Below are 56288 nucleotides of genomic sequence, written 5' to 3'. Positions count from 1 at the left end.
TCCAGCCCACCGTGTGGACCGGCCTGCCGGAAACCTCGGCCGTGATCCAGCAGGAGATCTTCGGACCCTGCTGCCATATCGCGCCCTTTGACACGGAAGAAGAAGCCGTCGCCCTGGCCAACGCCACGCCCTACGGCCTGGCGGCCTCGGTCTGGACCAGCAACGTGGGCACCGCCCATCGCATGGGACAGGCCCTGGAAGTGGGCATCTGCTGGATCAATTCCTGGTTCCTGCGCGACCTGCGCACGGCCTTTGGCGGATCCAAGCAGTCCGGCATCGGCCGCGAAGGCGGCGTGCATTCGCTCGAGTTCTACACGGAGCTGCGCAATGTCTGCGTGAAGCTCTGACGTGTAAGCAGGCCCCAGTACCGGCAGGCGCCGCGCAGAACGGCGCCGCCGTCCATCCCCCAAGGAGACTTAGCATGCAAGCATACGCACGCGGGCTGTCCGCGCTGGCCGCGGTCGCGGCCCTGACCGCGGCCAATGCCGCAATGGCGGACATCCGCATTGGCTTTACCGGAGTGCTGTCCGGCCCCCAGGCGGCACTGGGCCAGGACCAGTACGACGGCCTGATGCTGGGCATCGAACAACTGGGCGGCAGCCTGGGTGGCCAGAAGGCCGTGGTGATCCGCGACGACGACCAGCTCAAGCCCGACGTGGGCGCGCAGATCGTGCAGAAATTCATCGAGAAGGACAAGGTGGACGTGATCGTCGGCCTGGGCTTCTCCAACGTGTTGATGGCCGAATTGCGGCGCATCAAGGAATCGGGCGTGGTGGCGCTGTCCACCAACGCCGGGCCCGCGCCCATCGCCGGCCGCATGTGCCTGCCCAACCTGTTCGTGCTGGGCTGGCAGAACGACAGCATGTCCGAAGCCATGGGCAAGTACGTCAAGGACCAGGGCTACAAGCGCGCCTACCTGATGTCGTCCAACTACCAGGCCGGCAAGGACAAGCTGGCGGGCTTCAAGCGCTTCTATGGCGCCGCTCCCGCCGACGAGATCTACACCCAGCTGGGCCAGCTGGATTATTCGGCGGAGATCTCGCGCATGCAGGCGGCCTCGCCCGATGCGCTGTTCGTGTTCTATACCGGCGGGGTGGGCGTGAACTTCGTGCGCCAGCTGCGCCAGGCCGGCCTGATGGACAAGCTGCCGTTCTTCTCGGAAAGCCTGATCGACTCGAACACGCTGACCGCGCTGAAGGAGCAGGCGGTGGGTGCGATCTACGGTACGCCCTGGGCCACCACGCTGGACAACCCGCAGAACCGCAAGTTCGTCGAAGCCTTCAAGGCCAAGTATGGGCGCCTGCCGTCGGAGTACGCAGTGGGCGGCTACGACGCGGCCTTCCTGCTGGATGCGGCCGTCAAGCAGCAGGGCGGAAAGGTCGGCGACAGCAAGGCCCTGGCCGCGGCGGTCAAGGCCGCCGGCGCGAACTTCCCGACGGTGCGCGGCAAGTTCCGCTTCAACAGCAACAACATGCCGGTGCAGGACCTGTATGCCTACCAGGTCGTGAAGGAAGGCGACAGCGTGGGCCTGAAGCAGCTGGCCAAGGTGTTCACCGACCACCAGGACGCCTACGTGGCGGACTGCCCGCTGAAGTAACCGTCCCGGGAGACGCCCCATGAACGGATCCTTGCTGTTGTCGCAGATGCTCAATGGCCTGCAGCTCGGCGCCTTGCTGTTCCTGCTGTCCTCGGGGCTGACCCTGATCTTCGGCATCATGAACTTCATCAACCTGGCGCACGGGTCGCTGTACATGATCGGCGCCTTCCTGGGCGCCACCGCCTACAACGCCAGCGGCTCGTTCGCCTTCGCCATCCTGGCGGCGGTGACGGGCAGCGGCCTGGTGGGCGTGGCGCTGGAGCGCCTGATCGCGCGGCCGCTGTACAAGCATGACCACCTCTACCAGGTGCTGGCCACGTTCGGGCTGATGATGTTCTTCAACGAACTGGCCTCGGTCATCTGGGGCAGCCGGCCGTATTACGCCGCCGTGCCGCAGGGGCTGGAAGGGGCCGTCAGCCTGTTCGGCAACGACTACCCGGTGTATCGCCTGATGATCATCGGCGTGGGCGCGCTGGTGGCGGTGGGCGCCTGGTTCCTGATCCAGCGCACGCGCTTCGGCATGCTGATCCGCGCCGGCGCCAGCAACGCGCCCATGGCCAGCGTGCTGGGCGCCAACGTGGACCTGCAGAAGACGCTGCTGTTCCTGCTGGGCGCGGTGCTGGCAGGCGTGGCGGGCGCGCTGGCGGGGCCGATTCTGTCGGTGCAGTCCGGCATGGGCGAGCCCGTGCTGATCCTGGCGCTGGTGGTGATCGTGGTGGGCGGCATAGGCTCGGTGCGCGGCACGCTGGTGGCGGCCTTGCTGATCGCCATGATAGACACGCTGGGCCGGGCCTTCCTGCCCGACATGCTGCGCGCCGTGTTCGACGCGTCCGTCGCCAACGCGGTTGGGCCTGCCCTGGCCTCCATGCTTATCTACGTGCTGATGGCCGTGGTGCTGGCGTTCCGGCCGCAAGGCCTGGTCTTCTCGGCGCGGCGTTGACGCGCGCCTGTCCTGGGATTCGATCATCATGCACGAACACAAATACCGGCGCTGGGCGCTGCCCTTGCTGTTCCTGGTCCTGGCCGCCGTGCCCTTCGTGGCGCAATGGCTGGGCGAACCCTTCTACGTGACGCTGGGCGCGCGCATCCTGATCTACGCGCTGGCCGCGCTGGCGCTGAACCTGGTGCTGGGCTTCGCCGGGCTGGTGAGCTTCGGCCACGCCATGTTCCTGGGCCTGGGCTGTTATGCCGTGGGCATCCTCAGCTATTACGGTTTTGGCAACGGTTGGCTGCAGTTGGCCGTGTGCATCGCGGTGTGCGCGCTGGTGGCGCTGGTCGTCGGCACGGTCTGCCTGCGCACCTCGGGCATCGGCTTCATCATGATCACGCTGGCGTTTGCGCAGATGTTCTATTTCCTGGCGGTCAGCCTGCGCGAGTACGGCGGCGACGATGGCCTGAACATCTACGAAGCCAGTTCCTTCGGCCTGTTCGACCTGGGCGGCAGCCAGCCCGTGTACTGGGCGGCCTGGGCGGTGCTGTTGGTGTCCAGCCTGGCCATGCTGCGCCTGCGCCGCTCGCCCTTCGGCATGATTTTGCGCGCCACCCACGCCAACCCGCGCCGCGTGGACGCGCTGGGCTATTCGGTGTTCGGCGTGCGTCTGACGGCCTACGTGGCTTCCGGCGTGCTGACCGGCGTGGCCGGGCTGCTGCTGGCCAACCTGACCGCCTTCGCTTCGCCCAGCTACATGTCCTGGCCGGTGTCGGGCGAGCTCATCGTCATGGTGGTGATAGGCGGGCTGGGCAATGTGCTGGGTCCGATCTTCGGCGCGGTGGCCTACCTGCTGATGGAAGAAGCCTTCAAGAGCATGACGCAGCATTGGATGCTGCTGATGGGACCGGCGGTGGTGATCATCGCCATGGTGGCCAAGGGCGGCTATGCCAACTCGCTGGCCTGGCTGCGGCGTCCGCCTCCGGTCGCGCCCGCAAGCCTGCCGCCTGCAGGCGACGGGCAGCAGGACCGCCGGCCGCCGGACGCGCTGCGCAAGGAGGCCTCGGCATGAACATGCGAACCGCCGCCGCGCCCGCGGGATTGACCACGCAGGACCTGGTGCGCCGCTTCGGCGGCCTCAAGGCCACCGATGGGGTGTCGCTGGATGTGGCCCCCGGCGAACTGCACGCGCTGATCGGCCCCAATGGCGCGGGCAAGACCACCCTGATCAACCTGCTGTCGGGCGAGCTGCGTCCCGATGGCGGCGCCGTGCGCCTGGGCGCCGCCGACGTTTCCCGCGCCACGGTGCAGGAGCGCGTGGCGCTGGGCATGCTGCGCTCCTACCAGGTGACTTCGGTGTTCGACAGCTACACGGTGCTGGACAACGCCTGCCTGGCCGCCTTGCGCAAGCGCCGCCGGCGCCTGTCGGCCTGGACCGCCTTGCGCGATTGCGCCGACGTGGTCGGCGCCGCGACCGAGGCGCTGCGGGCCTGCAAGCTGGAAGACGTGGCCGAGGCGCAGGTGGACAGCCTGGCTTATGGCCAGCGCCGCCAGCTGGAGATCGCCATGGCCTTGGCGGGCGAGCCGTCGGTGCTGCTGCTGGACGAACCCATGGCCGGCATGAGCGCGGCCGAAAGCGCCGGCGTGATCGCCTTGCTGCAAAGCCTGAAGGGCCGCTACACCATCGTGCTGGTCGAACACGACATGAACGCCGTGTTCGCCTTGGCCGACCGCATCAGCGTGCTGGTCTACGGCAAGATCATCGCCACCGGCAGCGCGGACCAGATACGCAACCACCCGGACGTGCGCCGCGCCTATCTGGGCGACGACGCCGACGCATAAGGAGCCGCCATGTTGAGCATCAGCGGATTGACGGCGGCCTACGGGCATTGCCAGGCCTTGTTCGGCGTAGACCTGGACGTGGGCCAGGGCGAGGTCGTGGGCCTGATCGGCCGCAACGGCATGGGCCGCAGCACCGTCATCAAGTGCCTGTTCGGCCTGCTGCCGGCCAGCCAGGGCAGCATCCGGTATGGCGAGCGCTCGCTGCGCGGGCTGGCGCCGTACCGCATCGGCCGTATGGGGCTGTCGCTGGTGCCCGAGGGGCGCCAGATCTTCCCGACCCTGACGGTGGAAGAGAACCTGATCGCCACGGCCATGGACCGCGGCGGCGCCAGTGCCTGGACGCTGGAGCGCGTGTACGAACTGTTCCCGCGCCTGCGCGAACGCCGCGCCAACCTGGGCACCCAGCTGTCCGGTGGCGAGCAGCAGATGCTGGCGCTGGGCCGTGCGCTGATGACCAACCCCAGCCTGCTGGTGCTGGACGAAGCCACCGAAGGCCTGGCGCCGGTGGTGCGCGCCGAGATCTGGCGCGTGCTGGCGCAACTGAAGGCCGAAGGTTTGTCGATGATCGTGGTGGACAAGAACACCACGGCCTTGCTGCGCTTGTCGGACCGCAACGTCATCCTCGACAAGGGGGTGACGGTGTGGCGCGGCAGCTCGGCGGAATTGTCAGAGCGGCCCGACCTGGTGGCCGCCTACGTAGGAGTCTGAGATGAGATTGCAGGACAAAGTGGCGCTGGTCACCGGCGCGGCCGGGGGCATCGGACTGGCGATCGCGCGGCGCTTCGTGGCCGAGGGCGCCTACGTGCTGCTGGCGGACCGCAAGGAGGCCGAACTGTTGGCCGCGGCCCGTTCGCTGGGGGAACGCGCTGCCGCACTGGTGGCCGACGTGACCGATCCCGCCGACGCCCAGAAGCTGGCCGATGAGTGCGTGCGGCGCTGGGGCAGCCTGGACATCTGCGTCTGCAACGCCGGCGTGATCCGTGCGGCGGATTTCCTGGACCTGAAGCTCGAAGACCTGGACGCGGTCATGAACGTCAACGTGCGCGGCACCTTCCTGGTCGCGCAGGCCGCCGCGCGCGCCATGGTGGCGGGCGGCCGCGGCGATGGCGCCATCGTGACCCTGTCCTCGATGACGGCGGAACTGGCGATGCCGGACCAGTTGGCCTACGGCGCCAGCAAGGGCGCGGTGCGCCAGATGACCAAGTCGATGGCGCTGTCCCTGGCGCCGCACGGCATCCGCGTCAACGCCATCGGCCCCGGCAGCATCGACACCGAAATCCTGGCCACGATCACCAGCAATCCCGAGGCCCGCAGGACCGTGCTGTCGCGCATCCCGATGCAGCGGCTGGGATCGACGGACGAAGTCGCCAAGGTGGCGGTATTCCTGGCAAGTGACGACGCCAGTTATGTGACCGGGCAGACGGTGTACGCGGATGGCGGCCGGCTGGCGCTGAACTATACGGTGGCGGTGCAGGAGTCGCGCGGCGCAGGCTAAGGGGTCTGTATGTCATGCCCGAAGCCAGGGCTCCATATTGCGAGTAAGGTATGGGCTATAGGCCCTGAATTTCCGGCACCTGGGCCTGTGCCTTCAGCAGGAACCCGAACATCATGAAGATCCTTCGTCCGGCACTGCGGACTGTCCTCGCCGCGGCCACGTGCGCCTTGATCGCCGCCTGCGCGGATAAACCTGCCCAGCAAACCGAGCTGGACTACCGCAGCCGCTCCCCGTCCACGGGGCAGGGCACGAACAACACGCCTGGATCCTCGGACCAACGCCTGACCATACAGTCCGGCGAAGGGGAGCGCTTGAATCTGCCCTGGTTCGTCCGGGATACGCAGGAATGGATCAACAGCAACTGACCCGCCCAATCTACGACATGATCAAACCCATGACTGTGCGACGGATACTCCTGGCGTTTGCCGCGCTGGCCCTGTCGCCTGCCATCAGCGCCCAGACAACTTCCAAGCTTGCGGCCTGGACCCCGCCGGGCCCCACGGCATGCAGCTTCTCCAGTTGGACGACCGACGTGAAACCCGCCATCCAGGTGCGCGCGGCGGCGTCCGCCCAAGCGGCGGTGGTGGGCAGCCTGCCGACGACGCGCGGTGACGGCCCCGATCCCAACATCGACTACTACAGCGTGACCTTCGACGTGACCGAGGCGCGCGACGGCTGGCTCAAGATCAGGAACGCCAGCGATGACAAGACCGGCGACGAGCAGAGCAAGCCTCGGCCCGTGTATCGGGGCGAGGGCTGGATCGAAGCGGGGGATGCGCAGGTAGGCATCCAGTCTGCGCGGGGCTACGCCCGCCCGGACGCCGGCAGCGAGCGGCTGCTGGATCTGGGCGGCGACTGGCTGACCGAGAGGGCCACGCTGCGCGGCATCGTCGCCTGCGAGGGCGAATGGCTGTTGCTGGACTACGAGATGCGCAACAGCGACAAGTTCGAGCCGCTGGCGCCCAAGGACCGCACGCGTGGGCGGGCGTGGTTTCGCGGTATCTGCTCGTCGTCGGAGACGACTTGCGACATGCGGTCGGTCGACAAGTAGGGCGCGACTCCTATTTATTGACATATCGGGAAATCCCGATATCATGGCGGCATGGATCTGCTCGAAATATTCAAAGCCCTCTCCAACCGTACCCGTCTTGAGATCCTCAAAGGACTGAAGGACCCCGCAAGGAACTTCCCGCCCCAGGACGAAGGCGACGTTCATACGGTGGGCGTCTGCGTCAGCAGTATCCAGGAAGGAGTGGGGCTGTCGCAGTCGACGGTGTCCGACTATCTGGCGACGCTGCAGCGCGCGGGCCTGGTCGAAGCCAGACGCATCGGGCAGTGGACCTATTACAAGCGGAACGAAGCAACCATCAGCGCTCTGGCCTCGATCATCGGGAAAGAGCTGTAATTTTTTTGCCGGTAAATATCGGTATTTCCCGATATCCCTATTTTTCGAATCAAGGAAAACCATGAAAGCGATGACACTCCAATCATTTGGCGGCCCGGAATCGTTCGAACTCCGCGACCTGCCCAAGCCTGTGCCGCAGGCGGGACAAGTCCTGGTCCGGGTACACGCAACCTCGATCAATCCCCTGGATTACCAGGTCCGGCGCGGCGATTATTCCGAACTGGTGCCGTTGCCGGCCATTACCGGGCACGACGTTTCGGGCGTGGTCGAAGCCGTCGGGCCGGGCGTGACCGCTTTCGCTGCTGGCGACGAAGTCTGGTACACCCCGCAAATCTTCGATGGGCCGGGCAGCTATGCCGAGTACCACGCCGCCGCCGAAGGCATCGTCGGGAAGAAGCCGCCCGCGCTCAGCCATCTTGAGGCGGCAAGCCTGAGCCTGGTCGGCGGCACGGCGTGGGAAGCGCTGGTCGTACGCGCGGGGCTGAGAGTCGGGGAGAGCATCCTGGTGCACGGCGGCGCGGGCGGCGTCGGCCATGTTGCGATCCAGCTGGCGAAGGCCATCGGAGCACAGGTGTACACGACCGTGCGCGCCGCCAACGCCGAGTTCGCGCGCAGCATGGGCGCCGATGTGGTCATCGACTATGAAAAGGAAGACTACGTCGACGCCGTCATGCGGGAGACGGGGGGGCGCGGCGTCGATGTCGTATTCGACACCATCGGCGGCAACACGCTTGCGCGCAGCCCCGATGCGCTTGCGCAGCTGGGGCGGCTCGTCTCCATCGTGGACCTAGCCCAGCCGCAAAACCTGATCCAGGCCTGGGGCAAGAACGCGAGTTACCACTTCGTGTTCACGCGGCAGAACCGCGGCAAGCTCGACGAGTTGAGCGCGCTGGTGGCGCGCGGCCAGCTGCGGCCGCACGTGGGCGCTGTTTATGCGCTTGCCGAGATTCCGATTGCGCATGCGCGGCTGGAGAGTCCCAACCACGGAGTGCGGGGAAAGATCGCGATTGCGGTCGGGCCATTGGCCGAAGTGGAATCATCAACGCCTGGTTTCGACCCAAGCCAGGCAATACTTCATCCTTTTGGGGGAGGAAAAAAGTAGCAGGTGGAATCCGCGGCGACTTGACAGCGTGCAGCCAGGTTTGTGAAGCTCCCCTAAGTCAACCTTGACGCGTCGTCCCAATGTGTCCAGCGCCTTCCCATACCCTGCCAAGCCGCTTAAGAAACTTGCCGTTTGTGGGGCGAGAGGGCGAGTTGCAGGTGTTCGAGAACCTGCTCTGGCCCGCCATGCCAAACATGGATTATCAGGTTCTATCCATGTATGGTGTCGGGGGCCAGGGCAAGACCACGCTGCTGGACCGTTTTGCGCGGCGGCTTTCGGACCCAGATTGTTCTACACGTCCCCTGGTGCGCCTGGACATGGCGATCACGAGCCATCGCGACGCTGTCGATGGACTGTTCACTGTTCGAAACCAGTTGCGCGCAGCGAGGGTGGCAACGCATGCCTTCGATATGGCGTTCGCTCGCCACTTCGCGTTGACCCGGCCGGGTCGGGATCTGACCAAGGACTACCCAGAGCTATTCCGGTTCAAGGAAGACAGTATCTTCGGTGAGTTGGTCGACATCGGGGTAGAAGCAGCCGATTACATGCCAGGCGCAGGGCTGGCGGTGTCACTGCTCGCTCGGCTGTCGAATAAAGTATCTGCTTGGTACCGAACCCGGGGCGTGGACGTCCTGGAGCAGCTCAATGAGATCGGCGCACAGAAAGTGGCAGATTCCTTGCCGATGTTCCTTGGCTATGACATAGCCGCCTTCTTGCGTGACCACCCGCAGCGCAGGCCAGTGCTCATTTTTGACACCTACGAGGCATTGTGGCGCGATCGTCCGGCGGGCGGCGCCATCTCCGATCTTGGTGGAGACAACTGGCTGCGCCGCTTTGCAGAGGAAGCGAAGGGCTGTCTCTTTGTCATTGCAGGCAGGCGACGGGTTGCATGGAAGGATATTGATCCTACATGGGCGCCATGGATCGTCAGCGTGCCCCTGGATGCCCTGGGTCGGGGCGCAGTTGATGCCATGCTGGATGCAGGACGGATCGATGCATCCGATGTCCGGAAGGCATTGAAAGACGCAGCAGAGGGCCATCCTCTGTCGCTTGCCGTCGGAATCCGGTACTGCCAGATGCGTCAGCTGGCGGGCGCAGCCGTCACGGCACCGGATGTTCCACGCACTCACCGCGAGATCCTGGACCGGTTCTTCGATCACCTGGATCCAGGGATGCGAAACGTATTGCGCACGCTTGCGGTACCAACACACATCAGAAGGGAGCTCTGGGAGTTCCTCATCTCGCAGAGGATGCCTGCATTTGACGGCTACCTGGCAAGCGACGTATTTCAGGAAGTCATATTCCGGCAGGCATCGCCTGACGTGTACGACATGCACGAAAAGGTTCGCGATCATCTCATTGCGGATCTCGAAGCAAGGGATCCTTCTCATCTCGATAGCGCGCGTCTGGCGGTGTTCGACTTTTACGACAGGGCGTCGTCCGCGGATGCGTCCAAAAGAGAGGGGTCGCATGTGCCGGATCTCAGCCTGTCGCTGAAGTCGCGGGATGAATGCCTCGCAGAGGCCGCGATGCAGGTGCGTCTGGCCTCACCGAGAAAATTTGTCCAATGGTGCCTGGAACGCTTCAATGCCAGAGGCTCGGGCTCAAATCTACGCCGCAGTCTCCTGGACCAGGCATTCGAGTTGATAGGTGCGATCGACTCGGACTCGCTAGGACATGCCGCCAAGCTTGCTCACCTGAGATTGCGCTCAGATCCATGGTCCACGGACGGCATCAACCTGCTTCAAGGCGTCGTTGACATGGTGTCCGAGGAACCCGCCGGCGCTGAACTTCTACAGGATCTCCGAAATTCGGCTTTCAACCTGATACGCGGTAATCCTTCTGCTGTTCCGCCCAGGTTGCTACAAATTGTCTGCGCACATCCCTCTGCAAGAGAGTCGGCTTGGTGGCCATGCCTCGAAATCGAAGAAGCGCTTCTGCGAGAAGATGTCGGCAGCGCAATGCAGTTCGCCAAAAGTTGGCTCGTTGAGCAGACGAAGCCCATCATTCAAGACGGACTATTCGTTGTTCTTCGTGCCATCGCTGTAGCGAGTGACAGGTAGCCCACGGTCGTGCCCTTCACGACATATCGGTCGAAGCCGGGTTCGCCGACGAAGCGTGAGCGCGATATCGGGCCGTTGGGGTTGGATAGCAACGTGCCTTCCAGCGGTTTGCCTGAATCGTAGGGGCTGTCGGTCCGGCTGTAGCTGGCCAGCAGCGTGATCAAGGTGGCGTCGCTGATCTGCCACTCCAGCGCGCCGGCCAGCGAGGTACGGTCATTGTTGATGTAATCGATCATGGTGTCGCTGTCGCGCGCCAGGCCGGTGAGGCGGTAGCGCACATTTCCGTCCTCTGTCACCGGGCCGCCCAGGTCCATGGCGATCTGTTTCTTGTTCCAGCTGCCTGTCTGCAGTTCGAACTCGCGCAGGGGTTCCGCCGTGGGGCGCTTGCTGACCAGGTTGATGATCCCGCCCGGCGCGGCCTGGCCATACAGGATCGAGGCCGGCCCCTTGAGCAGTTCGATGCGCTCGAAGTTGTAGGGCTCGATTGCGCCGCTGAGCGAGTTGATGGGGAACTTGGTGCCGTTCAGATACAGCGGGGCCGCGCCCGTGATGTTGAAGCCGCGGACCGTGAAGCGGGTGCCTATGTGCCTGAGCGCGCCGCCTTCCAGCGACATGACGCTGGCGGTGTAGCCCAGCGCCTGGTCCAGCGAGTCCGCCGCCTGCGCGACGACTTGGTCGCGCGGAATCACCGATACGGACTGGGGCGTTTCGTGCAGCGCCGTGTCGGTCTTGGTGGCGGTGGCGCTGCGATGGGCGACGAATCCTTGCACCGGGCCGGAGGCGGATTCCTCGTGGACGCCCGCGACCGTGATCGCGGGCAAGGTCTGCGCGGACTCCTGGCCTGCCTGCCCGCCGGGCAGGGGCCGCAGCACGTAGCCGCCATTCGGCTGTAGCCGGGCCGCCAGCCCCGTGCCCGCCAGCAGCCTGGCCAACGCCTCCGACGCCTCGAAGCTGCCTTGCAGGCCGGAACTGCGCTTGTCCGCGATATCGCTTGCGGAGTAGGACAGCATCAGCCCGCTTTCGAGCGCATAGCGGGTCAGCGCGCTTTCCAACGTGCCGGCGGGGATGGCGTAGGCTCTGGCGCTGGGCTGTGCCTGGACGGGGTGCGCGCCGGCGCCCAAGGCGATGCCCGTCGCCGTGAGCCAGAAGGCGCGGCTAGCGGCCAGCGCCAGGGTGTTGCGTGTGATGAGGCGCGCGGCGCGCTGGTACAGGCGGTAGTCCATGAGAGGTCCGGTTTCCGGTGAAAAGTGTGGCTTCTACTAGGTTTGCCACTTGAAAATCGGAAACCCCTCACGTTTGCCCGAAAAGAATCCAGACAGATGGTTTTGCGCGCTGCGGCGCTAGGCGGCGCGCAGGCGCACGGTGATCCAATATCGCGTCAATCGGTCCACTTCGATGGGAAGCGTGCGGCGCAGCATGTCGAGCACCCGATCGGTGTTGTCCAGCGGATAGATGCCGGAAACCTTCAAGCGGCCGGCATCGGCATCGCAGGCCAGCCGGCCGGGGACGTACCGCGCAAGTTCCGCGATGAACTCGGCCAGCGGCATGTCCTGCGCGACCAGCATGCCCACGGACCATGATGCGTCGCGCGGGCCCGCAGGCTGGGCGGGGCTGACGGCGTCGCGGGTGAACGAGGCCTGCGCGCCCGCCTGGATCAGCCGCGGTGCGTCCGCCTGGAGATCGGGGCGGATCTCCACCGCGCCTTCGAACACCACGACGTGACTGCGATCGGGCAACTGGCGCACGCTGTAACGGGTGCCCAGCGCGCGCACGCGGCCCTGGGCTGTTTCCACCACGAACGGGCGTGCGATAGGGGAGGCCGGATCGGAGGCGGTGGTGACGAGGATCTGGCCGTGCAGCAGCCGCACCAGGCGCTGCGCGCCGTCGAAGCGCACATCGATGGCGCTGCCGGTGTCCAGGTCGATGCGGCTGGCGTCGGCCAGCGTGATACCCAGGCGCTCGCCGGCATGCGTGTGGTAGTCGGCCTGCCAGTCCTGCCAGCCGCGCCGCAGCTTGTCGCGCGCCAGCCAGCCGCCGCCGCCGGCGAACAGGGCCAGGGCCAGCGTCTTGACCGCCCGGCGGCGCGCCCGGCCGCTGCGGTCCTCATGCGCCAGCGTGCCGCGCGCGAGCGGCGTGTTCAATTCCCGCAGTTGCTGGCCGAAGGTCTCGATGTGCCGCCAGGCGCGCTCATGGTCGGGGTGCGCCTGGCGCCAGCGCTGGCAGGCCTCGCGCGTGGCGTTGCTGGCATCGGCGGCTTGCAGCGCGACCAGCCATTCCACGGCGCGCAGGCTGACGCTCGCGGGCAGCGGCGGGCCGTCCAGCTGGGGGAACACGGTCGGGCTCGGATCCGTGGACGAGAGGGGCATGGCGGTGTCGGTCGCGGCCGCAGGAGGAGGCCGATGCTCAGGCGCCGAAAAAGCACAGGTGCGCCGCTTTCGCGATATGGCGCTGCACGGTGGCGAGGGAAACGTTCAACGTCGTGGCAATGTCCGCCTGCTTCATGCCTTCAAGCTGGGAGAGCAGGAATGCCTGGCGTACCGGGGCGGCCAGCGTATCCAGGCGGCGGTCCAGTTCGATCAGCGTCTCAAGCAGGATGGCGCGCGTCTCGGGGCCAGGCGCTTCCCGCTCCGGCAGGTTGGCCAGGCTGGCCAGATAGGCCTCTTCGATCCTGCGGCGCCGCATGAAATTGGACACCACGCCCTGCGCCACCGTGGTCAGCAGCGCGCGCGGTTCGCGCACCGCAACGGTCTCGCCCCGGACCAGCAGACGCAAGAATGTGTCGTGCGCGAGATCGGCCGCATCCGAAGAATTACCGAGCCGCCGCCGCAGCCATCCCTTCAGCCAGCCGTGGTGATTCGCGTATAGGGCATCGATGCCCTGCGGCGGCACTGCAAACTCGGTCGCGGACATGCGGCCCTCCGGCTCGTCGCGGGCCAGGAGGAAACCGGCGCCCGGGAAAAATGAGAATCATCCGCATTCTAAAGTGAGTGGCGATGCGCCGGCAAGAGGCCGGATCGCTTGGAATCGGTGCCGGTCCTCTTCGATCCGGCCAGGCAGTGGAGGTCAACCCTCAAACCGCGCGGTGCGCGGCGATGTTGCGATACTGGCCCTTGAAATACAGCAATGGCTGCGTGGAAGCAGTTTCTTGCAGATCTAAGGCTTTTACTTCGCCAATCACGATCAGATGGTCACCTGCAGCGTGTTCGGCATGAATCTCGCAATCAAGCCAGTGCAGGCTGCCGGCAATGATCGGATTCCCTAGCGGCGATTCCCGCCACTCGACTCCGTGCCACTTGTCCGTGCCTCGCTGAGCGAATTGGTTGGAAATCCTGACCTGCTCATCCGACAGGATATTGACCACGAATCGACCCGCGCTGCGAATTTTGGGATAGCTGGCGGAACTGCACATCACGTTGAACGACACCAGCGGCGGATTCATTGAAACGCTATGGAACGACTGGCAGGTGAAGCCTATCGGCTCGCCTTCGATCTGCGATGTAATCACCGTGATGCCGGACGCGTAGTGTCCGAGCGCTTCGCGAAAGCGCCTGGGCTCGATCGCAGTACTGGAAAGTGACATGGGGGTTAGATACTGGGTGCAGTCCGTGCGGGGTCGTCGCGAACCGCTCGCGACGACCATTTCCCGCCTGGGGATCAGTTCGAGAGTTCCTTGCGGACGATTTCCGCGCCGGCGCTCAAGGCGCTCAGCTTGCCTCTCGCGACGCCACGGGACAAGGGCGCCATGCCGCAGTTGGTGCAAGGATAGAGCTTATCGGCGTCTACAAACTGCAACGCCTTGCGCAGGGTGTTGGCGACTTCCTCGGGGGTTTCAATGGTGTCGGTCGCCACGTCAATGGCGCCTACCATCACTTTCTTGCCCCGAATCAGCTCGATCAGATCCATGGGAACGCGAGAGTTGTGGCATTCCAGCGAGATGATGTCGATACTGGATTTTTGCAGCTTGGGAAAAGCTTCTTCGTATTGCCGCCACTCTGATCCCAGCGTCTTCTTCCAATCCGTATTGGCTTTGATGCCGTAGCCATAGCAGATGTGGACGGCGGTTTCACACTTGAGCCCTTCGATGGCTCTTTCCAGCGTGGCAACGCCCCAATCATTCACCTCGTCAAAGAACACGTTGAAGGCGGGCTCGTCGAACTGGATGATATCGACACCCGCGGCCTCCAATTCCTTGGCTTCCTGATTGAGAATCTTGGCGAATTCCCACGCCAGTTTTTCGCGGCTTTGATAGTGGCTGTCATATAGCGTATCGATCATCGTCATGGGACCGGGCAAAGCCCATTTGATCGGTTGCTTGGTCTGCTGGCGCAAGAACTTGGCATCCTCGACAAACACCGGCTTGCGGCGGGCCACGGCACCCACGACCGTCGGCACGCTCGCATCGTAGCGATCACGGATTCTGACGGTCTTGCGGTTCTCGAAATCAACGCCGTCCAGATGCTCGATAAACGTCGTCACGAAATGCTGACGCGTTTGTTCGCCATCACTGACGATATCGATACCTGCGTGCTGCTGTTCCTGCAGAGACAAGCGCAGCGCATCCTGCTTGCCCTCGGTCAAGCCCTCGTCCTGCAATTTCCAGGGCGACCAGAGTTTTTCGGGCTCTGCGAGCCAGGAAGGTTTAGGCAAGCTGCCGGCAGTGGAAGTGGGTAGCAATTTTTTCACGATAGATGCCTTGGTGCTTTTGATTGGTCAAAGAGGGTAGTTGGCGGACCACTGCTCAAGAATCGCTTGGTATGGTTTGATGAAGTGTTCCTCGACAAACCGTCCCTGCTCAATAGCCAGCTGGCTACGTTCCTCTCGATCGTAGACAATCCGGGTTAGCGAATAATCCTGGTGATTCAAGCTGGGCTGATAGGATTTTCCTGCCGCGGAATTCGCGTTGTAGATCTCTGGCCGGTAAATCTTCTGGAAGGTGTCCATCGTGCTGATGGTGCTGATCAGCTCAAGATTGGTGTAATCACCCAGCAAATCACCGGAATGGTAGAAGGCCAACGGCGCCGCACTGTTCGGCGGCATGAAGTAGCGAACCTTCATTCCCATTTTTTTGAAATATTCGTCAGTCAGGGAATATTCATCTTGCTGGTATTCAACGCCCAAGACAGGGTGCTGGTTTTCAGTCCGATGATAGGTCTTGCTGCTCGATACGCTCAGGCATATGACGGGCGGTTTGCTGAAGTGATCCTTGTAAGTGCTTGAATTCACGAAGCACTTGAACAGCTTCCCATGCAGGTCCCCAAAATTTTCTGGAGTGCTGAACCCGGGCTGATTCTTGGTGTGTTCCAGCAGCAGCACGCTGAAGTCATAATCCCGCACGTACGAGGAAAAGTTATTCCCTACGATGCCTTCAATGCGTTCGTTGGTTTTGCCGTCAACAATGCTCGTCTTCAATATTTCAATCAAAGGGAGGGCATTGCCACCGCTTGCGCCGGCTATGCTCATCTCGACGGAGATGATTTCAAGGTTGACGGTATAGCGATCGCCTTTGGGATTGTCCCAATGCGCCAAGGCATTGAAACGATTGTCTATCATCCTGAGGGTGTTGCGCAGGTTCTCCTGGCGACTCGTCCCCCGGGCTAGATTGGCAAAATTGGTGGTGATCCGCGTATTGTCTGAAGGACGATAGTCTTCATCGAAACAAATGCTCTTGATGGCAAATGTAAACTCTTTACTCATGGTGATCTGCTGCCCTAAATCCTGAGATAAAACCTGCGTCCATGTCTTGCATTTTCAGCGCTGCTCAATTTTTCTTTCTTATTCAGCAGTCTTGGCATTGACGATGCAGGGGGCGTAGTTTATGTCGGGCAATTCATGAATAAAAGTGAATTGATCTCATCAATCCATTAGTTGTATTCATGGATGGGCGTGCGGCCGGTCTGCTCGCGGATTTGGCCGCCCAGCGAGCAGACGCTGCTCGCAGAGTCAAATCGCGGCGGGCCTTTTCGCCTGTGCAATAAATGCGCGCAGGTAGTCGATCCCCACGTCGGCCTCGCGAGCACCCAGAAAGATGTGTTTAGCGATGCCTTTCTTGCCCAGCCGGACGGGCACCACGTTCATCGTGTCGGCGTACTCCAGCACCAGCCAGCGCGGCAACGCCGCCACCCCACGGCCGCTGGCGACCATCTGCAGCATGATGTCCGTGGTCTCGATGGCCTTGTGGCGCTTGGGCGTGATGCCGGCCGGCGTCAGGAACATGTTGTAGATATCGAGCCTGTCGACTGGCACCGGATAAGCCACCAGCACTTCGCTGGCGAGCTGTTTGGGGGTGACGTACTCATCCTTGGCAAGAGGATGATTGCCGGCGACGACCAGCACCTGTTCGTAGTCGAACACAGGCTCGAACACTAGCCCGGGCTTGTTCAATGGATCGGGCGTGACCAGCAGGTCGATTTCGTAGCCGAACAGCGCTCCGATGCCCCCGAACTGAAATTTCTGCTTCACATCCACGTCCACGTCCGGCCACGCTGCCAGATACGGGGAGACAATTTTCAGCAGCCACTGGTAGCAGGGATGGCATTCCATGCCGATGCGCAATGACCCGCGCTCTCCCTGGGCGAACTGACGCAGACGCTCTTCGGCCAGGGTCAGTTGCGGCAACACCCGGTTGGCCACCGCCAACAGGTATTGACCGGCTTGCGTGAGTCTCAGGCTGCGGCCTTCACGTAGCCAGATGTCGGTGCCCAGTTGCTGCTCCAGCTTCTTCATGCTGTGGCTCAAGGCCGACTGCGTCACGTGCAGGACGCCTGCGGCCGCGGTCAGCGAACCCTGCTTTTCCACCTCTTGCACGATGGATAGATGGACACGATCGAGCATGATAAAAATTCATGGTTTGTTGGGATAAAGCCATCTTAATTCATCGTGTTGCGGTCTTGCGATTCGCCGCCAGCATTCTTTTGGGAGCGGCAGTTAATCAGCTTCCACTACGCCAAGTTTCGCGAGTTTTTTCAGCACCTCAATATTCTTGCTTTTGATGTACTTCAGATCGCCGACAAGGTAGACGGCATCACGTGCGCGCGAGATGGCCACGTTCATTCGGCGCGAATCACCGTAGAAGGTGGCGGGCCCGGTCGTGCGCACAAATGAAAAGAAAACGATGTCGGCTTGGCGTCCTTGGAATGCATCAACGGTATCCAGCGCGTCGTTCTCTTCTTCACAGAACGTCGGCGGCAGCTGCTTGTGGTCGCCGACCAAGATGCACTTGCGGGCAACGCACATGGCCATGATCCATTCAGGCAAGGTGGCCTTGGAGCATTCATCAACGATGACCAGATCGAAGTCCTCGCTATCCACGTCCAGCAGGTGATCAATCTGGTTGCAGGTGACACCAATGATCTGGTGGTTGTCTGCCAGGTTCCTGAACTGCCATCGTGGCACCTGCACCTCTCCGTTTTCCATCCTTGTAGAACTTGACCTGATAGTCGTGGCTACCGTCAGGGGTGTGCACACGGATATCTGCTACTGGGTCATTGACCTGCCCGACATCGAGCGTAGCCCTGTGGTTGAGTTGCCCCTTTGCAGCGGCTTCGATGTTGAATGAGCCTACTTGGTGGGCTTCTGCAGTGAAGCCTTGCTGGACGTCAATGGATTGCTTGGTCAAATCACCACTTTTGGTGGTGATCGAATCCATGATCTTGGTTTTGTAATCTGCGAAAGCACTGTTCAGCGCATCGCCCTGGAGCTGATTGAATCCACCTGCCGCAAATGAAAAACCGAAATCTACACTCTCCGATTTGCGCTTGGAATCATCATTTTTTTTAACAGGCATGAATCTGTAAAAGAGAAAAATCTCTTTGAGGGAGTGGCTCGAAAGTGGTGTGAAATATCCTCAAAATAATACATAAATCGTTCACGCGTGGTGGATTCAATAGCCATTGTTTTTCGTGCCATTTCGAGTATTTGGATGAAACTGCTTCAGGTTGGCTGTATCAGCACGAATTCAAATTCAGAGATTTAGGGGGGGCAGCTTCGGGCCGCAGGGCGGAAGATCAGATCAAGATTTCGATCATTGATTCATCCTATCGCTTCGAACCAAGCCCAAGAACAGATGACAAGCGCTCTTCGCGATGCCGCTCCGCATTGGCAAGGTCCGCAATCGGCGCCAGCAGCCCCCGATCAAAACTCTCAAGCGCCGCGCCGTCGCGCAATCTTGCAGGCCAATCGGAATGCGTCAGCGCGCCACGTCCGAGCGAAACGAAGTCCGCCTCCTGCCGCGCCATCATCCCGTCCGCCGCCATCGGCTCATGCAGCGACCCATTGGCCAGCACCGGGACCGGAGCGTGCTGCCGCGCCAATGCCGCGAGGCTGGGTCCCCGATCTCCAAAAGCCGGACGCCAGGCCTCGAATTCGGTCGTGTGCAGGTAGTCGATGGGCTGCGCGCCCAGCGTCTGGTAGATCTGCGCCGCGTCCGCCTCGCCGCCTTCCCATTTGTGGCTGAAGTCATTGACCTTGCCCTGCGAACTGCGCACGCCCACGACAAAGCGCTGTCCCGTCGCGCGGCGCACGGCGGCTATGACCTCCACGGTCAGGCGCAGCCGGTTTTCCAGGCTGCCGCCATAGCGGTCTGCGCGCAGATTGGTGTGGCTCGTGAGGAACTGGTCCAGCAGGTAGCCGTTGGCGCCGTGTATCTCGACGCCGTCGAAGCCGGCTTCCTGCGCCCTGCGCGCCGCCTGCGCAAAGCCGTCGACGGCCTCTGCGATGTCCTTGTCCGACATGGCTTCAGGCATCCGGTACGGCCCGTCTCCCCGATAGAACGCCATCTGCTGCCCCTTGGGCTGTACGGCCGACGGCCCTTGCGTCGTGCCGCGATGGGGATTGCCCTGCGACAGTGCGCCCGCATGCATGAGCTGCGCGATGATGCGGCCGCCGTGCGCATGCACGCGGTCGACCACGGCGCGCCAGGCGTCGCGCTGGGCGTCGTCGGTCAGGCCGGGCTGGAACAGGTAGCCCTGCGCATGGGCACGGTCGGTATAGATGCCTTCGGTGATCACCAGACCGAAGCCGCCGGCTGCAAAGGCTGCGTAGTAATCGGCCATTTGCGGCGTGGCGCGGCCATCTTCGGTGGCGCTGACCCGGGTCATGGGCGCGACGGCGAGACGATTGGCCAGGGTCAGCCCTCTGTCCAGCCGCAGCGGCGTGAACAATCCGGCCTGCGCAGCGCCGTTCGGACGATAGTCGAGCGCGTTCATGTCAGCGGCCCTCCTGGGGACGCACGGCGGCGATGGCCTCGATCTCGATCATGGCGGCCGGGTCGTAGAGCGCCTTGATCTCCGCGATCGTGTCAGCGGGATAGGGGGCCGAGAAGAAGCGGCGGCGCAGCGTCACCACGTCCTCGAAATGTCCCATGTCGGTGACGAAGATGGTGACCTTGATGACGTCCTTCAGGCTGGAGCCGCCGGCTTCGAGCGCGCGGCGCAAGTTCAGGAAGGCTTGCTCGCCCTGGGCCAGAAAGCCGCCGGCCACGATCTTGCCGTCATCGCCGGCGCCTGCCTGGCCGGAGATGAACAACAGGTTGCCGAACTGGATGCCCTGCGACAGCAGGAAGGGTTCGTAGTTGTCGGGCTGGGTGATGACGCGCTGTAGCATGATGCGATTTCCTTCATTTATGGTGGGTCGGTGGAACAGCGTGGAAATCGCTGATCCATGCCGTAAATGTAGGGATGCAGAGTAATGCTGACAAAGGTTCATTTGTCAGCTATAAGGTGAGATAATCTCATTTATGATCATGCAACGTCGATCTCTTCCGCTTTCCGGATTGCGCGTATTCGAAGCCGCCGCGCGCCTGGGCAGTTTCAAGGCCGCTGCCCAGGAATTGGCCGTCACGCCGACGGCCGTCAGCCACCAGATCCGTGCGCTGGAAGCGCAGACCGGGCTGGCGCTGTTCGACCGCCACGTGCGCAGGGTGTCGCTGACTGAGGCGGGCGCGCAGCTCTATCCGGTGCTGCGCGACGGGTTCGACGCTTTCGAAGCGGCGCTGGCGCGCCTGACGCAGCAGCGCGCGCGGATGCAAGTGACCATCTCCGCGACCAATGCATTCACGGTGAAATGGCTGGTGCCGCGCATGGCGGATTTCCGCAGCCAGCATCCCGGCATTGATTTGCAGTTGCAGGCCAGCGACGACGTGGTCGACCTGCGATCGGCCGCCGTGGACATCGCGGTCCGCTATGGCCGTGGGCCGTATCCGGGCCTCGTCGCGCAGCCGCTGTTCACCGACCGGTTCGCGCCCGTGGCGAATCCGCGGCTGGGCATTGCGTCACCGGACGATCTGGCCGGCGTGCCATTGATCCGTTTCAACTGGAAGTGGTCCCACCCGGAGAATCCGACCTGGGAGCGCTGGTTCGCGGTCGCGCAGCGTTCCTTGCCGCGGCAGGCCAGCCAGCTGCGCTTTTCCGATGAAGGCCATGCCATACAGGCGGCCGTCGCCGGCCATGGCGTGGCGCTGGTCAGCTTGGCCTTGATCGCCGAGGAGCTGGAAGCAGGCCATCTCGTGCAGCCCTTTGGGCCGGTGATAGCCGGGCATACCTACCATCTGGCCATGCTCGCCGACCGGCCGCCGTCGGCGCCTGTTCAGGCCGTGGCGCACTGGCTGAGCACGCAGGCGGCGAAGCAAGAGCCAGGCCGGCCAAAAGCGTAGGCGGTCTTGTCGGGGAGCGTGGTTCGCTGTTGTCAGCGAGCCGCTTGTGCCAGCAATTCCGTGACGGCTGCCTTGGCGCGGCCGAATTCCGCGCTGTCGTCCATCGATGCGGCAACGTTGGCGTATGCCTGGTAGGCCAGCAGCTCCGTGACCAGTTTCGCCTCGTCGGCATCGGCGGCAATTTGCCCCTGTGCCCGGGCTTCGCGGATCAGCGCGTAAAGGCGCTGGCGGCCCGACTCGCGGTATTGCTGGATGGCGTCGCGCAAGGGGCCGGGACGCGCACGGTATTCGCTGCTTACCGCAGTGATGACGCAGCCGCCCGGAAGCTGGCGGGTCTCCACGAAGTCGAACCAGCCGTTCATCAGGGCGCGTAGCCGCGACAGCGGCGTGCGCTTGCGCAGGGCTGGTTCAACCACCTGGACCTGGTACAGGGCGATCGCATGGGCCAAGGCTGCCAATTGCAGGTTTTCCTTGTCGCCGAACAGAACCTGGAGATTGCTTTTCCCCACTGCAGCCCTTTCGGCCACCTGCCCGAAGGTCAGGCCGCCCAGTCCTTCGACGGAGAGAAGTTTCACGGCTTCGTCCAGCACGCGGGTACGCGCGCGCTCGCCGCGCAGCCGGCGGCCATCGGGCGGGGGGGAGGGAGGCAACGGGTTCATCACGCCAGGTTCTTTGCTTGCACGAGTGCCATTTCCCCATGATACTATAAGTACGAACGTACATATATTAATGTAAGGAATGAACGCTGCATCCGCGCGGTATCGCGCGCCTATCGGGATTGCCGCGTTGGCCGCCGGGGCGACGCGCCGATAGCCGGTGTGGCTGGACCCAGCCCGGATCAATAATTCCCGGCCTGGGCTTTCGGCCTGAACGCCGCAAAGCCGTCCCAACACTGGCGCGTAAAGTCGTACAACGCGTCCTGCACCGTCAAGGGCGTGCGCCCCGCCAGCCGGGCCAGCGCATAGTGCCCCTGGCGCTGCGGATCGGACGGGATCGGCACTTCGACCAGCAGCCCGGCTTCCTGCTGCTGGCGGGTGACGCAGATCACTCCTAGCAGCAAGGCGTCCGTGCGCAGCGCCAGCTCCACCAGCGCGTCCAGGTTTTCGCAGCGGTGGCTGACCATGTGTTCTGGCGCGCCGCCCGGCCCCAGTGTTTCCGCCAGCCGCAGCGAGACTTCCGGGCTGAGCGTGGTGGAAGCCACCGGGTACTGGCGGATCTGTTCGATGCCTGGCCGCTTGTGGGCGAGGATGGGATGGCCCTTGCGGCACACCAGGCCCGCGCGCAGCGGGGGCAAGGGGCGGGTTTCCAGGTCGGCCGCGTCATACAGCATGCGGGCGTCGCAGACCATGGCGTCGATGCGTTCGTTGCGCAGCATCTCCAGCAAGGCGGCGGTGGCGCCCAGTTCGACGCCCACGCGCACCTGGGGATGGCGCTCGGCCATATGGGCCAGGAAGGGCGATAGCAACAGGGATGCGGGCGCCGGGCTCAGCCCGATGGACAGCGTGCCCGATTCGCCGCTGTGCAGGGTTTTCAGTTCGCGCTGCAGCTCCGCTTCCTCGAAGCGCATGCGGCGCGCGCGTTCAGCCACGCAGGCGCCGTAGGGCGTCAGGCGCACGCGGCGGGTGCCGCGGTCCAGCAGGGGCAAGCCCAGTTCGGCTTCCAGCGCCTGGATGCTGCGGCTGAGCGCCGGTTGCGACAAGTTGACCGCTTGCGCGGCGCGCGAATAGGTGCCGTGCTCGACCACCGCCAGCAGGTGCTTGAGTTTCTGAAAATCCATGTTCAGATCGCATAAATACTATGAAATAAATGCATTGGAATTATAGATGGGCTGTTCGTATCATGGTCCGCAGACGGCGCCCGCGAGAGGCGCCGCAAACCGCGTCCGGGACTCGCACCGCGGCGCGGCTCGTCAAATACGGAGACAGATTCGAATGAAGCAGCACTTGTTGTCGGCCGCCATCCTGGCGGCCTGCGCGGCCATGGGCGCTCAAGTCCAGGCCCAGGAAGTCCAGCAGAACGCCCAGAAGCAGCCCGAGGCCGCGATGCGCCCGGCGGGCGCGGCCAGCGGCCAGGTCACGATACGGCGCGACGGCTATGGCATGCCGCACGTGTACGCCAACACCGTGTACGGCATTTTCTATGGCTACGGCTATGCGGTGGCGCAGGACCGGTTGTTCCAGATGGAGATGGCGCGGCGCAGTACCCAGGGCCGAGTGGCCGAGGTGCTGGGCCAGCCCATGGTGGCGTTCGACAAATCCATCCGCGGCAATTTCTCGCCCGAGCGCATTCAGCGCCAGTTGGCCGCGCTGCCGGCCTCCGAGCGCCAGATCCTGGACGGCTACGCGGCTGGCATGAACGCCTGGATCGCGCGGGTGCGCGCCGAGCCCGGTAGCCTGATGCCCAAGGAATTCAACGACTTGCGCTTCCAGCCCGCGGACTGGACGGCCTATGACGTGGCGATGGTGTTCGTGGGCACCATGGCCAACCGTTTTTCCGATGCCAACAGCGAGATCGACAACCTGGCGCTGCTGACCGCGCTGAAGGACCAGCACGGCGAGGAACGCGCCATGCAGATCTTCAACCAGCTGCGTTGGATGACCGACAGCCGCGCCCCCACCACCGTGCCCGAGGAAGAGGGCGTGTACCGGCCCGATGGCGCCAGGCCGCCTGCCAAGCTGTCCTATGCGCTGCCGCGCTACGACGGCACGCCGCCCATGCTTGAGCGCGTGGCGCGCGATCCGCAGACGCGCGGCGTGCTGGACGAGGCGCCCGCTGCCGCGCCGGCGCGGCTGCTGGCGCAGTTCGCGGAATCCGGGCAACCGGGCATCGCCGGTTTTCCGACCACCAGCAATATGTGGATCGTGGGCCGCGACCATGCCAAGGACGCCCGTTCCATCCTGTTGAACGGGCCGCAGTTCGGCTGGTGGAATCCCGCCTACACCTACGGCATCGGTCTGCACGGCGCGGGCTTCGATGTGGTGGGCAACACGCCGTTCGCCTATCCCAGCATCCTGTTCGGCCACAATGCGCACGTGACCTGGGGCTCGACCGCCGGTTTTGGCGACGACGTGGACATCTACGCCGAAAAGCTCGACCCCAACGATCGCACCCGCTACTTCCACGACGGCGTCTGGAAGACGATGGAAAAGCGCACCGAGCTCATCGAGGTCCAGGATGCGCAGCCGGTGGTGATGGACGTGTACCGCACGGTGCACGGCATCGTCACCAAGTTCGACGACAAGCAGCACGTGGCCTATGCCAAGGCGCGGGCCTGGGAAGGCTATGAACTGCAATCGCTGATGGCCTGGACCCACAAGGCGCAGTCGCGCAACTGGGATCAATGGAAGCAGCAGGCCGCGCGCCACGCCTTGACCATCAACTGGTATTACGCCGATGACAAGGGCAACATCGGCTACGCGCACACGGGCTTCTATCCCAAGCGCCGTCCAGGCCATGATCCGCGCCTGCCCGTGCCGGGCACTGGCGAGATGGACTGGGACGGCATGCTGCCGTTCTCGACCAACCCGCAGGTCTACAACCCGCGCCAGGGCTTCATCGCCAACTGGAACAACCAACCGATGCGCGGCTATCCGTCCACCGACCTGTTCGCCATCGTGTGGGGCCAGGCGGACCGCTACGCCGAGATCGAGACCCGCCTGAAAGCCATGACGGCCAATGGCGGCAAGGTCAGCGCGCAGCAGATGTGGGACTTGATCCGCACCACCAGTTATGCCGACGTGAACCGCCGCCATTTCCTGCCGTTCCTACAGCAAGCGGTGCAAGGGCTGCCGGCCGACGATGCGCGGGCGCAGCTGGTTGCGGGGCTGGCGTCCTGGGACGGCATGGGCACCAGCGAAAAGCAGGCGGGCTACTACGACAACGCGGGGCCTGCCGTGATGGACGCCTGGCTGCGCGCCATGCTCAAGCGCACGCTGGCCGACGAGATGCCCGCCGATTTCTTCAAGTGGTACAGCGCCACCGGCTATCCGACGCAGGCGGCGCCCGCTACCGGTTCGGTCAATTTGACGGTGGGGGTGAAGGTGTTGTTCAACGCGCTGGCCGGCCGCGACGCGGGCGTGCCGCAAAAGTACGATTTCTTCAACGGCCAGCGGCCGCAGGACCTGAGCCTGGCCGCGTTGGACGATGCGCTGGGGGCGTTGCAGAAAGCCTACGGCCAGGATCCCGCAAGCTGGCGCATACCCGCGCCGCCCATGGTGTTCGCGCCCAAGAACTTCCTGGGCGTGCCGCAGGCGGACGCCAAGGCGGTGTTGAGCTTCCCGGCCACGCAGAATCGCGGCACCGAGAACAACATGACGGTGTTCGACGGCCGCGGCGTGCGCGCGGTGGACGTGGTGGCGCCGGGGCAGAGCGGTTTCGTCGCCCCGGACGGCACGCCGTCGGCCCACACCCGCGACCAGTTCGACCTGTACACCGGCTTCGGCAACAAGCGGGTCTGGTTCACGGATGCGGAAGTGCGCGCCAACGCTAAGTCGGTAGAGACGTTGCGCTACTGACGGCGTAGCCGCCCTGGTGGCTGGCCAGGCGCGCATAGACTCCTTGCCGCTTGAGCAACTGGTCGTGCGTGCCGGCCTCCGCCAGCGTGCCGCGTTCCAGCACCAGGATCAGGTCGGCATCGCGTATCGTCGACAGGCGGTGCGCGATGACCAGCGTGGTGCGGTGGCGCATCAGCACGTCCAGCGCGCCGCGCACCTGCATTTCCGACAGCGTGTCCAGGTGCGAGGTGGCTTCGTCCAGGATCAGCACCGGCGCGTTCTTCAGGAAGGCGCGGGCAATCGAGATGCGTTGGCGCTGGCCGCCCGACAGCTGCATGCCGCGTTCGCCCACGCGCGTCGCCAGGCCCTCTGGCAGAGCGCGCACGAAGTCCGCCAGCGCCGCCTGTTCCAGCGCGCGCGCCAGGTCCTCGGGGCTGGCTTCGGGCCGGGCCAGCCGGATATTGCCCTCCAGCGTGTCGTTGAACAGGTAGGTGTCCTGCGTCACCAGCGCCACGCGTTCGCGCAGGCCGTCCAGCTGCAGTTGGCGCAGGTCCACGCCATCCAGCTTGACCTGTCCCGCGCGTGGATCCCAGAAACGCAGCAGCAGGCTGGCGACCGTGCTCTTGCCCGCGCCGGACGCGCCCACCACGGCCACGGTGGCGCCGGCCGGAACCTTGAAGCTCAGGTCGCGCAAGGTGTCCACGCTTTTGCCCGGATAGGCAAAGCTGACGTGGTCGAAGGCCAGCGACAGGCCGTGGACGGAGACGGGCGCCGCCAGCGGTCCGTCGGTCACCGGCTCGGGTTCATTGGCGACCACGTGCAGGCGGCGGGTGGCGGCGATGGTGTCGGCCAGTTGCCGGCTGACCTGTGAGATCTCGGACACCGGCAGGAAAGTGGCCAGGGCGATCAGCACCAGCAGGGGCAGCATGCCGGCCGAGAGCGCGCCGGCCGATACCTGCAACGCGCCTACGACCGCCACGGCCACGCCGCCCAGACCCATCGCGATCTCAAAGCCCGCGGTCTGCCGGGACAGGTCATCCATGATGTCCAGCCGGCGTGTCCGGTAATGGTCCGCCACGCGCAGGAACTCATCGCGCCGGCGGCCGGTGGCCTGGAAGGCGGTCAGGTCGGCCAGGCCCTGGATGGTGTCGGTGGTGTGGGCGCTCATTTCGCCCAGCGCCTCGCGCGCCTTGTCGCCCAGCGCGTCGACCTTGCGGCGTCCGCGCACCGGCGACACCAGCGCATAGGCCAGGAAGGGCAGCAGCGCCAGCGCCACCGGCCAGCTGTAGACGCCCAGGAAACCCAGCACCGACAGCGGCACCAGCACCGAGACGATGGCCGGGGCGATGGTGTGGGCGTAGAAGTACTCCACCATTTCCACGTCCTGGGTAGCCAGCGCCACCAGGTCGCCGGAGCGGCGCTGCAACAGGTAGGCCGGGGCCAGGCGCTCCAGCTTGTCGTAGAGCTTGACCCGCATGTCGGCCAGCAGTTGGTAGGCCATGGCGTGCGCCAGCCAGGATTCCAGCCAGTGGAACAGCGCGGCCAGGGGCGCGGCGATCAGCAGGCCGACGATCAGGGCCGAGTAGTCGCGGCCGTCGCGGATGGCGGCGACGATCAGCGCGCTGAACACGCCTACGCCGATGTAGGCCGCGACGCGCGCCACGCCCAACAGGATCGTGGCGGTCAGCGTGCCGCGCCACGGCCGCACCACCGCAAGCAAGGTGCCGAGCGTGGCGCGCCAGCCGACCTGGACCGCATCCGCGTCCAGCGAGCGCAGGGCAGGGCCTTGTCCGCCGGATTCCTGGCCGGAGGCGTCGCGGTTCGTGGCCTGCGCGGGGGCGGCGGTGGCTGGGGCGGCGGATCCCGCCGACGGATTGCGGTGCGCGGCCGCCTGTTCGTGCATCAGGCGGTAGTACAGGCCGCCTTGCCGCATCAGTTCGGCATGCGGCCCTTCCTCCGCGACCCGGCCCTGGTCCAGCACCAGGCAGCGGTCGGCGCCGATGACGCTGGCCAGGCGGTGCGCCAGGATCAAGGTTGTGCGGCCGGCCATCAGGCGGTCCAGCGCCTGCTGGATCAGCGCCTCGTTCTCGGTATCCACCGAAGACAGCGCCTCGTCCAGGATCAGGATGGGCGCGTCGCGCAGCAGGGCGCGGGCGATGGCCACGCGCTGGCGCTGGCCGCCGGACAGCTGCAGGCCGCGCTCGCCGATGCGGGTGGCGTAGCCCTCGGGCAGCGCCATGATGAAGTCGTCGATATTCGCGGCGCGGGCAGCGGCGCGCACCTGTTCGTGGGTGGCGTCGGGGCGTCCCAGCCGCAGGTTGTCGTCGATGGTGCCGTGGAACAGCGTGATGTCCTGGCTGACCAGCGCGATGTGAGACAGCAGCGCCTGCGTGTCCAGTTCGTTCACGTCATGGCCGCCGATGCGGATGCGGCCGGACTGGGGCACGCATTCGCGCAGCAGCAGGCGCACGATGGTGGACTTGCCGGCGCCGCTGGGGCCGACCACGCCGACGCGTTCGCCCGCCGCGATACGGAAGCTCAAGCCCTGGTGGGCGCGGCGCTCGGGCGTGTAGGAGAAGGCGACATTGTCGAATTCGATGGTGGGCGCGAGCCGGCCCGGGGCTTTGCCGCCGGCGGCGGGCGCAGGCGTCAGCGGCTGTGCGTCGGTCAGCGCATGGATGCTGGCGGCGGCCGACTGGCCCAGCATGCCCCGGTGCAGCACCGAACGCAGGTCGCGCAGCGGGCGGAAGATCTCGGTGCCGGCCATTAGCACGATCAGCAGGGCTTCCACGCTCATGTCGCCGTGGGCCACGCGCCAGGCGCCCAGCGTCAGCGCCAGCGCCGCGCCCAGGGCCACGCCCAGGTCGCTGATGCCGCGCGTCAAGAGGCTGACCGACAGCACCCAGAAGGTATTGTCCGACAGGCTGCGGGCGCGGGCGGCCAGCCGCTGGCCCCAGGCCTTGCCCTGGCCATAGGACTTCAGGGTGGGCAGGCCTTGCACCGCGTCCAGGAAGTCCTCGCCGAAATCGTTCAGCGACTTGGTGCGCGCCAGGCTGGCGCGGCGGTCCAGCATGTGCACCGCCATGGGTCCGAACAGCGCGAACAGCGCGGCCGCCAGGAACACCAGCGCGGTGGGCACGTCCCAGAAGGCGATCACGGCGAAGATGGCGAAGGGGGCGGCGGCGGCAATCGCGACTTGCGGCAGGTACTGGCCGAAGAAAGCCTGCAACTGCTCGACCCCGTCCACCACGGTCAGCATCACGCCGCCCGTGCGCTGGTTGGCGAACCAGGCCGGGCCCAGGGTCACGATGCGGTCATAGAGCCGGGCGCGCAGCGCGTGCTGCACGGTGGCGGCGCAGCGGTTGGCCTGCACGGTGCGCCAGTGGTCCAGGAAGGCGCGCAGCAGCACCATGGCGGCGGCGCACAGCGCGGGCGCGAGCCAGTCCTGAGACGGTGCGCCGTCGAACACGCGAGCCAGCAGCTGGCCCAGGAACACGTAGCGGGCGATGCCGACGGCCAGGGCCAGCAGGCCCAGGAAAATGCCGCCCGCCATGCCGGCGCGCAGGCCCGCCGTCAACTGCCATAGGCGCGAATCGAAATACATAGCAAACTCCTTTCAGTGCTGGCATGGTCACTGATCGCGCGCCCCGGCGAAAGCGATAGTTTTTCAATCTAGGGTTGAGCTAGACTTGACCCATGGCCGATCTACCCAACCACACACCGCCCCTGGCTGCTCTGCGCGCCTTCGAGGCCGTTGCCCGCCTGGGCAGCCTGAGCCGCGCCGCCGCCGAACTCCACGTCACCAAGAGCGCCGTCAGCCATCAGTTGCGGGCGCTGGAAGCGGACTTGGGGGTGGCCCTGCTGCGCCGCGGCGGTACGGTGCGCCGCGCCGAAACCACGGCGGCGGGCGCGGACCTGCTGGCGTCGGTGCAACAGGCCTTGACCCTGCTGGAGACCGCCTGCCGCAACGTGCGGGCCTCGGCCCGCGGCAAACGGCGCGATACCCTGAATGTTTCCGCCAATCCCTCGCTGGCCGCCATGTGGCTGGCCCCGCGCATCGGGCGCTTTATCGAGCTGCATCCCGGCATCGACATCCAGGTGTACCTGCACGCCAGCCAGGACCCGGCCTGGAAAAGCCAGGATATTGACCTGGCGTTCCTGCACGTGCGCGCCATGGGGCCGCATATCGCGGAACCCGGCGACATCCCGCTCATGACCGAAACGGTGGTGCCAGTTTGCAGCCCGTCGCTGGTCGATCCGGCCGATCGCGGCGATCCCGCCGTGTTCCTGCGCCATCGCTGGCTGGAGGAAAAGCACGTGGACAGCCCCGAGACCGACTGGCGCACCTGGAGCCCGCGCCTGGGCCTGGCCGAATCCGACTGGCAGGAGCCCATGGTGCTGAGCGGCCTGAGCACGGTCGCGGCGGCCGCGGCCGCCGGGGTCGGTATCGCCCTGGGGCGCGCGCCGCTGATCGACGAGGAACTCGCCAGCGGCCGGCTGGTGCCCCTGGTGCCGCACCTGCGCATGCCGGGCTCCTGGGGCTACGTGATGCGGATGCAGGCCAACCGGCCCATGGATGCGGCCTTGCCGACGCTGGTGGAGTTCCTGGCCGAAGAGGGGCGCAGCACCGGCGCCTGGCAGAACCTGGCGGACTCAGGGCGCTGAGGCCGCGCCCGCGCTTCAGTCCGCGCTGCTCCTGCCGCGCGGCGGGGAGCTGATGGTGACCGCCGACGTGACGATCAGCTCCATCAGGATATTGCGCGCCAGGTTTTCGGCGTAGTCGTTGCGCGCCTCCGCCGTGGCGATGGCGCGTTCCACCGAGCCTTCGACGATGGCGTTGATCTGCTGGATGTGCAGCTCACAGATCTGCACCAGGTCCGGATGGCGCTTCTGGTGGAAGTACAGGAAGCGCCGCGCCAGCGTCTGCAGCATGGCGTGGAACTCGGCCGCGTAGCTGTTGCGCGAGGCAGCGCCGATCTGGCTGGTCAGCGTGAAATGCAGGCGCATGTACATGCGCATGTCGTTGACGGCCTTCAGGTCTTCCAGTTCGCGGGCCAGGCGCGCCAGTTCGGCGCGCTCGCCGTCGTCGGCCCATTGCGCCGCCTGCGCCACGATCAGCCGTTCGATCTCGCGCCGCGCCTGGATGATCTTCAGCTGTCCTTGGTAGTCGATCTCGGAGATGAAGATGCCCTGGCGCGGCGCGATTTCCACCAGGCGCTGGAACGCCAGTTTCTGCAGGGCGTCGCGCACCGGCGAGCGGCCGATGCCGACGCGCTCGCTCAGGGTGGTTTCCGACCACTGGCTGCCGGGCGGCAATTCGCCAGTGACGATCATTTCCTCCAGGGCGCCATAGGCCTTTTCGGTCTGGCTGACAGCCGGGCGGCCAAAGAGGGGAGAGGACTGGGTCATGGAGTCGGAAGCGCGCGTTGTTGGAGTTCGCGTTTTAACACTTTGCCGGTGCTGTTTTTCGGCAGCTCCTCCAGAAAGACGTAGCGCTTGGGACGCTTGAAGCGCGCGATGGATTCCAGGCACAGGCGGTCCAGGTCCTGGTCCGTGGCCCGGGCGCCCGGCTTGAGCACCACGAAGGCCAGCACCGACTCGCCCCATTCGGGATCGGGGCTGCCCACCACCGAGACTTCCTGCACGGCGTCGTGGCGCATCAGCGCCTCTTCCACTTCGCGCGGATAGATATTGGTGCCGCCGCTGATGATGACGTCCTTGGAACGGTCCTTCAGGTGCAGCAGGCCGCGCTGGTCGAGGATGCCGATATCCCCCGTATGGAGCCAGCCGCCGGCCAGGGTGTCGGCGCTGGCGCGCGGATTGTTCCAGTAGCCGTGCATCACCGTCGGGCCGCTGACGACGACTTCGCCCAATTCGCCGGGGGCGGCTGGCCGCCCGCTGGCCTCGCGGATTTCGACGTCCATGGAAGACTGGACGTAGCCCACCGATCCCAGCAGCGTATCGTCGTTGTTGGCCACGGCATCGGCGATCTGGGCCGCGGATAGCGCGGAGATCGACATTGGACTTTCGCCCTGTCCGTAGATCTGCGCCACGCGCGGGCCGTAGCAGGCGACCGCGTCCTTGATGTCTTCGATATAGAACGGTGCACCGCCCACGATCAGGGTGCGCAAGCCCGGTTGCGGCCCATGGGTCTGGCGGGCGTGGCGCACCATGCGCTGCACGATGGTGGGCGAGGCGAACAGGCTGACATTGCGATGGTGCGTCAGCAGGGCGGACAGTTCGTCTTCGTCCAGGCCGCCGCTGTCGGGGATGATCTGCAAGGCGCCATGCAGCCAGTAAGGAATGCTGTAGAGGCCGGCGCCGTGCGACAGCGGCGCCACATGGACGATGGCGTCGCCGGGCTGCACCGACTGCACGTCGGCGTAGAAATTCAGGCACATGCCCACCATGTTGGCGTGGCTGAGCATGACGCCCTTGGGCTTGCCCGTGGTGCCGCTGGTGTAGAACAGCCAGGCGAGGTCCTGCGGCGGGCGCCGTTCCAGCGGCAGCGCCGGGCCGATGGCGGCGCTGGCGTAGCGGGCGGAATCCACGTCCACGAGCTGCACGCCGTCCAGTTCGCGCACGACGGGCGCCAGCGCGTCGTGCACCGCGCCGCGCGACAGGCAGAGGCGGGCGCCGCTGTCGCGCAGCATGTAGTCCAGTTCGTTGGCATGCAGCTTGGCGTTGACGGGCACGGCGCACAGGCCCGCATGCCAGATGGCCAGCATCGATTCGATGTAGCCCGGGTGGTTGGGCAGCGCCAGCATGACGCGCTCGCCGGCCTGCAAGCCCATGGGGCCGCGCAGCCAGCCGGCCAGCGCTTGCACCCGGGCCTGGAGCTGGGCGTAGGTAAGCGGGTCGCGGACGCCTGCGGCCAGGGCGGGTTGATTGGCGTAAGTGGCGGCGCTGCGGTGAAAGAGAGAGCTGAGATGCATGGCGGTCTCTAGGTTGATGGAGGACGTGGTGTCAGCGGCCGAGCAGGGTGATGCAGGTCACCGCCTCTTCCACGCCGTTGAAGCCGCCGCCATTCTCGGCGATGGCGAAGCGCGCGCCTTCGACCTGGCGGGCGCCGGCTTCGCCGCGCAGCTGGATCACCATTTCATGGACTTGCGCCAGGCCGGTCGCGCCTATGGGGTGGCCGCGCGACAACAGGCCGCCGGACACGTTGATGGGGATGCGGCCGCCCAGGCTGGTGGCGCCGGATTCGGCCATCGGTCCGCCTTCGCCGAAGGCGCAGAAGCCCAGCGCCTCGGTCTGCTGGATCTCGGCGAACGCGGTGGCGTCGTGGACCTCCGCCAGCGACATGTCCTGCGGGCCGACGCCAGCGCGCTCGTAGGCTTCCAGCGCGGCCAGGTGGCACAGGTGTTGGTCGTAGCGGTCGGCGGGGCGGTCCGTGGCGGTGCGCAGCACGCTGGCGTAGAGGCGCACGGCGCGGGCGCGTTGCAGGCGCTTGAGACCCCGGGCGTTGCAGACGATGGCGGCAGCCGCGCCGTCGCTGATGGGCGCGCACATGGGCAAGGTCAGAGGCCAGGACACGGGGCGGGCGGCCAGGGCCTCGTCTATCGTCATGGGGTACTGGAACTGGGCCAGCGGATTGCAGGTGGAATGCATGTGGTTCTTGGCGGCCACGGCGGCGAGCTGGCGCTGGGTGGTGCCGAAGGTCTTCATGTGCAGCCGCGCCAGGCTGGCGTAGATGTCCATGAACACGCTGCGCTTGCCCGGCTCTTCGAAGCCGGGCGGAGGCGTCACGTCGGGCGCCAGCGCCATCAGGCGGGCCATCTGCGCCGGGGCGTCATGCACGTCCCAGGCGCCGTCGAATACGGCGAAGCTCTTGGCCTTGTCCTCGGAAAACAGCTTGTCCACGCCCACGGCCAGGCAGATGTCGCCCGCGCCTGATGCCACGTAGAGATGCGCCGCGTTCAGTGCGGTGCTGGAGCTGGCGCAGGCGTTCTCCACGTTGGTGACAGGTATGCCGGCGATGCCCATGGCTTTCAGCGCAACCTGGCCGGCCACCATGTATTGGCCTTCGATGGAACCCTGGCCGGCGGTGGCGAAATAGGCCGCCTGCAGATCGGCGGCGTCGCAGCCCGCGTCGGCCAGCGCCTGCGTGACCGCGTCGCGCACCAGGTCCTTGACGCTTTTGGCGGGCTGCTTGTCGAAGCGGGTGATGCCCACGCCCGCGATGTAGGTGGTGTCGTTGCTCATGCTTGGATGCCCGTGGTGAGGATGGATTCAATGATGTGGCGGTCGGCCTCGACGTTCGCGGCCGATCCGCTCCAGGCGATTTCGCCGTGGTCCAGCACGCACTGGCGGTGCGCCAGGCGGGCGGGAACCTTCAGGTTCTGCTCGACCAGCACGATGCCGGTGCCCTGGCGGTGGACTTCGGCGAACACGTCGATCAGTTCGTTGACGATGCGCGGCGCCAGCCCCTCGGTCGGCTCGTCCAGCAGCAGGACGCGCGGATTGCCCAGCAGGGCGCGCGCGATCGACAGCATCTGCTGTTCGCCGCCGGACAACTGGTCGCCATGAAAGCCGATGCGTTCGCCCAGCCGCGGGAAGACCTGCAGCACCCGGTCCTGCGTCCAGTAGCCAGGCTGGTGCGCCAGCGCGCCCATGCGCAGGTTCTCCCGCACGGTCAGGTTGGGGAAGATGCGGCGCGTGTCGGGCACCAGCGCGATGCCGTCGCGGCTGATCTGTTCGACGGCGCGGCGCGTCGCGTCCTGGCCGGCGATCAGGCGGTTGCCGGCGGACAGCGGCAGCAGTCCGATCAGCGTCTTGAGCACGGTGGACTTGCCGGCGCCGTTGCGCCCCACGATGGCGACGATCTCGTCCTGGGCCGCGCGCAAGCCGATGTTCTTGAGCGCCAGCGCCTGGCCGTAGTGCACGCTGGCGTGTTGCAGTTCGATCATGCCGCCACCTCCTCGCCCAGGTAGACGGCGCGCACGGTGGCGTCGTCGCGGATGGCGTCGGGCGGCCCCTCGGCCACCTTGCGGCCGTTGGACAGCACCACGATGTGTTCCGACAGCGTCATGATCACGTCCATATTGTGTTCGATGAGCAGCACCGTGCGGCCGGCGGCGGCATGGCGGATCAGGCGGGTGGCGGCGGCGATCTCGTGGTGGCCGACGCCGGCCAGCGGTTCGTCCAGCAGCAGGATGCGCGGGTCCGGCAGCAGGGTCAGGCCCAGCTCCAGCGCGCGCTGCAAGCCGTATGACAAGGTGCCGGCCACGGTGTCGCGCCAGGCCGTCAGGTCGGTCAGCTCCAGCATGGCATCGATGGTGGCGGCCAACCGGCGGTCATAGCGCGGCGCCAGCCAGAACGGCAGCAGGTGGGAGTGGCTGATCTGCGCGGCGATGCGCAGGTTCTCCAGCACCGTCATCTCGGGGAAGATCTTGGTGATCTGGAAGCTGCGGCCGATGCCGTGCCGAGCGCGTTCGTAGGCGCGCAGGCGCGAGATGTCCGCGCCGTGGCACCGGATGCGCCCGCCGTGTCCCGGCAGATTGCCGGACAGCACATTGAGCAAGGTGGTCTTGCCCGCGCCGTTGGGGCCGATCAGGCCGTAGACGCGGCCGGTTTCGAAGGCGTAGCTGAAATCCTCGATGGCGCGCAGCGCGCCGAAGGTGACGCTGACCTGTTCGCATTGCAGGGCGATGTCGCTCATGACGGGCTCCCTTCGCGCGGGGCCAGCGGCACGCCGGGCGCGGATGGACTGGCGGGGGCCGGGGCCGCCGGACGCTTGCGGCTCCAGCGGGCCTGCAGGGCGCCCAGCACCCCTTGCGGGAAATACAGCGTGGCCAGGATGAAGACCAGGCCCAGGATGCCGTACCAGTAGGGCGTCCAGCCGCTGAGCCATTCCTTCAGCGCTTCGAACAGCAGCACGCCGGCCACCGGTCCCCACAGCGTGCCAGCGCCGCCCAGCAGGGTCATGATGATGACGTCGCCGGAGGTGGTCCAGTGCAGCATCTGCGGGTTCATGTACATCAGCACCGCGGCCAGCAATCCGCCCGCCAGGCCGCCGACCGCGCCGGAAACCAGAAAGGTGACCTGCTTCAGGCGCTGCACGTTGTAGCCCAACTGCGCGGCGCGGATCTCGTTCTGGCGCACGCCCGCGACCGCGCGGCCGAACGGCGAGGCGCGCAGCATCGCCATCAGCGCCATGACCAGGGCGAACACGGCGGCCACGTACCAATAGAAGTTCACGGTGTCGAAGAAATCGATGCCTGCGAGTTCCGGCCGGCCGATGCCGGGCAGGCCGTCGGCGCCGCCGGTCCATTCGCGCAGCTTGCTGTCGGCCAGGATGTACATGAGCTGCGACAGCGCCAGCGTGACCAGCGCGAAGAAGATCCCCGAGACCCGCAGCGCGAACACGCTGAAGATCCAGGCGCAGGCCGCCCCGGCCAGGATGGCCAGCGCCAGGCCCGCCTCGAACGGCAGGCCGTAGCGCTGGGTGGCCAGCGCCAGCGCGTAGCCGCCCGTGCCCAGGAAGGCGGCGTGGCCGAAGGACACCATGCCCAGCAAGCCGAACACCAGATCGAAACCCACGGCGAATATCGACCACACCATGATCAGGATGCTCAGGTTCAACAGGAAATCGTTTTGCGTGCAGAAGGGCACCGCGATGACCGCGGCGGCCATGCCGGCCGCGATGGCGGCGTCTTGGCGGGGTGTCGTCATGCCAGCCTCGCTTGGCGGGAGAACAGTCCTTGCGGACGGGTGAGCAGGGTGGCGATCAGCATGGCGAACGTCAGGATGTCGACCCAGCTGGGCATGAAGGTGTAGCCCACCGCGCGCACCATGCCGATCAGCAGCGACGCCGCGACCACGCCACGGATGTTGCCCAGCCCGCCCAGGATCACCACGATGAAGCAGTCGATGATGGTGTTGGTGGCCATGCCCAGTTCAATCGGAAACAGCGGCGCGGAGATGGCGCCGGCCAGGCCGGCGAGCGCCGCGCCCACGCCGAACACCGCGCTGCGGATGGTGGCGGCGGGCAGGCCCAGGATGCGCACCATTTCGCCGTCGCTGCTGGCGGCGCGCACCAGCATGCCGAAGGTGCTTTTCTCCAGCACGAAGAACAGCGCGGCCGACACCAGCAGGCCGAAGACGATGACGAACAGGCGGTAGACGGGTATGGTGCTGCCGGCCAGCTCGACCGTGCCCGCCAGCAGCGCCGGCATCGGCGTTTCCTGGTAGCCCAGGCCCCAGACGAACTTCACGGCCTCGCTGATGACAAGAATGAAGCCGAAGGTCAGGATCAGCTGATAGAAGTGCGGGCGGCTGTACAGCGGCCGCAGGGCCAGCCGTTCCATCGCCACGCCGACGAGGCCGACGCCTACCGTCGCCACGACCAGGCCGGCAACGAAGGAACCGGTGCGCAGCTGGATGTCGAAGGCCAGGTAGGCGCCCAGCATGTATAGCGCGCCATGGGCGAAGTTGATGACGCCCAGCATGCCGAAGATAAGCGTAAGGCCGGACGCCAGCAGGAACAGCAGCATTCCCAGGCTCAGGCCGATGATCACGGTGGACATGGCAGAAATCCGTCAGGCGGCGCGCGGACGCGCCGGGTGGAAGCCGGCCCGCAAGGGGCCGGCATGTGCATGGCGCGGCGGGTTCAGCCCGCGCAGGGTTCGAACACCTGGTCCGGCGGAAATACCTGGACGATGTCCATGACGTAGGCCGGCTGCGGCGGCTTGCCCGCTTCCACCACGCCCCACAGGCCGTTCTGCATGGCCTGGTGGTCGCAGGCGCGCATGCTCTTCTTGCCTTCCACGGAGTTGTCGCGCGTGCTGGCCGCGAACGCCTCGACCCACTTTTCCTTGTCCCAGGTACCGGTCTGGTCGACCACGTCCAGCCACCAGCTCATGCCGTCGTAGGCTTCGCCCGCGGCGGCCGAGGGGAACTCGTTGTATTTCTTGCGGAAGGCCTCGACGAAGGCCTTGTTGGCGTCGTTCTCGACAGTGAAGTGATATCTCACGCCCGAGTGCACGCCGACCGCGGTGGGGCCGACGCCGGCCGCCATGGTCTCGTCGGCGATGACGGGGCCGAAGATCTTGCGCGTCTTGCCCAGTTCGATCTGGCCGGCCTGCTTGACCATGGTGACGGCGTCCGAGCCCGTCATGAACAGCGCCACGCCGTCGGCGTTGGAGCGCGCGATCTTGTCGGCGATGGACGAGTAGTCGCGGTTGCCCAGCGGCGGGAAGTCGGCGCCCACGATCTCGATGCCGGCTTTCTCGGCCTCGCGCCGGTACCAGTCCCAGCTGTCGCGCGTGGCCTGGTAGTCGGCGGTCACGCCATAGACCCGCTTGAGCTTCTGTTCCTTGGAGTAGGCCAGCGCCATGCGCTGCTCCATGCCCAGCGTGTTGGAGGTGCGGAAGGTATAGCGCGAGCCGCCCGGCACCGTGATCTTGTCGTCGGCCGACATGGTGACCAGATGGGGAATCTTGCGCTGTTTGGCGATGTTCATGATGGCCAGCGTGCTGGCCGAGCTGACCGCGCCGAAGATCATCTGCGATCCATCGGAGATCAGGCGGGTGGTTTTCTGCACCGCGGGCTGCGGCTTGGTTTCGTCGTCCTCCCAGGTGACCTGGATGGGCTTGCCCAGCACCTTGCCGCCGCGCTGCTCGATGGCGATGGTGACGCCTTTGCGCATGTCTTCGCCAAAGATGCCGTAGGTGCCCGACAGCGATACCACGCCGCCGATCTTGAACGTGTCGGGATCGGCGGCATGCGCACCCGTCGTGAATAGGGCGCACAGCGCCAGCGCGCCGCAGGCGGCGGGACTCCATGTCTTCATTTTTTGTCTCCACGTATTTTTCATTATGGCTCGTAATGTTTTACGTAGCTCAATTGAAATACTACGATTGACATTGTGATGTGAAAAATTGGGGTATACCCGAGGCGAAGGCGCAAAGAAAAGCCGCCCCAGGGCCGTAGGGCGCTGGGGCGGCCTTGGAGAAAGGCGTCAGTCCCGGAACAGCGTCTGCACGCTTTCGCGCACCAGCGCCAACATTTCGATAGCCAGGCCGGAGGGCTCGGAATCCCGCAGCCGGACGAGGGCTACAGGGGGAAGCGGGATGCGGGGGCTCACATCCAGCAGGCTCAGATTCAGGCGCCGGGCCAGGTATGCGGCCGAGTCCGAGCGCAGCACACCGACGAAGCCGGGCTGTTCAGCCACCACCGCGCCGATGAACGGCGGGCTAGATTCCACTGTTGCCGGGGGCACGGGCAGCCCTTGCTTGAGCAGGGCGGTGCGCAACGCATTGCGCACCAGGGAGTCTTTCGAAGGCATGACCCATGAGTACTGCAACAGGTCTTCGATGGGGACCGGCTTGCCTGCCTGGATCGTGTCGGGGTGCGCGACAAAACGCAGTTCATCCGGATAGAGCACTTCGACATGTAGCAAGGCCGCTTCCTCATCCGTCAGATTCCTTTCCGGCAGGCTGCCGATGACGAAATCAAGTTCCGCAGCCATCAGCATGTCGAACAGCCTGGCGGCGATGCCGTCGATGATTTCCAGGTGTGCCTGCTGGTGCCGCGCCGCGATCAGGGCCACGGGCCGGGACAGCAGCGACATGCCGGTGTAGGACGGTGCGCCGGCCCGCAGGGTACGGATCGGGTTGCGGCGCAGTTCCGTCAGCTCCGATTCCAGTCGCGCCAACTTGTTGACGATCAGTCTGGCGTCATGCGTCAGCGATTGCCCGAATGCGGTCAAGGCCACGCCGTCACGCCGCCGCTCGAAGACGGCCGCGCCCAGCGTTTCTTCCATCTCCCGAGCCATCTTGCTGATGGCCGGCTGGGACAGGGCCATCTGGTCGGCCAACTGGCGAAACGACAGCCCTTCCGATACGCCCTTGATCAGTTCGAACTGTTTCAGGCGCAGGCGGCTCAGGAGTTTGGAACTGCCTTGGGGCTGTGGATAGGCGCTCATGACTTATCCAAAAGTTATCACTAGGTGATTTTATTTCAGTTATCAGTTAATCGAGGCGTCTTTATCCTAGGGTCAGCGCTTAAAGCAAAAACAGCGACAGCACCGGAGGAGATCATGAAACTGAAGAATCTGTTGGCGCCTGTGGCGGCAATGTGGATGCTGGGCGGTTTGTGCGGTGCCGCCCAGGCCGAGGCGGCCTGGCCGGCCAAGCCGGTCACCATCATTGTTCCGTTCCCGCCCGGCGGGGCCACGGATGTGATGGCCCGGCTGTTCGCCCCGCGCATCGAGGCCGCCATCGGCCGGCCCGTGGTGGTGGAAAACAAGGCTGGCGCGGGCGGCACCATAGGCACGTATCAAGTCGCCCGGGCCCGCAACGACGGATACACCCTGTTGTGGGGGACGGTCGCCACGCATGGCATCGGTCCGAACATCTACAAAAATCTCGCTTACGACGCGATGGCCGATTTTGCTCCCGTCGTGCACGTGGTCGACCAGCCCTATGTGCTGGTAGCCCACCCATCCAAGAAAATCACTACGCTTGCGGATCTGCTCGGGCAGGCTCGGGAAAGGCCGGGCCAGATTTCCGTGGCCACGGCCGGGGTGGGCACTGCGGCGCACATGCTTTTCGAGAAGCTTCAGTCCGACACGGGTACATCGATGCTGGGAGTTCCTTACAAGGGCGCGGGGCCGGCCATGGCGGATCTGCTCGGTGGCCAGGTCGATCTGGCTTTCGACGTGATCCTGACCACGGCGCCTTACATCGCCGCAGGGAAACTCGTGCCGCTTGCGGTGACCAGCGGCAAACGATCGCAGACCTTGCCGAACGTTCCAACCATGGTCGAAGCCGGAGCAAAGGGTTTCGTGGCATCCGGCTGGAATGGCCTGTTTGCGCCTCGAGGCACGCCCCAGGCGGTGGTCGAAAAGATCAACGCCGCGGTGAATGAGGCGCTGCAAAGCCCGGAAATCAGTCGGCGTCTGCTGTCCGAGGGATCCATCCCGGTGGGCGGGACGGCCGCGGATTTTTCCCGCTTTATCAAGGCCGAGATCCAGATCTGGGGCGACGTCGCCAGGCAAGCCAATGTTTCGATGGATTGAGGAAAGACGATGAATGCCGAGCAAGCGAGAAACCCGGATGCCGATCGGTCCGCTCAAGGTCCCGGCTCGGGGCCGTTGGCGGGCGTGCGGGTGCTGGACATTTCCACGGTGGTGGCCGGCCCGTTCTCTTCCACGCTGATGGCGGACCTGGGTGCGGAAGTCCTGAAGATCGAGTTGCCGGGTGACGGCGACCACATACGCCAGCTGCCGCCGCACAAGAACGGCGTGGCGCTCTGGTCGAAAGTCGCGAACCGCAACAAACGCGGCATCACGCTGGATCTGCGCCAGCCCGAGGGTTTGAAAATTCTTGAGCGCCTGTTGCCCCGATATGACGTGCTGGTGGAGAACTTCCGGCCCGGCACGCTGGATCGCTGGGGCCTGGACATGGCGCGCTTGCGCGGCTTGCGGCCCGACCTGATCGTGCTGCGTGTCACCGGTTTCGGCCAGACCGGGCCTTACCGGTCGCGGCCGGGCTTTGCCCGGATCTTCGAGGCCATGTCGGGATTCGTGAACCTGTGCGGTGAAAAGGACGGCCCGCCGCTTTATCCCGGCTTCCCAGTGTCCGATGCGTTGACCGGCGTGTTCGGCGCCTATGCCATCACCGCGGCGCTTCTGCACCGGCAAAAGCACGGCGAAGGGCAGGAAATCGACCTGTCCGCCACGGAGGCCATGCTGCGCGTGCTGGATTTCATGCCCATCGAATATGACCAGCTCGGCGTTGCGCGCTCGCGCCAGGGCAATCTCAATGCCTATTCGGCGCCCAGCAGCGTGTACAAGACCCGCGACGACAAATGGGTGGTGCTGGCCGTCAGCGCGCCCACCGTGTTCCGGCGGCTGGCCATCGCCATCGAGCGCGCAGATCTGCTGGATGATCCATTGTTCAGTACCAACACGGCGCGCATTCAGAACCGCGACCAGATAGAGGCCATCATGGAAAACTGGTTCGGCGCGCATGCGCTGAGCGAGGCGTCCGATATCCTGATGCGGCACGAGGTCAGTTTCAGTCCCATCTACGACATTGCAGACATCGTGGCGGACCCGCATTTCATCGAACGCGAAGTCCTGGTGCGAGTCGAGGACGAGGAGCTCGGCGCCGTCAGCATGCAGAACGTGGTGCCGCGGTTTTCAGCCACGCCGGGCCGGATCTGGCGGGCGGGGCCTGGCGTCGGCCAGCACAACGACGAAATCTATGGCCAGGAGCTGGGCATCTCGCAGGCGCAGCAGGCGGACCTGCGTGAGCGCAACATCATCTAGGACCGGGCCGGGCAAGCCCGTTCGCACGGACTGGGCCGCGCGCAGGAGAGAACGACATGAGCATCCCATCGCTGCCGCCGCGCTTCAGCGGCGCCTTCACGCTTTCGAATGCGCTGCACGGCGATTATCTTCAGGCGGTGGGGGGCGGGCATCCCGTGCATGGTTCGCGGGACCTGGCCTTGCGATCCGGCTTCGCGGATGTGCCGCTGGCCGGCATCCATGTATTGGGCGCGGCCATGGCGGCATTCACGCGCCAGTTTGCGCGCAACCCCATGCTGTTGCTGAAGGTGGAAACGAAATTCCTGCGTCCGGCATACCCTGGCGATGCGCTGGGGCTGGAGCTCGAACTGCTTGAAAGCGCAGCGGTTGCCGGCACGCCCTTTACGGGCGGCCGGTACCTGGGTCACTGCGTCGATGCGGACCAGCAAAAGGTGCTGATGCTCGATTTCAAGATACGCGTGGCGTTGGCTGCAGACTGTTAAGCCCGGCGAGCGCCGGTCTGCTTGAGCGCCGACTGCACCATGCCTTCGACCAGCGGAATGATCTTGTCCGCCAGGTCGGGGCGATAAGCGTAGGGATGGGTTTCGTCCATGTAGGTGGACTGGCACATTTCCAGCTGGATGGCGTGGACGTTGTCCGCGGGCTTGCCGTAGTGGCGCGTGATGTAGCCGCCCTTGAAGCGGCCGTTCACCGCCCAGGTGTAGGCGGTGTTTTCGCGCAGCCGCTCTTCGACCGTGGCCAGGATGTCGGGCGCGCAGGCCGCGCCGTCGGCGGTGCCGATGTTCAGGTCGGGCAGCTTGCCTTCGAACAGGCGCGGCAGCACGCTGGCGATCGAGTGCGCTTCCCATAGCAGCACGGTGCCGTGTTCGGCCTTGATGCGGTCGATTTCCTCGCACAGCTTGGCGTGGTAGGGCTTCCAGTAGGCCTGCAGCCGGTGTTCGCGCTCGGCCTCGGTCAGGACGGCCTCGTTGCGGTAGAGGGCGTCGCCGCGGAAGGTCTGGGCCGGGCACAGGCCGGTCTTGGTCTGGCCGGGATACAGGCTTTCATCGTTGGGCGGGCGGTTCAGGTCCACCACGTAGCGCGAATAGCGCGCGCCGATGACGGACGCGCCCAGCGCCTCGGCGAACTGGTACAGCGTGTCCAGGTGCCAGTCGGTGTCGCCCGACTGCAGGCCCAGCGGCGTCATCTGCGCGCGTTGCGCGTCGGGAATCATGCTGCCCAGGTGGGGAATGGAGATCAGCAGCGGCGCCGTGCCGCGGCTGAATTGGTAGATGTCGCTCAAGTAAAACTCCGGGGTAAATGGCGGGGCGCAGGCAAGGGCATGGTTGGCAGCGTCCCTGGGTATCCGGTATTGCACCCGGCGGGGCAATGCCGGCAATCATAGTGGATCGGGCGCATGCCTATGGCCCTGGCGGCGCGGCACCGCAGGTCCAGGGCGCGCCGCCGCCCCATCTGTCGGCGATGGCGTCGATCAGGACGCGCACCTTGGGCGCCAGGTGGCGGCGGTGCGGATAGACTGCGCACACCGGGGCGCCGGCGGGCGCCACGGATTCCAGCACCGGCGCCAACCGTCCGGCGCGCAGGTCCTCGCCGACCAGGAAGGCGCCCAGCTGGACGATGCCTTCGCCCGCCAGCGCGGCGTCGCGCAGCGCTTCCGTGTTGCCCAGCCGCAGGCGTCCGGCGACATGCACGCTGCGTTCCTGGCCGTTGACGGCAAAGCGCCAGGGCGCCAGCGCGCCGGCATGGGTGTAGGCCAGCGTCTGGTGACCGGCCAGGTCATCCAGGCTGGCTGGCGCGCCATGGCGGTCCAGGTAGCCGGGCGCGGCGCAGGTGATCAAGCGGTGTGGCGCCAGCACCCGGCGCACCAGCCGGCTGTCGGTTTCGCCGCCGATGCGGATGGCGACGTCCACGCCGTCGCGCACCAGGTCGATGTAGTCGTCGGAAAAACTGACGTCCGCCTCGACCTCGGGCCAGTCCTGCAGGTAGCCGCGCAGCAGCGGCATGATGTGCAGCCGTCCCAGCGATACCGGCAGGTCGATGCGCAGGCGGCCGCGCGGCGCCTGCTTGCGGCTGGCCATGGCATCGGTGGCGTTGTCCACCTCGGACAGGATGCGCTGCGCGTGTTCATAGAAGAGGCGGCCCTCGTCGCTGAGGCTGACGCTGCGAGTGCTGCGGTGGAGCAGCCGCGCGCCCAAGCCCAGTTCCAGGCGCGCGATGCACTTGCCGATGGCCGAACGCGACAGGCCCAGTTTTTCGGCCGCGGCGGTAAAGCTCTGCGTGTCGGCCACTCGCACGAACGCGAGCAGGTCGCCGATGTGATCCAGGCGGGCGGCCGGGTAGGGTGAATTGCGCACGATTCGTCCCTTGTGTTTATTTATTTGAATACTTTATCAGCGAAATGGAAACAGTAGACTGCCTAGGGGTCGGCCCGGCAAGGGCCTTGCCTGGAACCTCTGATCATGACCCGCGGCATTTCCCCCGAAGACCCCGCCATCACCGGCGTTTCGTTGACCGAACCCCTGGCAGGGCGCGCTGGCTGGCGCGCGTGGCTGGGCGTGATCGCCGTGGGCCTGGCGACCTTCTGCGTGGTGACGAGCGAAATGCTGCCGGTGGGGCTGTTCGTGCCCATCACCGCGGCGCTGGACGTCTCGGTGGGTACGGGCGGCTTCATGCTGTTCGTGCCCGCCATCCTGGCGGCGCTGTGCGCGCCGCTGGTCGTTCTTGGCGCAAAGGGGGCGGACCGCCGGGCGATCCTGTGCGGCCTGTTGGCGTTGCTGGTCGGCGCCAACGCGGCCAGCGCCTGGGCGCCCAGCATGCCGTGGTTCCTGGCGGCGCGGGTGCTGGTGGGCTTCTGCATCGGCGGCATCTGGGCGATCGCGGGCGGATTGGCGGGCAGGCTGGTCGGCCCCGGCGCCGTGGGACTGGCCACCTCCATCATCTTCGGCGGCGTCGCCGTGGCGTCCGTGCTGGGCGTGCCGCTGGGCGCTTTCATCGGCGAGCTGGCCGGCTGGCGCGCGGCCTTTGGCGCCATGGCGGCGCTAAGCGCCGGCGTGCTGCTCATGGCCCTGCTGAGCCTGCCGCCGCTGCCTGCGGCACGCTCGCTGCGGCCGCGCCAGTTGGCGTCGCAACTGGCCAATCCTGGCTTGCGGCGGGGCCTCTGGATCACGCTGTTCCTGGTGGCCGGCCATTTCATGGCCTATACCTTTGTCCGTCCGCTGCTGCAGATCCATGCGGCGTTCGGCGAGAACTGGATCGGGCCGCTGCTCTTTGCCTATGGTGCCGCCGGTGTGGCGGGCAACTTCCTGGGTGGGACTGCGGCCGTGAGGCGTCCGGCCGCCACCTTGCTGCTGATCGCGGTCAGCCTGCTGCTGGTCCTGCTGCTGCTGGGCATGCTGGGGCAGCTCCGCCCGGCCGCGGCGGTCTTGCTGTTGCTGTGGGGCCTGGCCTATGGCGCGGTGTCGGTGTCGCTGCAAACCTGGATGATGAAGGCCGCGCCGGACGCCGTGGAGGCCGCCACCTCGCTGTTCGTCGCGGTGTTCAACCTGGGCATCGCGGCCGGTTCGCTGCTGGGCGTGCCCAGCGTGGACGCGCTGGGGCTGCGGGCCAATCTGTGGCTGGCCGCGGCCTGCATGCTGTGGCCGGCGCTGATGCTGGCGCGGGCCGGGTGGGGCGAGTGGCGCGTCGGCTACGCGCGGAAGGCGCGCAACAGGGTGTCCACGCCGTAGCGGCAGGTCGCCAGATGATCCTCGTCCGGGCCTTCGGCGCGGCCACCGGTCAGCCGCGCGTGCGAGGCGATGCCGTTGATCAGGTTGCCCAGGGTGCGCGCCGCCAAGCGCGGATCGTCGATGCGCAATTCGCCGCGCTCGCATGCCCGTTTCAGGCATTGTTCCAGGGGCGCGTACAGCTGCATTTCCACCGCCAGCCGCAAGGATTCGGCCAGATGCGGCAGGCGATGCGATTCCGAGACGATCAGGCGGTAGAGCGCGGCCGATTTGGGCAGCAGGGCATAGCTCAGCAGACGTCGCGACAGCTCGTGCAGGGCGGGGCCGACAGGCTGGTCCTGCATGGCGTCCGCGAATACGGCGGCGCGCATGCCATGCAGTTCATGCTCCAGCACCGCGACCAGCAGGCCCTCCTTGTTGCCGAACAGTTGGTAGGCGGTGGCCGCCGAGCCGCCAGCCTGCCGCACGATGCGCTGGATGGACGTTTGCGCGTAGCCGTGCTCCAGCAATGACTGCGTGGCGGCTTCGAGCAGGCGCTCGCGGCGCGCCTCGCCCCGGCTGGTCAGCGCGCGCGGCGCCGTATCGTCTGGAATCGTGTTCACGTCATTCCCCTGGCCGCGTATCGGTCGCGGACGCTCTAGCGCCGGGCGGGGAGCCTGGCCGAAATTGTGTAATGTATAGTACATTACACGCTTGCAACATCATCCAAGCAGCTGTGACCCGCCGCAACGGCGCCGCCCGCAGCGCACATCGCCATGATCGACGACCTGATTCAACTGGGAAAACTGGTCAGCCTGGGGCTGGCCTTGATGCTGCCCCTGGCCAACCCCCTGACCTCCATGACACTGCTGTTGTCCCTGGGCCAGCAGATTCCCTACAAAGAGCGCGAACGCCAGGTCAGGCAGGCGGCTTTCTACGTGGTCGGGATCATGGTGGTGACCTACTACGCCGGCGCCTGGATCATGCATACCTTCGGCATTTCGATCCCGGGGCTGCGCATCGCGGGCGGCCTGATCGTGGCCAGCATCGGTTTCAGCATGGTGTTCCCGTCCACGCCGTCGACCGCGTCCGAGGCCGACGTGGCCGACGCCCAGGCCAACCGGCAGACCCCCAACATCGCCTTCGTGCCGCTGGCGATGCCCGGCACGGCGGGGCCGGGCACCATCGCCATGATCATCAGCGGCGCGGCGACTCTCGATGCATCGGTGACGCAGACCTACCCGGCCTGGGTGCTGGCGCTGACGCCCATTCTCGTGTTCTCGCTGCTGGGCCTGCTGTTCTGGATCTGCCTGCGTTCGGCCGGGCGCATCGTGGCCGTGATCGGCCAGGGCGGGGTGGAGGCCATCTCCCGCATCATGGGCTTCCTGTTGGTGTGCATGGCCGTGCAGTTCGTGATCAACGGCGTCCTGGAAATCGTGCAACAGCATGGCGGCATGTAATCGAGCCCGGCGCGGCTGCCTGGCAATCGCCGGGCGCATCCTCTTCAGCCTTGTTCTCATCCTTTCCGCGCTGTGGGGCGGCCTGGCGCTGGACTACCGCATGCCGGGCGGGGCGGTGGTGCAAGGCGCTGCGGCGCTGGCCTGGGCCGGGCTGTGCCTGTACGCGGCCGTCGCGCTGTGGCGCGGACGCACCCGGCGCGCCGCCTGGACCTGGCTGATCGGCATGGCCGCGCTGTGCCTGTGGTGGCAGACGCTGGCGCCGTCCAACGACCGGATCTGGGCGGACGACGTGGCGCGCACGCTGCGCGGCAGCATTTCCGGGTCCATCGTCACGCTGGACAGCGTGCGCAATTTCGACTGGCAGTCCGATACGGACACACGCTACACCGCGCGTTGGGAAAGCCAGCAATACAACCTGAACGACTTGGCCTCGGTGGACATGGTCCTGTCGTACTGGGGCAGCCCGGCCATCGCCCACACGCTGGTTTCCTTCGGCTTCACTGACGGCCGCCACGTCGTGTTCTCGGTCGAGATCCGCAAGGAACGCGGCGAACAGTTCTCGGAGATCGGCGGCTTCTTCAAGCAGTTCGAACTGAGCGTGATCGCCGCGCAGGAGCGCGACATCCTCTACGTGCGCGCCGGGCCGCGCGCCGAACGCGTGTACCGGTATCCCGTCGACATGCCCGTGCCCGCCATGCGCGAACTGTTTTTGTCCTATGTGCGCACCGCGAATGAGCTGGCCGACGCGCCGCGCTTCTATCACACGGTGACGGCCAACTGCACGACGCTGGTCTACCGCATGGTACGGGCGATCGTGCCGGGCCTGCCCATGGATTACCGCATCCTCCTGTCCGGCTATCTGCCGGAATATCTCTATGAGCAGGGCGGGCTGGACACTGGCAAGCCTTTGGCCGTGCTGCGCGAACAGGGTTACCTCGGCAAGCCTGGCTTGCCCGGCCCGGATCCGGTCGAGTTTTCGCGGGCCATCCGCCAACCGGTATCGGCGGGGGCCGCGCAATGAATGGAATCTGGACGGCCGGCGCGAAGGGTTGCGCGATCCTGGGGCTGCTGGTGTGCGCCGGCTGCGCGGGCGTCAAGGTGTCTTCCGTCAGCACCCAGGACTACATCGCCCAGCGCCGCGGCGACGTGCTCACCACCGGCCAGTTGAGCGCATCCGCGCGCGAGTCCATGGCCGTGCTGGGCCTGAACGCGCAGGACTGCCGCAAGGACCGCGACGCCTGCACCCATGCGCTGGCCACCATGGAAGGGCTGGACAGCGAACGGCGCCTCGCCACGCTGTCCGAAGTCTGGCTGATGGAGGCGCTGGCCACGGAAAAGCAGCGCCCCGCCAGCCAGGCCGACCAGGACGAACTGCTGGACGCCTACCTGCAGACGGCGCGGGCCGCCTACGCCTACCTGTTCTTCACGCCGCGCTCGCCCAGCGACCGCGCCTTCGAAGACCGCCAGACCCAGGTGCGCGACTACTACAACTACGCGGTGCAGCAGGCCGTCACGCGCCTGTTCGAGCAGCATCGCGGCCGCCCGCCGGCGCCCGGGACCAGCATGGCGGCGGGGCCGTGGCAGGTGCTGGGCGAGATGTCCGACGTCAAGCTGCCCGGCGGCAAGCAATTTCCGCACGAACTGGTGCCCGCGGCGAACTTGACGTTCCGGGGGCTGCGCAGCATGTACCGGCGCGACGGCTTCGGCGCCGAGCTGGTGGCGGTCACGGCGCGCCGCGTGAATGATGCCGACACCTTCAAGACGCCATATAGCGAAACCCCATTTCCCGCCGTGACCGTCATCATTGCCTTTCCTGGCGATACGCTGGAGCAGGTCATGGCCGCGCGGAAGGCGACCCTGGCGGCCTACGATCCCTACAAGCGGGATACGGTGGAGCTGGCCGGCACGAAGGTGCCGCTGGCTGCCAACTTCACGTCCGGCTACGGTTTGTGGCTGGCGCGCTCGGGCTTCGCGACCCAGGCGCTGCGCAACGTGCTGGGCAAGGAAGAGGGCATCGACGCGCCGCACGTCTACCTGTTGCAGCCCTATGACCCGGACCGGCGCACCGTCATCATGCTGCACGGCCTGGCCAGCAGCCCCGAGGCCTGGATCAACGTCGCCAACGAGGTGCTGGGCGACGAAACCCTGCGCCAGCATTACCAGATCTGGCAGGTCTATTACCCGACCAACGCGCCGCTGGCGCTGAACAACCGTGCCATCCGCGACGCGCTGCGCCAGACGATCGAGCATTTCGATCCCATGGGCGCGGCGCAGGCTTCGCGCGACACCGTCATCATCGGGCACAGCATGGGCGGCGTGCTGAGCCGGCTGCTGGTGTCCTCGTCCGGCACCGTGCTGTGGGACGCGCTGCGCGACCACGCCCAGCTGGACGAGACCCGCCTCGCCCAGGCACGCGCCGAGTTCGACCCGGTGCTGAGCTTTGAGGCGTTTCCCGGCATCTCGCGCGCGGTGTTCATCGCGGCGCCGCACCGCGGCACGCCTTTTGCCGAGAACACTTTGTCGCGTTGGCTGTCCAACCTGATCACGCTGCCTGTGACGGTAGTCAGGCAGTTCGCCAAGCTCAACCGGCTGGCTGACGCCGATGGGCCGCCCCGGCCCGAATCCTCGATCCGGGTGCCCAACGGCGTGGATAACCTGAGCGAAAAGGACCGATTTGTGAGACTGACCGCGTCCATGCCGATTTCGCCGGCGGTGCGTTACCACAGCATCATTGCGAACAACACACCCGGCGTCCCGCTGGCGGATTCGGACGACGGCCTGGTGCCGTACCGCAGCGCGCATCTGGACGGGGCCGAATCCGAGAAGATCATTCCGTTCTCGCACAGCGTGCAAGAGACGCCGCAGGCGATCCTGGAACTCAGGCGCATTCTGCGGCTGCAGCTGGAACAGGGGGCGCGCTGATGCACTGGCTATTGTTCGGCCTTCTGGGCGTTGCCGCCTGTACCTTGATCGCGGCGCTGGTGCGCCAGCCGGGTGTATGGCTCTATGACTGGATCGCGACGCGCGCGGCCAGGCGGCAGGCCGCTCTCCGCAAAGCCCAAGCCCTGATAGCCGAGACGGCCGCGCGCGATGCCGTGAAGGCCAAGCGCAGCCGCCCCGTCACGCAAGCCGGATAGCCCTGGCCGCCGGGCCGAAACGGCAGGCCAGGGATCGCCCGCGCCGGCTTACCGGGATTCCAGCCCCAGATGCCCGCGCAGCGTGCTGTGCTGGTACTCGGCGCGGAACAGCCCCCGGCGCCGCAGCACCGGGATCACGTGCTCGACGAAATCGTCGATCCCTCCCGGCAGGGAAGGCGGCATCAGGTTGAAGCCGTCGGCGCCTTCATTGCGGTACCAATGCTCCATCTTGTCGGCGATCTGCTCGGGCGTGCCCACCATGGTGCAGTGGCCGCCGCCGGCCGCCAGCCGTCCGAGCAGCTGGCGCACGGTGGGCTGCTCGGTTTCGATGATGCGCAGTATGGTCGCGTAGCGGCCCTTGGGGCCGGTGAATTCGGCCAGGGGCGGCAGGGCGGGCACGGGCGCGTCCAGTTCCCAGGCGGAGCAGTCCTGCAGCACGAACGTGCCCAGTTGGCGCAGCGACGCGTCGCTGGGGAGCAGGACGTCCAGTGCGCGCTGCTTGGCCCGGGCTTCGGCTTCGGTCGAGCCCACGTAGGTGACCAGGCCCGGCATGATGGGCACGAAATCCTGGCGGCCGGCGGCCAGCACGCGCCGCTTGATGTCGCGGTAATAGGCCTGCGCCGCGGGCAGGTCATAGGCGACGGCGTAGATCGCTTCGGCGCGCCTGGCGGCCAGGTCGCGGCCCTGGTCCGAGGCGCCGGCCTGGAACAGCACCGGGCGGCCTTGCGGCGGACGCGGCACCGTCAGGGGGCCGTCGACCAGGAAATGCTCTCCGTGGTGGTTGATCTTGCGCACGCTGGCGGGCACGCCGTAATCGCCCGCGCGGTCGATGGCCAGGGCGTCCTGGTCCCAGGAGTCGAACAGCTTCAACGCGACGTCGACGAACTCCTCGGCGCGCGCATAGCGCCAGTCGTGCCCGGGCATGGACTCATAGCCGTGGTTGCGCGCTTCCGCGTCGAACATGGACGTGACCACGTTCCAGCCCATGCGCCCGCCCGAGATATGGTCCAGCGAGGCCACCATGCGGGCCGCGTGAAAGGGCGTGAAGAAGGTGCTGGAAACCGTGCTGATCAGGCCGATGCGGGAAGTGGCGCGCGCGATCGCCGCCATGGCGGTCAGCGGCTCCAGGTACCAGCGCGGGCCGTCGCCGATGTTGTCGACCGATTGCCCGTCGGCGAAGAAGATGGCGTCCAGCTTGCCGCGTTCGGCGGTGCGCGCCAGTTCCTCGTAGTAGGTGATGTCGCCCAGCCGCTCGGCGGCGGAATCCGGATGGCGCCAGGCGGCGCGATGGTGGCCGCAGCCGAAGATGAACAGGTTCAGATGCAGCATGGCGATCCAGTCCAGACAGGGGCGGTAAAAGGCGCGATAGACATGGTCAGACTCTTCGATTCCAGCGGCGGATAGGCAAATCGGCGCCGCACGCGGGCGAACTTAGCACAAAAGGCGCGGGCGGAGTCCGCGCCAGGCGCGTTGACATTGCCGTGCCGCTCTCCTAATCTTGCGGCAATTCCTGGGGGAGCCCTGCAAGGGCTGAGATTCCGCGTTGTCGCGGTAACCCTTTGAACCTGATCCGGGTAATGCCGGCGAAGGGAAGGACATCGCGCAGTCCGCGCGCCCTCCCTAGACTTTCATTCATCTTGCGGCCTGCGCACCCCGCGTGGCGGGGCCGCCGCGTTGCGCGTCCGGCTGCCAGCCGGCAGCGGGAGGACCGATACCCATGTTGACCCAATCCACCGCCCTGATGTGGCTGCTGCTGTTCTCGGGCGGTTTCGCCCTGGCCAGCGTCCTGTACACGCGCCGCAAGCGCGGCACCCTGGAGGACTACATCGTCGCCCGCAACAGCCAGGGCGCCTTCGGCACCATCCTGACGCTGATGGCCTCGACCCTGGGCGCCTGGATCCTGTTCTCGCCCGCGCAAGCGGCGACCTGGGGCGGCCTGGCGGCGGTGATCGGCTACGCGCTGGGATCGATGTCGCCGCGCCTGGTCATGATTCCGCTGGGGCGGCGCATGCGCGAACTCATTCCCCACGGGCACACCCTGACGGAATTCCTGATGGCGCGCTACGGCCGGCCCATGTACGGCCTGGCGCTGTTCATCATGCTGTTCTATCTCTTCATCGCGCTGTCGGCCGAAGTCACGGCGATCTCCAAGCTCGTCACCATGCTGGCGCCCGTGCCGCTGTGGGCCACCGCCGCCATCGTGATGGGCACCACCTTGCTCTACACCACCTATGGCGGGCTGCGCTCGTCGATCTTCACGGACCAGGTGCAGATGATGGTGATCGTGCCGCTGCTGGTGATCCTGTGCCTGGTCGGCTGGCAGGCTGCGGGTGGCGCCATGCCCACCATCGAAGCGCTGCAGGCCAAGGCGCCGCAGCTACTGGACCTGACCGATCCGGTGGGCGTCAAGGCCGGGCTGACCTTCTTCGTCGCGATCCTGCTGACCGGCATCTTCCACCAGGGCAACTGGCAGCGCATCTACGCCGCACGCGACGCGCGCTCCATGCGCAACGGCTTCCTGCTGGGCGGCTTGCTGGTCGCGCCGTTCATCTTCCTGATGGGGCTGTTCGGCCTGGCTTTCGTCGGCCTGGCGCCCCAGGGCGACAGCTCCATCGCGCTCTTCAGCGTCATCATGCCGCATGCGCCCGCGTGGTTCGTGATCGCGCTGATTCCGTTGGGGCTGTCGCTGGTCATGAGCACCGCCGACACGGCCATCAGCGCCGTATCCAGCATCATCGCGGTCGATATGCGCCGCCTGATGCCCAACGCCAGTTCCATGACCATGAAGCGCCTGGCGCGCTGGCTGGTGCTGCTGATGGCCATCCCCGTCATGATCGTGGCCTCGCAGGGCTATAGTGTGCTGTACCTGTTCCTGCTGGCCGACCTGCTGTGCTCGGCTGCCGCCTTCCCGGTCTTTTACGGCCTGTTCAGCCGCAAGCACGACGGCCTGACCGCCACCGTCGCCACCATCTCCGGTCTCGTGGCCGGCCTGTTCTTCTTCCCGGCGCCGGGCGACAAGCCCTCGTTCCTGCTGGAGTCCTTCCTGCTGGCGGCTGTGGTGCCGGTGGTGACGACCGTGCTGATGCGCTGCCTGCTGCGCGGCCGCAAGGAATTTGATTTCTCGACCTTGAGCGCTGCGGTGCGCAGGTTGGATCAGGATCCGGTCTGAGCCGTACGTCCGCGGCGTGGCGCCCTCGATTGAAGGCGCCCGCCGGTGGACTACGCCGCGCGCAGCGCCTTCTTGTCGACCTTGTTGGCGCCCGTATAGGGCAGGGCATCCAGGATCTGGATGACCGCGGGCACCTTGTAGCGCGCCAGGTTCGACTGGCAGTGCGCGATCAGCGCAGCCTCGTCGACGGCCGCGCCTGGCCGCAGGACGACGAAGGCGCGGATGACCTCGCCGCGGTAGCTGTCCGGCCAGCCGACCGCCGCGGCTTCGGCCACGTCCGGATGCAGGTACAGCACTTCATCCACTTCACGCGGGTAGACGTTGTAGCCGCCGGAGATCACCAGGTCCTTCTTGCGGTCGCGGATGTACAGGAAGCCGTCCTGCGCGAACTCGCCGATGTCGCCCGTGTACAGCCAGCCGTCGCGCAGGGTTTCGGCGGTGGCGTCGGGCCTGGCCAGATAGCCTTGCATGATCTGCGGCCCGCGCGCACGGATTTCACCGCGCTGGCCGGGCGGCAGCACCACGCAACCCGATTCGAGGTCGACCACCTGCACCTCGGTCCCTGCGACCGGCGTGCCCACCGAGCCGTGCCGGGTTCCGGCCGGACCGTTGTAGGTGAGGATGGGGCCTGCTTCAGTCTGGCCGTAGCCCTCGTAGATCGGCGCGCCCACCGCGGCTTCCCAGCGCCGGTGCACTTCTTCCGCCAGCGGGGCGGATCCGGAATAGCAGACGCGCACGCTGGACCAGTCGGTGGCCGCGAAGCGCGGGTGCGACAGCAAGCCGGTGTAGATGGTGGGGCTGCCGGGAAACAACGTGATGCGCTCGCGCTCCACGGCGTCGCAGACGTCGTCGGGCCGGTAGCGCGGCAGCACCACCAGCGTGGCAGCGGCGCTGGCGGCCAGGAACAAGCCCATCGCCATGCCATAGGAATGGAACAGCGGCATCGCGCAAAGCACGCTGTCGGCGCCGTAGCGGGTGGGCAAGGCCAGTTCCCGCTGCAGCACATTGGTGGCGACGGCGTCGCGTCCGAGAATCACGCCCTTGGGCTGCCCGGTCGTGCCGCCGGTGTACTGCAACAGGGCCGGCGCCTGGGCATCGGCGTCGTTCAGCGGCGAGTCGTCCATGCCTGGCTCCGGCTCCATCCATGCGCGGGCCTCGTCTTCCCCGACCAGCCGGATGGCCAGCGCCGCGGCCAGCGGCGCCGCGACGGCGGCCGATGCCGCGTCGGCGATCAGCAGCGCGGGCTGCGCGTCGCGCAGGATGAATTCCAGTTCGCGCGCCGTATAGAGCGGATTGAGCGGCACATGCTGGTTGCCGGAGCACTGCAACGCCAGCGTCGCCACGCAGGCCAGATCCGAATTGCCCAGCAGGGTAGCGACCCGCGCGCCGGAAGGCGCGTGCGCGCGCAGATGGCGGGCCGTTGCCCAGACTTCGGCGGCGTAGCGCCGGTAGTCGACGCGGCGCGCGCCGCAGACCAGGGCTGTGCGTTCGGGGCAGTCGCGCGCCGCGCGGGCCAGCAGGGCGGGGATGCGCAGGACGCCTTCAAGGCTCGCGTGGCTCATCGGGCGGCTCCGGCGGCGTCCACGCGCAAGACCAATGCCATGGCACTGTCGCCGGCCGCGCATCCCGTGAACAGGCCCAATCCGCCGCCGCGCCCGGCCAGCTCCTCGATGAGTTCCATGACGGACCGCAGCCCGGTCGGGCTCTGGGGATGGCCCCACACCAGCGAACAGCCATAATTGTTCATGGCCATGACGTCGAATCCCGTGGCGCGCGCCAGCGCGATGTCCGACACCACAAAGGGATTGTGCGTCTTCACCGCGTGCAGGTCGGCCATTGCCAGGCCGGCGCGTTGCAGCGCGGCAGCGGCGGCTTCAATGGGCGCCTGCGGCATGTAGCCTTTTTCAGTGCGCGACTGGCCGAAGGCCAGGATCTCGATGCCGATTTCGGGGCGTCGCGACAATTCACGCGCACGCTCGGCGGTCGCCAGGACCATGCCCGCGTTGCCGTCTGCCGGATGCGTCTGCCCGCCATAGGTGATGGTGCCGCCGGGCAGCACGGGCGACAGGCGTGCCAGGCCATCAGCGGTGGTGGCGTGGATGCCTTCGTCGCCTTCCAGCACCGATGCAATCTTGGCGTAGCGCGCGTCGGGCACCTCGAAGGGCAGCGTCATGTAACGCTGCTGGAACCGGCGGCCGTCGGCGCAGGCCTGCGCGTATTGCTCGTAGCGGCGCAGCGTGACCGCATTCTGTTCGTCCGTGGAGATGCCGTGGCGCTCGGCCACGCGCTCCCCGGTCTGCAACATGGACAGGCCGCTCCAGGGATCATGCGAAAAATTGTCCAGCACCCAGTTTTCGTGCGCGCCGGAGCCGCCAGGGCCGGCCGGATCGGGATGGTAGAGCTGCGGGCCGTTGGACACGCGGTCGGCCATGAGTACCAACGAAGTTTCGGCGTGGCCCAGCATGAGCTCGGCCGCGGCCGTGGCCAGGCCGCGCACCGAGGTGGCGCAGGCCTGCGAGACCACCGGCCCTGCCAGATGGGGGGCGCCGAGCATGCCGGCCACCCAGGGCAGGCCGTAGAACGAGCCTTGCTGCGGCACCGAGCAGCCCAGCACCGCGCTTTGCAGCGCGGCGGGCGCGATGCCGCGGCGCTCCAGTTCGCGGCGCGCGGTCCAGGCCGCGAAACGCAGGCTGTGCAGGCGCGACAGGCTGCCCTGCCAACGCGAGAAAGGGGTGCTCCAATACACGCCATAAGGAATGTGTACGCCGGTCATGCGGACTCCTGCTGCAAAAAAAGGCGGCTTACGGCAGGAACTGCCAGGCGCCAGAACGGGCCTGCATCAGCACGACGCCGCGCTCGTCCAGGCCGTTGTGGTTGGTGGGTGACATCATGTAGATGCCCTGGGTGCCGACGGTGCCCTGCAGGCTTTCCAGGGCATCGCGCAGCGCCTGGCGGAAGGCAGGGGTGCCGGG

General features: G+C 66.1%; 53 protein-coding genes, 1 pseudogene and 1 riboswitch (2 of these 55 running past the window's edge). Of the genes and pseudogenes, 24 read left to right on the top strand and 30 right to left on the bottom strand.

What is annotated here, in order from left to right:
* The 12 genes from FOC84_RS33095 to FOC84_RS33040 all read left to right on the top strand — a co-directional run.
* Positions 1–347, top strand: partial view of a 2-hydroxymuconic semialdehyde dehydrogenase gene (locus tag FOC84_RS33095; protein ID WP_173149817.1) — the final stretch only. The gene continues 1108 nt to the left of window position 1, outside the view; only the last 347 of its 1455 coding nucleotides appear in the window; its start codon lies off the left edge, out of view; its stop codon occupies positions 345–347.
* 74 nt (positions 348–421) lie between these two features.
* Positions 422–1597, top strand: a complete 1176-nt coding sequence (locus FOC84_RS33090) for an ABC transporter substrate-binding protein (protein WP_173149815.1) — start codon at positions 422–424, stop codon at positions 1595–1597.
* Between the two features lie 19 nt (positions 1598–1616).
* Positions 1617–2537: a branched-chain amino acid ABC transporter permease gene (locus tag FOC84_RS33085; protein ID WP_042793142.1), complete on the top strand. Its 921-nt coding sequence runs from the start codon at positions 1617–1619 to the stop codon at positions 2535–2537.
* A gap of 28 nt (positions 2538–2565) precedes the next feature.
* On the top strand, positions 2566–3597 hold the full coding sequence (locus tag FOC84_RS33080; RefSeq protein WP_173149813.1) for a branched-chain amino acid ABC transporter permease: 1032 nt from the start codon (positions 2566–2568) through the stop codon (positions 3595–3597).
* Positions 3594–4367, top strand: a complete 774-nt coding sequence (locus tag FOC84_RS33075; protein ID WP_173149812.1) for an ABC transporter ATP-binding protein — start codon at positions 3594–3596, stop codon at positions 4365–4367. The genes FOC84_RS33080 and FOC84_RS33075 overlap by 4 nt, the downstream gene beginning before the upstream one ends.
* Positions 4368–4376: 9 nt before the next feature.
* Complete coding sequence (locus FOC84_RS33070; protein ID WP_173149810.1) at positions 4377–5075, top strand: ABC transporter ATP-binding protein; 699 nt, start codon at positions 4377–4379, stop codon at positions 5073–5075.
* 1 nt (position 5076) lies between these two features.
* Positions 5077–5862: an SDR family NAD(P)-dependent oxidoreductase gene (locus FOC84_RS33065; protein WP_173149808.1), complete on the top strand. Its 786-nt coding sequence runs from the start codon at positions 5077–5079 to the stop codon at positions 5860–5862.
* Between the two features lie 113 nt (positions 5863–5975).
* Positions 5976–6227: a hypothetical protein gene (locus FOC84_RS33060; RefSeq protein ID WP_173149806.1), complete on the top strand. Its 252-nt coding sequence runs from the start codon at positions 5976–5978 to the stop codon at positions 6225–6227.
* A complete protein-coding gene (locus tag FOC84_RS33055; protein WP_254241859.1) occupies positions 6209–6913 on the top strand; it encodes a hypothetical protein in 705 nt (234 codons plus the stop codon). Before FOC84_RS33060 ends, FOC84_RS33055 begins: the two co-directional genes overlap by 19 nt.
* A 51-nt stretch (positions 6914–6964) precedes the next feature.
* Positions 6965–7267 carry an ArsR/SmtB family transcription factor gene (locus tag FOC84_RS33050; RefSeq protein ID WP_173149804.1) on the top strand — a complete coding sequence of 101 codons (303 nt, stop codon included), beginning with the start codon at positions 6965–6967 and terminating at the stop codon, positions 7265–7267.
* Positions 7268–7328: 61 nt separating this feature from the next.
* Positions 7329–8369 (top strand): zinc-dependent alcohol dehydrogenase family protein, encoded by a 1041-nt coding sequence (locus tag FOC84_RS33045; RefSeq protein WP_173149802.1) that lies wholly within the window; start codon positions 7329–7331, stop codon positions 8367–8369.
* A gap of 158 nt (positions 8370–8527) precedes the next feature.
* Positions 8528–10432: a hypothetical protein gene (locus tag FOC84_RS33040; RefSeq protein ID WP_173149800.1), complete on the top strand. Its 1905-nt coding sequence runs from the start codon at positions 8528–8530 to the stop codon at positions 10430–10432.
* Here FOC84_RS33040 and FOC84_RS33035 read toward each other — a convergent pair.
* The 11 genes from FOC84_RS33035 to FOC84_RS32985 form a co-directional block, all read right to left on the bottom strand.
* The gene (locus FOC84_RS33035; protein ID WP_254241857.1) at positions 10378–11655 is read right to left on the bottom strand and encodes a TonB-dependent siderophore receptor; all 1278 of its coding nucleotides are present in this window, start codon (positions 11653–11655) and stop codon (positions 10378–10380) included. The genes FOC84_RS33040 and FOC84_RS33035 overlap by 55 nt on opposite strands.
* Positions 11656–11772: 117 nt before the next feature.
* Positions 11773–12798 (bottom strand): FecR domain-containing protein, encoded by a 1026-nt coding sequence (locus FOC84_RS33030; protein WP_173149798.1) that lies wholly within the window; start codon positions 12796–12798, stop codon positions 11773–11775.
* Positions 12799–12835: 37 nt separating this feature from the next.
* Complete coding sequence (locus FOC84_RS33025; protein ID WP_173149796.1) at positions 12836–13342, bottom strand: sigma-70 family RNA polymerase sigma factor; 507 nt, start codon at positions 13340–13342, stop codon at positions 12836–12838.
* Positions 13343–13502: 160 nt separating this feature from the next.
* The gene (locus FOC84_RS33020; RefSeq protein WP_173149794.1) at positions 13503–14012 is read right to left on the bottom strand and encodes a flavin reductase family protein; all 510 of its coding nucleotides are present in this window, start codon (positions 14010–14012) and stop codon (positions 13503–13505) included.
* 74 nt (positions 14013–14086) lie between these two features.
* Positions 14087–15115 (bottom strand): methionine synthase, encoded by a 1029-nt coding sequence (locus FOC84_RS33015; protein WP_173149792.1) that lies wholly within the window; start codon positions 15113–15115, stop codon positions 14087–14089.
* Positions 15116–15142: 27 nt separating this feature from the next.
* Entirely contained in the window at positions 15143–16126 is a 984-nt protein-coding gene (locus tag FOC84_RS33010) for a DUF1852 domain-containing protein (protein WP_173149790.1), read from the bottom strand.
* A 246-nt stretch (positions 16127–16372) separates the two neighbouring features.
* Positions 16373–17263 (bottom strand): LysR family transcriptional regulator, encoded by an 891-nt coding sequence (locus tag FOC84_RS33005; RefSeq protein ID WP_173149788.1) that lies wholly within the window; start codon positions 17261–17263, stop codon positions 16373–16375.
* A gap of 93 nt (positions 17264–17356) precedes the next feature.
* Entirely contained in the window at positions 17357–17824 is a 468-nt protein-coding gene (locus FOC84_RS33000; protein WP_254241856.1) for an AAA domain-containing protein, read from the bottom strand.
* Positions 17754–18215 carry a hypothetical protein gene (locus tag FOC84_RS32995; protein ID WP_217278783.1) on the bottom strand — a complete coding sequence of 154 codons (462 nt, stop codon included), beginning with the start codon at positions 18213–18215 and terminating at the stop codon, positions 17754–17756. The genes FOC84_RS33000 and FOC84_RS32995 overlap by 71 nt, the downstream gene beginning before the upstream one ends.
* Positions 18216–18465: 250 nt before the next feature.
* Complete coding sequence (locus tag FOC84_RS32990) at positions 18466–19635, bottom strand: NADH:flavin oxidoreductase (protein ID WP_173149786.1); 1170 nt, start codon at positions 19633–19635, stop codon at positions 18466–18468.
* 1 nt (position 19636) lies between these two features.
* The gene (locus FOC84_RS32985) at positions 19637–20032 is read right to left on the bottom strand and encodes a RidA family protein (RefSeq protein ID WP_173149784.1); all 396 of its coding nucleotides are present in this window, start codon (positions 20030–20032) and stop codon (positions 19637–19639) included.
* Positions 20033–20171: 139 nt separating this feature from the next.
* Here FOC84_RS32985 and FOC84_RS32980 point away from each other — a divergent pair, with 139 nt between their 5' ends.
* Positions 20172–21080 (top strand): LysR substrate-binding domain-containing protein, encoded by a 909-nt coding sequence (locus tag FOC84_RS32980; RefSeq protein WP_173149782.1) that lies wholly within the window; start codon positions 20172–20174, stop codon positions 21078–21080.
* Positions 21081–21112: 32 nt separating this feature from the next.
* On the opposite strand, the pseudogene FOC84_RS32975 reads toward FOC84_RS32980, so the two are convergent.
* Both FOC84_RS32975 and FOC84_RS32970 read right to left on the bottom strand, forming a co-directional pair.
* Positions 21113–21803, bottom strand: a pseudogene (locus tag FOC84_RS32975) (TetR/AcrR family transcriptional regulator).
* A gap of 115 nt (positions 21804–21918) precedes the next feature.
* On the bottom strand, positions 21919–22857 hold the full coding sequence (locus FOC84_RS32970) for a LysR family transcriptional regulator (protein WP_173149778.1): 939 nt from the start codon (positions 22855–22857) through the stop codon (positions 21919–21921).
* A 154-nt stretch (positions 22858–23011) separates the two neighbouring features.
* Here FOC84_RS32970 and FOC84_RS32965 point away from each other — a divergent pair, with 154 nt between their 5' ends.
* Positions 23012–25594: a penicillin G acylase gene (locus tag FOC84_RS32965; protein ID WP_173149776.1), complete on the top strand. Its 2583-nt coding sequence runs from the start codon at positions 23012–23014 to the stop codon at positions 25592–25594.
* Here FOC84_RS32965 and cydC read toward each other — a convergent pair.
* Complete coding sequence (gene cydC, locus FOC84_RS32960) at positions 25566–29177, bottom strand: thiol reductant ABC exporter subunit CydC (protein WP_173149774.1); 3612 nt, start codon at positions 29175–29177, stop codon at positions 25566–25568. The two genes, FOC84_RS32965 and cydC, sit on opposite strands and share 29 nt — an antisense overlap.
* A 92-nt stretch (positions 29178–29269) precedes the next feature.
* Between cydC and FOC84_RS32955 the strand changes: the two genes are divergently transcribed.
* Positions 29270–30238, top strand: a complete 969-nt coding sequence (locus FOC84_RS32955; protein ID WP_173149772.1) for a LysR substrate-binding domain-containing protein — start codon at positions 29270–29272, stop codon at positions 30236–30238.
* A gap of 15 nt (positions 30239–30253) precedes the next feature.
* On the opposite strand, the gene FOC84_RS32950 is transcribed toward FOC84_RS32955, so the two are convergent.
* The 9 genes from FOC84_RS32950 to FOC84_RS32910 form a co-directional block, all read right to left on the bottom strand.
* Positions 30254–30982, bottom strand: coding sequence for a GntR family transcriptional regulator (locus FOC84_RS32950; protein WP_173149770.1), 729 nt, complete (start codon positions 30980–30982; stop codon positions 30254–30256).
* Positions 30979–32508 (bottom strand): AMP-binding protein, encoded by a 1530-nt coding sequence (locus tag FOC84_RS32945; protein ID WP_173149768.1) that lies wholly within the window; start codon positions 32506–32508, stop codon positions 30979–30981. The genes FOC84_RS32950 and FOC84_RS32945 overlap by 4 nt, the downstream gene beginning before the upstream one ends.
* A 31-nt stretch (positions 32509–32539) precedes the next feature.
* Complete coding sequence (locus FOC84_RS32940) at positions 32540–33778, bottom strand: thiolase family protein (RefSeq protein ID WP_173149766.1); 1239 nt, start codon at positions 33776–33778, stop codon at positions 32540–32542.
* Positions 33775–34482, bottom strand: a complete 708-nt coding sequence (locus FOC84_RS32935) for an ABC transporter ATP-binding protein (RefSeq protein ID WP_173149763.1) — start codon at positions 34480–34482, stop codon at positions 33775–33777. The genes FOC84_RS32940 and FOC84_RS32935 overlap by 4 nt, the downstream gene beginning before the upstream one ends.
* Positions 34479–35234: an ABC transporter ATP-binding protein gene (locus FOC84_RS32930; RefSeq protein ID WP_173149761.1), complete on the bottom strand. Its 756-nt coding sequence runs from the start codon at positions 35232–35234 to the stop codon at positions 34479–34481. The genes FOC84_RS32935 and FOC84_RS32930 overlap by 4 nt, the downstream gene beginning before the upstream one ends.
* The gene (locus FOC84_RS32925; RefSeq protein ID WP_173149759.1) at positions 35231–36247 is read right to left on the bottom strand and encodes a branched-chain amino acid ABC transporter permease; all 1017 of its coding nucleotides are present in this window, start codon (positions 36245–36247) and stop codon (positions 35231–35233) included. Before FOC84_RS32925 ends, FOC84_RS32930 begins: the two co-directional genes overlap by 4 nt.
* Entirely contained in the window at positions 36244–37101 is an 858-nt protein-coding gene (locus tag FOC84_RS32920; RefSeq protein ID WP_173149757.1) for a branched-chain amino acid ABC transporter permease, read from the bottom strand. The genes FOC84_RS32925 and FOC84_RS32920 overlap by 4 nt, the downstream gene beginning before the upstream one ends.
* Before the next feature lie 83 nt (positions 37102–37184).
* Entirely contained in the window at positions 37185–38366 is a 1182-nt protein-coding gene (locus FOC84_RS32915; RefSeq protein ID WP_173149755.1) for an ABC transporter substrate-binding protein, read from the bottom strand.
* Positions 38367–38534: 168 nt separating this feature from the next.
* The gene (locus tag FOC84_RS32910; RefSeq protein ID WP_173149753.1) at positions 38535–39500 is read right to left on the bottom strand and encodes a LysR family transcriptional regulator; all 966 of its coding nucleotides are present in this window, start codon (positions 39498–39500) and stop codon (positions 38535–38537) included.
* Positions 39501–39614: 114 nt separating this feature from the next.
* On the opposite strand from FOC84_RS32910, the gene FOC84_RS32905 reads away from it, so the two are divergent.
* The 3 genes from FOC84_RS32905 to FOC84_RS32895 are packed head-to-tail and all read left to right on the top strand — an operon-like array spanning position 39615 to position 42331.
* Complete coding sequence (locus FOC84_RS32905; RefSeq protein WP_173149751.1) at positions 39615–40595, top strand: tripartite tricarboxylate transporter substrate binding protein; 981 nt, start codon at positions 39615–39617, stop codon at positions 40593–40595.
* A 9-nt stretch (positions 40596–40604) separates the two neighbouring features.
* Positions 40605–41849, top strand: coding sequence for a CaiB/BaiF CoA transferase family protein (locus FOC84_RS32900; protein WP_173149749.1), 1245 nt, complete (start codon positions 40605–40607; stop codon positions 41847–41849).
* A gap of 56 nt (positions 41850–41905) precedes the next feature.
* Complete coding sequence (locus FOC84_RS32895; protein WP_173149747.1) at positions 41906–42331, top strand: MaoC family dehydratase; 426 nt, start codon at positions 41906–41908, stop codon at positions 42329–42331.
* Here the strand turns inward: FOC84_RS32895 and hutG are convergent.
* On the bottom strand, positions 42328–43131 hold the full coding sequence (gene hutG, locus FOC84_RS32890; protein WP_173149745.1) for an N-formylglutamate deformylase: 804 nt from the start codon (positions 43129–43131) through the stop codon (positions 42328–42330). The two genes, FOC84_RS32895 and hutG, sit on opposite strands and share 4 nt — an antisense overlap.
* A 118-nt stretch (positions 43132–43249) precedes the next feature.
* Positions 43250–44203 (bottom strand): LysR family transcriptional regulator, encoded by a 954-nt coding sequence (locus FOC84_RS32885; protein WP_254241855.1) that lies wholly within the window; start codon positions 44201–44203, stop codon positions 43250–43252.
* A 105-nt stretch (positions 44204–44308) separates the two neighbouring features.
* Here FOC84_RS32885 and FOC84_RS32880 point away from each other — a divergent pair, with 105 nt between their 5' ends.
* On the top strand, positions 44309–45574 hold the full coding sequence (locus FOC84_RS32880; RefSeq protein WP_254241854.1) for an MFS transporter: 1266 nt from the start codon (positions 44309–44311) through the stop codon (positions 45572–45574).
* Here the strand turns inward: FOC84_RS32880 and FOC84_RS32875 are convergent.
* The gene (locus FOC84_RS32875) at positions 45535–46173 is read right to left on the bottom strand and encodes a TetR/AcrR family transcriptional regulator (protein ID WP_173149743.1); all 639 of its coding nucleotides are present in this window, start codon (positions 46171–46173) and stop codon (positions 45535–45537) included. The two genes, FOC84_RS32880 and FOC84_RS32875, sit on opposite strands and share 40 nt — an antisense overlap.
* Positions 46174–46326: 153 nt before the next feature.
* Here FOC84_RS32875 and FOC84_RS32870 point away from each other — a divergent pair, with 153 nt between their 5' ends.
* Genes FOC84_RS32870 through FOC84_RS32855 form a run of 4 tightly spaced genes read left to right on the top strand, consistent with a single transcriptional unit; the run spans position 46327 to position 50147 of the window.
* Positions 46327–47010, top strand: a complete 684-nt coding sequence (locus FOC84_RS32870) for a MarC family NAAT transporter (RefSeq protein WP_302053185.1) — start codon at positions 46327–46329, stop codon at positions 47008–47010.
* A complete protein-coding gene (locus FOC84_RS32865) occupies positions 46997–48031 on the top strand; it encodes an Lnb N-terminal periplasmic domain-containing protein (protein WP_173149741.1) in 1035 nt (344 codons plus the stop codon). The genes FOC84_RS32870 and FOC84_RS32865 overlap by 14 nt, the downstream gene beginning before the upstream one ends.
* Positions 48028–49932 (top strand): esterase/lipase family protein, encoded by a 1905-nt coding sequence (locus FOC84_RS32860; protein ID WP_173149739.1) that lies wholly within the window; start codon positions 48028–48030, stop codon positions 49930–49932. Before FOC84_RS32865 ends, FOC84_RS32860 begins: the two co-directional genes overlap by 4 nt.
* Positions 49932–50147, top strand: coding sequence for a hypothetical protein (locus FOC84_RS32855; RefSeq protein ID WP_173149737.1), 216 nt, complete (start codon positions 49932–49934; stop codon positions 50145–50147). Before FOC84_RS32860 ends, FOC84_RS32855 begins: the two co-directional genes overlap by 1 nt.
* A 48-nt stretch (positions 50148–50195) precedes the next feature.
* On the opposite strand, the gene FOC84_RS32850 is transcribed toward FOC84_RS32855, so the two are convergent.
* Positions 50196–51476, bottom strand: coding sequence for an LLM class flavin-dependent oxidoreductase (locus tag FOC84_RS32850; RefSeq protein WP_173149735.1), 1281 nt, complete (start codon positions 51474–51476; stop codon positions 50196–50198).
* Between the two features lie 173 nt (positions 51477–51649).
* A riboswitch (TPP riboswitch) is annotated at positions 51650–51756 on the top strand.
* Between the two features lie 108 nt (positions 51757–51864).
* Here FOC84_RS32850 and FOC84_RS32845 point away from each other — a divergent pair.
* On the top strand, positions 51865–53316 hold the full coding sequence (locus FOC84_RS32845) for a sodium:solute symporter family protein (protein ID WP_173149733.1): 1452 nt from the start codon (positions 51865–51867) through the stop codon (positions 53314–53316).
* 50 nt (positions 53317–53366) lie between these two features.
* On the opposite strand, the gene FOC84_RS32840 is transcribed toward FOC84_RS32845, so the two are convergent.
* The 3 genes in view from FOC84_RS32840 to FOC84_RS32830 are tightly spaced (at most 28 nt apart) and all read right to left on the bottom strand, a layout consistent with a single transcriptional unit that may run on beyond the window.
* Entirely contained in the window at positions 53367–54878 is a 1512-nt protein-coding gene (locus FOC84_RS32840; RefSeq protein WP_173149731.1) for an AMP-binding protein, read from the bottom strand.
* Positions 54875–56089, bottom strand: coding sequence for a thiolase family protein (locus FOC84_RS32835; protein WP_173149729.1), 1215 nt, complete (start codon positions 56087–56089; stop codon positions 54875–54877). Before FOC84_RS32835 ends, FOC84_RS32840 begins: the two co-directional genes overlap by 4 nt.
* A 28-nt stretch (positions 56090–56117) precedes the next feature.
* Positions 56118–56288: the end of an ABC transporter substrate-binding protein gene (locus FOC84_RS32830; protein WP_173149727.1), read on the bottom strand. Its footprint extends 963 nt past the window's final position; only the last 171 of its 1134 coding nucleotides appear in the window; its start codon lies beyond the right edge, outside the window; its stop codon occupies positions 56118–56120.

It is taken from the genome of Achromobacter pestifer (assembly GCF_013267355.1).
Lineage (GTDB): Bacteria > Pseudomonadota > Gammaproteobacteria > Burkholderiales > Burkholderiaceae_B > Achromobacter > Achromobacter pestifer_A.
Note: the sequence above shows the minus strand (reverse complement) of the source record. Positions and strands in the feature narration are given on the sequence as shown.

Bases quoted from the DNA above. Each gene is read 5' to 3' on its own strand.
- FOC84_RS32930 (WP_173149761.1), bottom strand. From the start codon at position 35,234: ATGAGCGACATCGCCCTGCAATGCGAACAGGTCAGCGTCACCTTCGGC.
- FOC84_RS32925 (WP_173149759.1), bottom strand. From the start codon at position 36,247: ATGACGACACCCCGCCAAGACGCCGCCATCGCGGCCGGCATGGCCGCC.
- FOC84_RS32905 (WP_173149751.1), top strand. From the start codon at position 39,615: ATGAAACTGAAGAATCTGTTGGCGCCTGTGGCGGCAATGTGGATGCTG.
- FOC84_RS32995 (WP_217278783.1), bottom strand. From the start codon at position 18,215: ATGCCTGTTAAAAAAAATGATGATTCCAAGCGCAAATCGGAGAGTGTA.
- FOC84_RS32900 (WP_173149749.1), top strand. From the start codon at position 40,605: ATGAATGCCGAGCAAGCGAGAAACCCGGATGCCGATCGGTCCGCTCAA.
- FOC84_RS32955 (WP_173149772.1), top strand. From the start codon at position 29,270: ATGGCCGATCTACCCAACCACACACCGCCCCTGGCTGCTCTGCGCGCC.
- FOC84_RS33050 (WP_173149804.1), top strand. From the start codon at position 6,965: ATGGATCTGCTCGAAATATTCAAAGCCCTCTCCAACCGTACCCGTCTT.
- FOC84_RS33030 (WP_173149798.1), bottom strand. From the start codon at position 12,798: ATGCCCCTCTCGTCCACGGATCCGAGCCCGACCGTGTTCCCCCAGCTG.
- FOC84_RS32845 (WP_173149733.1), top strand. From the start codon at position 51,865: ATGTTGACCCAATCCACCGCCCTGATGTGGCTGCTGCTGTTCTCGGGC.
- FOC84_RS32870 (WP_302053185.1), top strand. From the start codon at position 46,327: ATGATCGACGACCTGATTCAACTGGGAAAACTGGTCAGCCTGGGGCTG.
- FOC84_RS32840 (WP_173149731.1), bottom strand. From the start codon at position 54,878: ATGAGCCACGCGAGCCTTGAAGGCGTCCTGCGCATCCCCGCCCTGCTG.
- cydC (WP_173149774.1), bottom strand. From the start codon at position 29,177: ATGTATTTCGATTCGCGCCTATGGCAGTTGACGGCGGGCCTGCGCGCC.
- FOC84_RS33035 (WP_254241857.1), bottom strand. From the start codon at position 11,655: ATGGACTACCGCCTGTACCAGCGCGCCGCGCGCCTCATCACACGCAAC.
- FOC84_RS32855 (WP_173149737.1), top strand. From the start codon at position 49,932: ATGCACTGGCTATTGTTCGGCCTTCTGGGCGTTGCCGCCTGTACCTTG.
- FOC84_RS32915 (WP_173149755.1), bottom strand. From the start codon at position 38,366: ATGAAGACATGGAGTCCCGCCGCCTGCGGCGCGCTGGCGCTGTGCGCC.
- FOC84_RS33065 (WP_173149808.1), top strand. From the start codon at position 5,077: ATGAGATTGCAGGACAAAGTGGCGCTGGTCACCGGCGCGGCCGGGGGC.
- FOC84_RS32990 (WP_173149786.1), bottom strand. From the start codon at position 19,635: ATGAACGCGCTCGACTATCGTCCGAACGGCGCTGCGCAGGCCGGATTG.
- FOC84_RS33020 (WP_173149794.1), bottom strand. From the start codon at position 14,012: ATGTCACTTTCCAGTACTGCGATCGAGCCCAGGCGCTTTCGCGAAGCG.
- FOC84_RS32850 (WP_173149735.1), bottom strand. From the start codon at position 51,476: ATGCTGCATCTGAACCTGTTCATCTTCGGCTGCGGCCACCATCGCGCC.
- FOC84_RS32950 (WP_173149770.1), bottom strand. From the start codon at position 30,982: ATGACCCAGTCCTCTCCCCTCTTTGGCCGCCCGGCTGTCAGCCAGACC.
- FOC84_RS33005 (WP_173149788.1), bottom strand. From the start codon at position 17,263: ATGCTCGATCGTGTCCATCTATCCATCGTGCAAGAGGTGGAAAAGCAG.
- FOC84_RS32895 (WP_173149747.1), top strand. From the start codon at position 41,906: ATGAGCATCCCATCGCTGCCGCCGCGCTTCAGCGGCGCCTTCACGCTT.
- FOC84_RS33085 (WP_042793142.1), top strand. From the start codon at position 1,617: ATGAACGGATCCTTGCTGTTGTCGCAGATGCTCAATGGCCTGCAGCTC.
- FOC84_RS32835 (WP_173149729.1), bottom strand. From the start codon at position 56,089: ATGACCGGCGTACACATTCCTTATGGCGTGTATTGGAGCACCCCTTTC.
- FOC84_RS33080 (WP_173149813.1), top strand. From the start codon at position 2,566: ATGCACGAACACAAATACCGGCGCTGGGCGCTGCCCTTGCTGTTCCTG.
- FOC84_RS32965 (WP_173149776.1), top strand. From the start codon at position 23,012: ATGAAGCAGCACTTGTTGTCGGCCGCCATCCTGGCGGCCTGCGCGGCC.
- FOC84_RS32985 (WP_173149784.1), bottom strand. From the start codon at position 20,032: ATGCTACAGCGCGTCATCACCCAGCCCGACAACTACGAACCCTTCCTG.
- FOC84_RS33090 (WP_173149815.1), top strand. From the start codon at position 422: ATGCAAGCATACGCACGCGGGCTGTCCGCGCTGGCCGCGGTCGCGGCC.
- FOC84_RS33045 (WP_173149802.1), top strand. From the start codon at position 7,329: ATGAAAGCGATGACACTCCAATCATTTGGCGGCCCGGAATCGTTCGAA.
- FOC84_RS33025 (WP_173149796.1), bottom strand. From the start codon at position 13,342: ATGTCCGCGACCGAGTTTGCAGTGCCGCCGCAGGGCATCGATGCCCTA.
- FOC84_RS32970 (WP_173149778.1), bottom strand. From the start codon at position 22,857: ATGGATTTTCAGAAACTCAAGCACCTGCTGGCGGTGGTCGAGCACGGC.
- FOC84_RS32920 (WP_173149757.1), bottom strand. From the start codon at position 37,101: ATGTCCACCGTGATCATCGGCCTGAGCCTGGGAATGCTGCTGTTCCTG.
- FOC84_RS33060 (WP_173149806.1), top strand. From the start codon at position 5,976: ATGAAGATCCTTCGTCCGGCACTGCGGACTGTCCTCGCCGCGGCCACG.
- FOC84_RS32980 (WP_173149782.1), top strand. From the start codon at position 20,172: ATGCAACGTCGATCTCTTCCGCTTTCCGGATTGCGCGTATTCGAAGCC.
- FOC84_RS33070 (WP_173149810.1), top strand. From the start codon at position 4,377: ATGTTGAGCATCAGCGGATTGACGGCGGCCTACGGGCATTGCCAGGCC.
- FOC84_RS32860 (WP_173149739.1), top strand. From the start codon at position 48,028: ATGAATGGAATCTGGACGGCCGGCGCGAAGGGTTGCGCGATCCTGGGG.
- FOC84_RS32865 (WP_173149741.1), top strand. From the start codon at position 46,997: ATGGCGGCATGTAATCGAGCCCGGCGCGGCTGCCTGGCAATCGCCGGG.
- FOC84_RS33075 (WP_173149812.1), top strand. From the start codon at position 3,594: ATGAACATGCGAACCGCCGCCGCGCCCGCGGGATTGACCACGCAGGAC.
- FOC84_RS32945 (WP_173149768.1), bottom strand. From the start codon at position 32,508: ATGCATCTCAGCTCTCTCTTTCACCGCAGCGCCGCCACTTACGCCAAT.
- FOC84_RS32880 (WP_254241854.1), top strand. From the start codon at position 44,309: ATGACCCGCGGCATTTCCCCCGAAGACCCCGCCATCACCGGCGTTTCG.
- FOC84_RS33055 (WP_254241859.1), top strand. From the start codon at position 6,209: ATGGATCAACAGCAACTGACCCGCCCAATCTACGACATGATCAAACCC.
- FOC84_RS33010 (WP_173149790.1), bottom strand. From the start codon at position 16,126: ATGAGTAAAGAGTTTACATTTGCCATCAAGAGCATTTGTTTCGATGAA.
- FOC84_RS32910 (WP_173149753.1), bottom strand. From the start codon at position 39,500: ATGAGCGCCTATCCACAGCCCCAAGGCAGTTCCAAACTCCTGAGCCGC.
- FOC84_RS32940 (WP_173149766.1), bottom strand. From the start codon at position 33,778: ATGAGCAACGACACCACCTACATCGCGGGCGTGGGCATCACCCGCTTC.
- FOC84_RS32935 (WP_173149763.1), bottom strand. From the start codon at position 34,482: ATGATCGAACTGCAACACGCCAGCGTGCACTACGGCCAGGCGCTGGCG.